Consider the following 55624-nt stretch of genomic DNA (forward strand, 5'->3'; position numbering starts at 1 on the left):
GCTGGCGGGTCGTGGCCGTGGACGTCGCCGCCGACCAGCCCGGGTTGCACTACTCCTTGGGGCGCAAGGAAGATCTGGTCGCCCTCGCCCGTCGCTGGCCGGGCCGGGTGCTCGACCTGGTAGCCGACGTGCGCGAGCCGGAAGCGTTGACCGAAGCCGTCGCGCTCGCCGAGCGGGAGTTCGGCGGGCTCGACGCCGCCGTTGCCGCCGCCGCGGTCATGGCGGGCGGGAAACCGTTGTGGGAGACCACGGACGCGGAGTGGGACGCGTTGTTCGACGCCGGGGTGCGTGGAGTGTTCCACCTCGCCCGCGCCGCCGTGCCCGCGTTGCTGCGACGGCCCGAGCCGCGGTCGGGCCGCTTCGTCGCGCTCGCGTCCGCAGCCGCGCACCGCGGGTTGTGGCACCTCGCGGGCTACAACGCTTCGAAGCACGCCGTCGTGGGCCTGATCCGGGGCCTGGCCACGGATCTGCGTGGCACCGGCGTGACGGCCACGGCGGTGTCGCCGGGCTCCACGCGCACGGCGATGCTCGACGCGACGGCCGCGCTCTACGACCTCGACGACGTCGAGGAGTTCTCGCAGCACCAGCTCGTGGAACGGCTGCTGGACCCGGCCGAGGTCGCCGCCGCGGTGTGCTGGCTGTGCGGGGAGCAGTCGTCGGCCGTCACCGGAACCGTCGTGCACGCCGACGGGGGGTTCACGGCATGAAGCTGGAGGTTCGCCTCGACCCGGGAACGAAGGTCCTCGGGCGGACCCTGCTGGGCGGCGCGCCGCTGCGCGTGCTGCGGCTGTCCGAGCCGGGCGCGCGGATCGTGCGCGAGTGGCGCCACGGGGCTGTCGTGACCACGCCACAGCAACGGAAGCTGGCGGACAGGCTCATCGACGCCGGAATGGCGCACCCGCTCTACGGGGAAACGCACCTCACGCGCGCGGACGTCACGGTCGTCGTGCCCGCACGCGACCCGGAGGCGCTCCCGCCCGGCGCCGACGTGGTGGTCGACGACGGCTCCCGCACGCCGATTTCCGTTGCCGCGGAACGGCATCCGGTCGCACGCGGCCCGGCAGCGGCCCGCAACACCGGCCTGCGGCACGTGCGGACGGAACTGACCGCGTTCCTCGACGCCGACACCGTTCCCCAGCCCGGCTGGCTCGACAGTCTTTTGCCGCACTTCGAGGACCCACAGGTGGTCGCCGTCGGGCCCCGGGTGCGCAGCGCTCCCGGTTCGTCGGTGGTCGAGCGGTACGAACAGGCCCGCTCGTCGCTCGACCTCGGCGACGGGCCCGGCCCGGTCCGCCCGGGCGCGCGCGTGACGTACCTGCCGACGGCCGCGCTCGTCGTGCGCACCGCCGCGGTCCGGGAGATCGGCGGGTTCGACGAGCGGCTGCGGTTCGGTGAGGACGTCGACCTCGTGTGGCGGCTCGTCGCCCAAGGTGGCCGGGTGCGCTTCGAACCGGCGTCCGAAGTGGTCCACCAGCCGCGGAAAACCTGGCGGGCGTGGGCGAAGCAGCGGTTCGACTACGGCACCTCCGCCGCCCCGCTCGCGAAACGGCACGGGCACAAGGCGATCGCGCCGCTGAAGATCTCCGGCTGGACCGCGCTGGCGTGGGCCCTCGCGGCAGTGCGGAAACCCGGGCTCGGCGCGGCGGTCGCGCTGGGCACCGCGGCGTTGCTGCCACGCAAGCTCCGGCCGGTCGGCGTACCGCCCCGGGAAGCGCTCACCCTCGCCCTGCGCGGTCACCTCGGCGCCGGGCGGTACCTCGCGGACGTCCTCACCCGCACGTGGGGGCCGGTCGCGATGCCGTTGCTGGCGGCGACTCCACGCGGCCGGATCGTGCTCGCGCTGGCGCTGGCCCGGCACCTCACGGAGTGGCGGCGCCTGCGGCCGGACCTCGATCCGGTGCGCTGGCTGCTGGCCCGCACCGCCGACGATTTCGCCTACGGCGCAGGGGTCTGGCGTGGTTGTGCCCGGGAAAGGACCGCCCTGCCGTTGGTTCCGGACCTGTCGAACTGGCCGGGCAGGAAATGAAGGACCTCGCCTGGCCCGAACTCGTGCCGCGCCTGCTCGCGGTGCCGCTCGGCGCGACCGAGCAACACGGCCCGCACCTGCCGTTCACGGTGGACACCGAGATCGCCGTCGCCCTCTGCGAACGGCTGGCGCAGCGGCGGAACGACGTGGTGGTCGCGCCCGCGCTGCCGTACGGCTCCAGCGGCGAGCACGCGGGTTTTCCCGGCACGCTCTCGATCGGGCAGGAGGCCACGGAACACGTCCTCGTCGAGCTCGTGCGCTCCGCGGACGCGTTCACCGGCGTGGTCCTCGTGTGCGCCCACGGCGGCAACGTCGAGCCGTTGCGCCGCGCGATCGCGAAACTACGGTACGAAGGCCGTGCCGTGCGCGCGTGGTGTCCCGACGCCCCGCCCGACGACACGCACGCCGGACGCACCGAAACATCGGTGATGCTCGCGTTGCGACCGTCCGCGGTGCGCCTCGACCGGCTGGAAACCGGTGTCACTGAGCCACTTCCTGCGTTGCTGGACCGGTTGCGGAAAGGAGGTGTGCGTGCCGTGAGCCCCACCGGGACGCTCGGTGACCCGCGCGGGGCGAGCGCGGAGGAAGGCCGGGAAACTTTGCTCCGGTGGGTGGAAAGTCTACTTAACGCTGTCGGGACGCTGGTTTCGGATGTCATGATGAAGCCGTCCGTGCCTGCGACCCACGTCACAAAGAGGTGAGAGCGTCGTGAAGACGAAAGCCGCTGTCCTGCACGATCCGCACAAGCCGTTCGAGATCGAGGAGCTCGAGCTCGACGGCCCCCGCGAGGGCGAAGTCCTCATCAAGTACACCGCGGCCGGGCTGTGCCACTCGGACCTGCACCTGATCGACAACGACCTCGTGCCGCGGTTCCCCATCATCGGCGGGCACGAGGGCGCCGGCATCATCGAGGACGTCGGCCCCGGCGTCACGAAGGTCAAGCCGGGCGACCACGTCGTGTGCAGCTTCATCCCGAACTGCGGCACCTGCCGCTACTGCGCCACCGGCCGCTCGAACCTGTGCGACATGGGCATCACGATCCTCGACGGCGGGATGCCGGACGGCACGTTCCGCTTCCACCGCGGCGGCACCGACTACGGCGCCATGTGCATGCTCGGCACGTTCTCCGAGCGCGCCACGATCTCCCAGCACTCGGTCGTGAAGGTCGACGACTGGCTCCCGCTGGAGACCGCCGTGCTGGTCGGCTGCGGCGTGCCCACGGGCTGGGGCACCGCGAACTACGCGGGCGGTGTGCGGGCCGGGGACACGACGGTCGTCTACGGCATCGGCGGGATCGGCATCAACGCCGTGCAGGGCGCGGCGCACGCGGGTGCCGCCAACGTGATCGCGGTGGACCCGGTGGAGTTCAAGCGTGAGACCGCGCTGAAGCTCGGCGCCACGCACGCGTTCGCGACCGCGGACGAGGCGCTGGCGAAGATCGCCGAGCTGACGTGGGGCCAGATGGCCGATCAGGCCCTGGTGACGGTCGGCGTGGTGGACGAGGACGTGGTGACCGCCGCGTTCAACGCCGTCGGCAAGGGCGGCACCGTGGTGGTCACGGGCCTGGCCAACCCGGAGAAGCTCACCGTGCACGTCTCGGGCGGGATACTGACGCTGTTCGAGAAGACCATCAAGGGCACGCTGTTCGGCTCCGCCAACCCGCAGTACGACATCGTCCGGCTGCTGCGCCTGTACCAGGCGGGCGCGATCAAGCTCGACGAGCTGGTCACCCGCCGCTACACACTGGAGCAGGTCAACGAGGGCTACCAGGACCTCCGCGACGGCAAGAACATCCGCGGCGTGGTGATGCACGAGGCGAACTGACCGCTTCGCGAAGGGCCCGGCGCGGAGGTGCCGGGCCCTTTTGTACGCCATCCGGCCGCACGTTGTACGACATTCAGGTGTGTCGGCGTCACAGTCTTGGCGACTCCGGCTGTCACCTCGTCACAGGAATCGCGCCGAGTGGCTACGGATCGTTGACCCTGCGGGCAAGCGCTTTCTATCGTGGCGGCGGTCACCGTCCGTGCTGAGAGGACTTCCATGGCAGATCACCGTCGATCGCCGCTGCCCGGAGTGGAGCGCCGCCGGTTCCTCGGCTACCTGCTCGCCGCGCCGACCCTCGCCGTCGCCGCCCGCATCGGGCTGGACACCGCGCACCCGGCTCCCGCGGCCGCCGCCGTCCCGTCCCCGCCCGAGCCCGCCGACCTGCTCGACCTCGGTGACGCGCTCACTCTCGCCGCCGCGCCCACCTCCGGCCTCATCGCGTTGCAGGTCAACCGCGACGACACCGTCTCGTTCGCGCTGCCGCGGGCCGAGGTGGGCCAGGGCATCACCACCACCATCGCGATGCTCATCGCCGAGGAGCTGGACCTGCCGCTGGACAAGGTGCGCGTCACCCTCGCCGACGCCCGGCCCGAACTGGTCTTCAACCAGCTGACCGGCGGTTCCAACTCGGTGCGGTCGATGTACACGCCGGTGCGCACGGTTTCCGCGATCGCACGGGCCCGGCTGCTGTCCACCGCGGCCGGCCAGTGGGGGGTCGCACCGTCCACACTGACCGTCCACAACGGAGTAATCAGCTCGCCGACGGGCCACACCGCGACCTACGGCTCGCTCGCCGAAGCCGCCGCCAGCAGCCGGACCGAGCAGGTCACCGCGCAGCCCAAGGCCGAGTCGTCCTTCAAGCTCGTCGGCACGCCGCAGAACCGGATCGACGCGCGGGACGCCGTCACCGGGCGCAAGCAGTTCACCATGGACCTCCAGCTGCCGGACGCGCTGCCCGCCATGGTCTGCCGGCCGCCGACGATCGGCGGCACGGTCAAGTCGGTGCAGAACCTCGCCGAGGTCAAGGCGATGCCGGGCATCACCGACGTCGCCGTCATCTCCACCGGCGTGGCCGTGCGGGGCCGGACCACCACGCACTGCATCGACGCCGTGCGGGCGCTGAAGGTGACGTGGAACCCGGGCCCGGTGGACGCCGAGTCGGACGCCACCGTGCTGAAGAAGCTGCGCGCGGCGACGCTGCCGATGGCCGTCCCACCCGTGCTGACCAGCTCGATCGACGCCGAGTTCACCTTCGCGTTCGCCAGCAACAGCGCGCTGGAGACCAACTGCGCGGTCGCCGACGTCCGGTCCGACCGGGCCGAGATCTGGGCCGGGCTGAAGTCGCCGATCGTCACGCAGGAGCAGATCGCGACGATGCTCGGGCTGCCCGTGACCGCGGTGAAGGTGCACGTCATGCAGGGCGGCGGATCGTTCGGCCGCAAGCTGTTCGGCGACGCCGCGCTCGAAGCCGCCGAGTTCTCGAAGAAGATCGGCAAGCCGGTCAAGCTGATGTGGCACCGCACCGACGACTTCCGCCACGGCCGCGCGCACCCGATGTCGCTCTCGCGGATCCGGGTGAACTACGCGCTCGGCAACGTCGTCAGCTACGAGCAGCGGCACACGAGCGTCACCACCGACTTCGGGCACGGCCTCGGCGAGCTGCTCACGGCCGTCGCCGCGAAGCTGCCGGTCGGGGACATCGGGTTCTCGCAGACGGTGTTCGAGCTGTCCCAGTCGATGCCGTACGACTTCGGCGTCACCACGCAGCTGCTCAACGAGGTGCCGCTCAAGTTCCACACCGCCAGCATGCGCAACGTCTACTCGCCGAACGTGGTGTGCGCGCGGGAGCTGGTGATCGACCAGCTGGCCGCGAAGCTGGGCAAGGACCCGGTGCAGTTCCGCCGGTCCTTCTTCAAGAACGACCGCTACCGCGCGGTGCTCGACAAGGTGGCCGAGGCCGGGCAGTGGGGGCGCAAGATGCCGGCGGGTACCGCGCAGGGCATCGGGTTCCACGCCGAGTACAAGAGCTGTGTCGCCGTGCTCGTGGAGATCGACTGCCGGCCGGAGACCGTCAACCGCAAGGTGCGTGACGGCGTGACCGGGCCGCGGGTCACGAAGGCCGTGATGGCCGTGGACGCCGGGCTGGCGCTCAACCCGCGTGGGCTCGAAGCGCAGATGATGGGCTGCCTCAACGACGGCATCGGCCTCGCGCTGACCGAGAGCCTGCACATCGACCAGGGCCTGCCGCTGGAAGGCAGCTGGGACAACTTCTTCTACACCCGACAGTGGAACACCCCGCCGGAGATGGAGATCTTCGTGATGCCCGCGACCGGGGAGCCCGGCGGTGCCGGGGAGCTGGGCGTCGCGAGCTCGTTCGCCGCGGTGGCGTGCGCCTACGGGCGGGCGGTCGGGAAGATGCCCACCAGCTTCCCGATCAACCACGGCACGCTGAGCTTCGAGCCACTGCCCCGTGTTCCGTCCATTCCGGACTCGCCCGTCGACGGCCTCTCCTACGCGCAGTGAGGAAACTTCCTTGTCGCAACACAGTTTCGTTCTGAATGGCAAGCAGGTCACCGTCGACACCGACGACAACGTGCGCCTGCTGTGGGTGCTGCGTGACCTGCTCGGCGTGACCGGGCCGAAGTACGGGTGCGGCCTCAACGTGTGCAAGGCGTGCACGAGCCACATCAACGGCAAGGCGTTCAACCCGTGCTCCGTGCCCGTCTCGGACATCAAGCCCACCGACGAGATCACCACGATCGAGGGGCTGGAGGACGAGCGGACCGGTGAGCTGCATCCGATGCAGGAGGCGTGGCTCGCGCACGACGTCGCCCAGTGCGGCTACTGCCAGCCGGGCCAGATCATGATGGCCATCGCGAAGGTCCGCGCGGCGAAGGCCGAGGGCCGGGAACTCACCGACGAGGACTTCGACGGCATCCGGAACATCTGCCGCTGCGGCACCTACCACCGCATCCGCGAGGCGATCCGCACCGCCGAGGCCCGCATGTGAGCGAGGAACCGCAGCTGCGGAACGAGGCGAGAAGTCCTTCCGCAGCTGCGGTTCCGCGAACCGTCCACATTCCACTCGCGCCGTTCACGGGTTAGATTCGTCTTCCGATGGCACTCGACGGGGAGTGCCGGAAGTGAGGACGACGCCCATGCGGTACACGGGTGCCGAACCCGCGGTCGCGCGGCTCGCGGACGCCGCGCGCGCCAGGTTGCCGGAGCTGACCGAGACCACCTTCGCGGCCATCATCGGCGAGATGCGGGTCTACTCCGACGCCCGCTTCGTGTCCCACGACGACCTCCGCTCCTCCTGCGCCGCGAACCTCGCGTTCCTGCTGCGGGCGCTCGCCGAGCCCGGCACGCCCGACCTCAGCCAGGCCGCGGCCACCGGGCGGGAGCGGGCCCGGCAGGGTGCCCCGCTGCCGGAGCTGCTGCGGGCCTTCCGGATCGGGTTCACCGAGGTGTGGCAGCGGTTCGTGGAGAGCACGGTGTCCGATCACGACACCGGGGGCCTCGTCGCGGCGACCCGTGCGTTGTGGACACTCATCGACGACTACACCGAGACGCTGACCGAGGCGTACCGCGAAACGCTTGCGGAGATCACCAGGACGCGCCACGAACGGCGGCTCGCGCTCGTCGAGGCGCTGTTCAACGGCGCCACGGCGACCGAGGGAACGTTGTGGGAGATCGCCCGCCTGCTCGACCTCTCGCTCGACGGCACCTACCTCGTGGTCGCCGCCGAGACGCCCGGCGTGGGCCGCGAACCGTTGCCCGCCATCGAGAACGTGCTCGGCGAACGGCGGCACGCCTCGGCCTGGCGGCTCACCCCGGATCTCCAGGTCGGCGTGGTCTCGCTGCGTGACCCGGAGGCCGCGGAGCCGATACTGGCGCTGCTGAAGGAAAAAGCGAACGGGCGGGTCGGGGTGAGTCCGGTGTTCACGGGGCTGGGCAACACCGCCCGCGCCCTGCACCTCGCGCGCGTCGCGCTGTCGAGCCTCCTGCCGGGTGCGGCCGATGTCGTCCAGTTCGCCGAGTCACCGCTGGCCGGGCTCGTCGCCAGCGACCCCGAAGCCTCCGCCCAGCTCGCGCACGAGGTACTGAGACCCGTGCTGCGGTTGCCCGCGGAGGAGCGCACCGTCCTGCTGGCGACGCTGCGCGCGTGGTTCGACTGCCGTGGCTCCACCAAGTCCACCGCCGAGCGCGTCTACTGCCACCCCAACACCGTCCGGCACCGGCTCAAGCGGATCACCGACGAGCTCGGCCGCTCGCTCACCGACCCCGCCGACATCGCGGAGCTCGGTACCGCCCTGCGTGCGCTGACCATGTTCCCCGACGCCGCCCACCTGCCGCCGGGGCCTTAGGCGGAAAGGTCAGTCCTTCTCGAGTTTCTCGCCCGTCGCCTTCTCGAACGCCTGCGCCCCACCGCGGTCCACCACTGCCTTCACCAGCCCGAAGATGGCCCCCTGCAGCGCCGCCGCCAGCAGCACCTCCTGCATCTTCCGGTCGGTGGCCGTCGCCTTCGGGGCGTCGTCGTCACCCGAGATCGCCTTCCACGCCTGCTTGAACACCGCACCCGCGAGCACCCCGCCGAGCGCGCTGATGATGAGGCTCAAGGGTTTGTAGAGCAGTTTCATACTCGCGGGCTTACCCGGACGGGCGCACCTTCACACCGCCGTTGTGCCGGTGGCGGCGGAAGCGGTACCTTGGCGCGACATCTTGTGGGGCGGTTCTCGGCCCTCGATCCGAGGCGGGGTTTGCAGTGGTGGTCACGGGTAAGGTCGTGCGGTTCGACGAAATCCGCGGGTACGGTTTCGTGGCGCCGGAGGGCGGCGGTGAGGACGTGTTCGTGCACGTCAACGACCTCGACGTGGACAAGCGGCTGATCGCGCCGGGCACGGTCGTCGAGTTCACTGTGGAGGATGGCGAGCGCGGGCCCAAGGCGTCCAACGTCCGGGTCGTGCGCAACTCGCGCCCCGCGCTCGACGACGACTACCTGCCGCCCGGCCTCGACTTCCGCGAGGAGCTCACCGAGGCGCTGCTGGCCGGCGTGCCCACGCTCACCGCCGAGCAGGTGCTGCGGGTGCGCAAGGCCGTGCTCGACCTCGTGCACGACCACGGCTGGCTCGACGAGTAGGTTTGCCGCCGCCACGCCCGGCTAACCGGTGCCCGAAACGGGACACGGAAGGGGCTGGGCATGAAGGCGGTCGCGTGGCACGGCAAGCGGGACGTCCGGGTGGACACGGTGCCGGACCCGAAGATCCAGGAGCCGACCGACGCCGTCATCCGGGTCACGTCCTCGGGGATCTGCGGCTCGGACCTGCACCTGTACGAGGTGCTCGGCCCGTTCCTCGACGAGGGTGACATCCTCGGCCACGAGCCGATGGGCATCGTGGAGGAGGTCGGCTCGGCGGTGCCGAACCTCAAGCCCGGTGACCGGGTCGTCGTGCCGTTCAACATCTCCTGCGGCCACTGCTACATGTGCATCACCGGGCTGCAGTCGCAGTGCGAGACCACCCAGGTCACCGAGCACGGCAAGGGCGCCGCCCTGTTCGGCTACACCAAGCTCTACGGCCAGGTCCCCGGCGGCCAGGCCGAGTACCTGCGCGTGCCGCAGGCCCAGTACGGCCCGATCAAGGTGCCCGAGGGCCCGTCCGACGAGCGCTTCGTCTACCTCTCCGACGTCGTGCCGACCGCGTGGCAGGCCGTCGAGTACGCCGGCATCCCCGACGGCGGCAGCGTCGTCGTGTTCGGGCTCGGGCCGATCGGCCAGATGTGCTGCCGCATCGCCCGCCACCGGGGCGCCGGCCAGGTGATCGGCGTCGACCTGGTGCCCGAGCGGCTCACGGTCGCGTCGCGCTACGACGTCACCACGCTCGACCTGCGTGACCACAAGGACATCGCGGGCGCGGTGCGGGAGCTGACCTCGGGCCGCGGCGCGGACTCGGTGATCGACGCCGTCGGCATGGAGGCGCACGGCGCGCCGGTCGGGAAGCTCGCCCACCAGCTGGTGAACCTCCTGCCGCAGCCGATCGCGGCGAAGGTGACCGAGACCGCGGGCATCGACCGGCTCAGCGTGCTCAACGCGGCCATCCACACGGTCCGGCGCGGCGGCACGATCTCCCTGAGCGGCGTCTACGGCGGCATGGTCGACCCGATCCCGATGATGGAGCTGTTCGACCGGCAGATCCAGCTGCGGATGGGCCAGGCGAACGTGCGGCGCTGGCTCGACGACGTGCTCCCGCTGGTCCAGGACGACGCCGACCCGCTCGGCGTGGAGGACCTCGCGACGCACCGGCTGCCGCTGGAGGACGCGCCCGAGGCGTACCGGCTGTTCCAGCAGAAGCGCGACGGCGTGATCAAGGTGCTGCTCAAGCCTTCGGCGTGAGCAACCCGCGGCGGCGGGATTTTCCGGCGATCGGTGCGCGGCGCCTGACGATCGTCCGGCTATGATCTGCCTTCCTGGGACTGTCCAGCAGCGTGGCACCCGTGTACGAGAGCTTTGCACAGGAGCCACACACGCATGTCCACCAAGCCGGATCCGTTGTCCGCGCTGCCCGCAGGTCAGAGCGCCGACCAGGTCGGGATGTACCACTGGGACGTCCTGTCCGACACCTGGTCCTGGTCGTCGGAGATCTACCTCATGTACGGCTACCAGCCCGGTTCCGTCACCCCTGACCTGGGCATCGTGGCCAAGCACGGGCATCCGGCGGACCGGCCGGGCCTGGCGGACGTGTTCACCCGGGCCCGCCGGACGGGGCAGCCGTTCAGCTGCCAGCAGCGGATCGCGGCGGCGGACGACAGCACGCGGGCGGTGGTCGTGGTGGGCGACGTCGACACCACCGACGGCAGCGCGTCCGCGGTGCACGGCTACTACGTGGACCTGACGAGCGCCCGGCTGCGGGAGGCCGAGCACCTGTCCGAGCTGGCGGGCGAGGCCGCCGGGCTGCAGCGCGCGATGGCTTCGCGCGCGACGATCGAGCAGGCCAAGGGCATGATCATGTTCGCGTACGGCTGCGACTCGGCGCGGGCGTTCGACATCCTCATCGGCACCTCCCAGCGGGCCAACATCAAGCTGCGGGAGCTCGCCGAGGGGCTTGTCGCGGCCGTGCAGGAGCCCGACGAGCAGCCCGAACGCGCCCGGGAGTACCTCGAAGCCGTGCTCACGCGCCTCGCCAGACCCAGCGAGGACGTGTAGACCCCTCCCGCTGAGGTACCCGGCTGACGGGAACCACAGAAGGGAGCACATTCGATGAGCACGATCACCGAAACCGTCGATGTCGACGTCCCGGTGACCACTGCCTACAACCAGTGGACGCAGTTCGAGTCGTTCCCCCAGTTCATGGAGGGCGTCGAGCAGATCCGCCAGCTCGACGACACGCACCTGCACTGGGTGACGAAGGTCGGTGGCGCCACCCGTGAGTTCGACGCGACGATCACCGAGCAGCACCCGGACGAGCGGGTCGCGTGGAAGTCCGACAGCGGCCCCAACCACGGCGGTGTGGTCACGTTCCACCGGCTGAGCGACGCCACCACCCGGGTCACCGCGCAGATGGACGTGGACCCCGAGGGCTTCGTCGAGCAGGTCGGCGACAAGCTGGGCGTGCTGAACCGCCGCGTGAAGGGCGACCTGCGTCGCTTCAAGGAGTTCATCGAGCACCGCGGCGGCGAGACCGGCTCCTGGCGCGGTGACGTCCAGCGGCCGAGCTGAGCCGTGGCCGCGAAGACCAGGCGGGACGCCTCCGAGTTCGTGCCGGACAGCATTGAGCTGTCCCGGCTCCGGGAGGCGTCCCGTTCCTGCCGTGGGTGCGATCTGTACCAGGACGCGACCCAGACGGTCTTCGGCGAGGGACCGCGGCAGGCCGACGTGCTGGTGCTGGGGGAGCAGCCGGGAGACCGGGAAGACCGTGAAGGCGAACCGTTCGTCGGCCCGGCGGGCAAACTGCTCGACCGCGCCCTCGTCGAAGCGGGCATCGACCGCGAGCGGGTGTACGTCACGAACGCGGTGAAGCACTTCAAGTTCACCCGCTCGGAGCGGGGCAAGCAGCGCATCCACAAGAAGCCCGCCCGGGGTGAGATCGTCGCCTGCAGGCCATGGTTGCTGGCCGAGTTGAAGGCGGTGCAGCCGAAGCTGGTGGTACTGCTGGGCGCGACGGCGGCGTCGTCGCTGATGGGGCCTTCGTTCCGGGTGACCGAGCACCGCGGGGAGCTGATCGAGGCACCGGAGGAGTTCGGCGGGTGCCCGGAACGGGTGTTGCCCACGGTGCACCCGTCGTCGGTGCTGAGGGCCCCGGACCGGGACGAGGCGTACGCGGCGCTGGTCAAGGATTTGAAGGAAGTACCGCGCGGGCTTTGAGAACCGTTATGCTGGTTTCGGGCCGTGACTGGCGTTCGGGTGGAGTACCACCGGGGAGCGGCCCGGCCTGTAGCCGCGCGCCTGGGTGATCCGACCTCTTTCCGAGGAGCGTGACATGCCCAGGCTGATGAACGGCGCCGAGCTGGCCGGCGAAATCGTCGAGCGGGCCGCGAAGCGGGCGGCGAGCTTTCTGGAGAAGACGGGCCGCAAGCCCTGTCTGGCCACGGTGCTGGTGGGCGACGACCCCGCTTCGGTGACGTACGTGCGGATGAAGCAGCGGCGGTGCGCGGGGGCGGGGGTCGAATCACGGCACGTGCAGCTTCCTGCTGCCACGACGACTGCGGAGGCCGTGGCGCAGGTGCGCGAGCTGTCGGAAGATCCGGCGGTGGACGGAATTCTGGTGCAGCACCCGGTTCCGGCGCACGTCGACGAGCGGGCCGTGTTCGAGGCGATCGCCCCGGGAAAGGACGTCGACGGCGTCACGATGCACTCGTTCGCCGCGATGGCGCTGGGGGAACCGGGTTTCCTGTCGTGCACGCCGGGCGGGATCCTGCGGTTGCTGGACGCGCACGGGGTGGAGATCGAGGGCAAGCACGCGGTGGTGATCGGCCGCAGTCCCATCCTGGGCAAGCCCGCGGCGTTGCTGCTGCTGGCCCGCAACGCGACGGTGACCGTGTGCCATTCCCGGACCGCGGACCTGAAGGCGGTGGTGCGCACGGCGGACATCGTGGTAGCGGCGGTGGGGAAGCCGGAGTTCGTCCGCGGGGAGTGGCTGAAGCCCGGTGCCGCGGTGGTTGACGCCGGGTACAACCCCGGGAACGTGGGGGACGTGGACTTCAAGTCGGCGGAGCCGGTGGCCGGCTGGCTGACCCCGGTGCCAGGCGGTGTGGGGCCGACGACCATCGCGGTGCTGCTGGAGCAAACAGTGGAGGCGGCATGGGAAGGCAACTCCACTCCCCGGTGACGGCCATCCAACATCAGCGTTTGGGGCGTACGGAGAAGGTCAAGCCGAAGTTGTCCAGTGTGGACGGTTGTTTGTGGGCTGGGCCCAGGCGTTGGCCCGAGGTGAGCAGGTAGTCGCGGCTTTCCATCAACGCCGCCAGGAGGATGCTGGTCACCATCAGTACCAGGTTCCGTGCCGGGCATTCGCCTGGGCCCGCGCTGAACGGGACCAGCGCCGGGTTCTGCTGGGCCCTGCCGTCCAGCCAGATCTCCGGCGCGAAGCTGTGGGCGTAGGGCAGGTTCTGGTCGTCCCGGTGGAAGAACGGGGTGTACACCAGTATCCCCGTTCCCTCTGGCAGGCCCTCGACTTCCTTCGTCGTGTCGCGCAGGATTGCCGGGGTTGTCGGCCAGAGGCGCACCGTGTCCAGGATGCTCGCCCTCAGGTACGGCAGGTCCGGTGTGGACGGTGCCTCTTCGATCGCGAGCTGGCGGGCGTGGGGGTGCGTCGCCAGCAACGCGAGAGCGCGGAAGGCCACCATGCCCGCCGCGTCGAAGGCGAACAGCCAGTGGCCCACCTGGCTCGCCGGATCGTCGTCCTCCGTCTTCGGGGTCCGCGCGATCACCTCGGCCAGGCTGCCTTCCTCCGCACGCTTGAGGTGCCCCCGCAAGCGGCCCAGAACGCGCTCCTGCAAACCCGCGTGGCGTGGCGAAAGGTAGGACCAGTTCGCCGACAACCGCAAGCGGCCCAACAGGTCCGTGGTCGTCTCGTCGTCACGGGCGCTGTCGCCCAGCACAATCCTGCGGACGATTCGCCACCACACCGTCGCGTACTGGTCCCAGTCCAGCACCCCGGACGTCGGCAGCGCCGCGACCTCCTGCCGGACCCGTTCGATCACCAGCGGCGTCAGGTGGTGCAGCGGCTGTGGCGTCTCCAGCGCTTTCTCGTTGAACTCACGCCGACGAGCACGGGCCCCGCCCTCCGAAATCAACACGCCGTGCGGCTGGAACTTGTCCAGCGCACGGCGTTTCTCCAGGTTCGCCGGGCTGAACGGCTCCGGCGACTCCGCCAGCACGTGACCGACCTCGTCGGCCGACAGCACCAGCGCGAACGACCGTCCCGGCACCGCCAGGCGCAACAGCGGCACGTCGTACTTCGCCCGCAGGTCCTGCATGATCTGCACGGCACTGGTGTCGGCCTGCACCTTCTCCAGCAGCCTCATTACCTTCGGCCGGCGCTTGATCACGCCACCCGCCAGCGTCGGGCCCAGCACGCCCGTGGCCACCTTCACCGTGTCGAGCCGGGAAGCGGTCGGTGCGCTCACGCGCGTCCTCCTCTGACGACCAGGTGCGCGATGCGCGCCGAAGCCTGCTTCGCCTCCGGGAAACTCGCGATCATCCAGGCGTGGAACATGTCCGGGTACTCCCAGTACTCCACGGGCACACCGTGCGCCGCCGCCTTGTCGCGGAAACGGCGCGCGTCCGACAGCAGCACGTCACGGGTGCCGACGAACACGCTCAGCGAACCGAGCCCGGTGACGTCGCCGTTGAGCGGGCTCACCAGGGGATCGGCGGGGTCGAGCCCGCCCGCGTAGAGCCGCCCGGCCTCCAGCAGGCCGTTGATCGCGAGGTACGGGTCGTGCCGGTCGTATTCGAGCTGCGCCGGGTCGCTCATCGTGATGTCCAGCCACGGCGACAGCAGCACGATCTCCTTCGGCTGCGGACTGCCCTCGTCCCGCAGCGACTGGGCGAGCACCAGCGCGAGCCCGCCGCCCGCCGAGTCGCCCATCAGGATCTGGTCGTCACTCGCCAGCCCGCTCAGCTTCTCCTTGTACACCGCCTTGATCACGGAGATCGTGTCGTTGTAGCGGTTGTCGGGCGCGAGTGGATACAGCGGCGCGGTCGCCGTGCAACCCGTCTCGCTGACGAGCCGCGCGAGGAACGACCAGTGGTCCTTCTGGATCTGGTGCACGTAGGCGCCACCGTGGAAGTACAGCACGTGCCGCGACGAGTAGCCCCGCCGCGGCCGCAGCGTGTACACCGGCCGGTCGTGGATTTCCTGCTTGGTCACCAGGACGCGTTCGCGGACCGAGGCAGGCGGCTCCGCGTCGTCGGGCCGCTGCCTCGGCTCCATGCTGCGATGCAGCGCGGCCACGTCGGCGAAAGTCTTCTTCCGCCGGGTGAGGCGCATCGCCGCGATCATGGCTCTCGCGTGCAGACTCGGTTTCACACCGACGGGGTTACCCGGACTCCTGCTCGATCACACGTGGTCCCGCGGGAAGGTGTACCGCCAGTTCCGCGAAAACGCCCGGTGCGGGCCCTCGTAACCGTCCAGCGTCGCGTGCAGCACGAACTCGTCCGGAGTGCACGTGAGCAGGATCTTCGTGTCCGTCCGTGCTTCCCAGTCGCCGCGCGAGAACGTCATCGACCAGTCGGTTTCGCCCGCGGGCGAGGCGAAGTCGTCGGCCACGGAGGTGTACCGCTCGTAAGCGCACCGCGACACCTCCAGGTCGATGTCGTCGAACCGCTCGGTGCCCGCGTCCTTGAGGATCTCCAGCGTCTGCTCGTAGTTCACCAGGTCACGCGAGACCTGCCACTTCTGCCGCGTCGGCTTGACCTGCGTGGTGGAGATCGGCTGCGCGCCCTCGGGCTCGTCGAACACGTGCGCGCCGACCTCGTCGGTTTCCGTCGTCGGCCGCACCGGCAGGGTCAGGTTGCTTGATCCCGTGTGGACGGTCAGGCGCGCGGCTTCCGGTGGCGGCCAGGCCAGCGGCCAGTACGACGTGGACAGCGACAGCCGGATGCGGTGCCCCGGCGGAAACGCCTGCGCCACCCCGTTGAGCGTGATCTCCACCTGGTACCGCTTGCCCGGTTCGAGTGGTTGTGGATCGTCGTGCCCGTCACGGTGGGTGAGGTTCAGCAGCCCGTACGTGACCCGCGTGGCGCGCCCGTCCGGCGCCACGTCAGACAGCCGCGCGGCCACCATCGCCACGGGCTTGTCCGCGCACACGTCCAGGTGCACCACCGGCGCGCCGAGGATTTCGCACGTCTCGGTCAGCTCGTCGGTGTCGAACACCAGCGAACCGCCGTCCTCCTCGCGCTGGTCGTACGGCAGGTCCGGCGGCGCGTTGTAGGACGCCCACTTCCCGGCGAACTGGCCCACCGACAGCGGCGACTCGACGCTCAGCGCGCGCTCGGGGATCTCCTCACCGGGCTGCGCGATCCGGTGCGGCGCGAGACAGAGCGTCTGCGGCTTGATGTGCGGCGATGGCCACTCCGGCTCGCCGACCCAGCGGCCGGGCCGGTCCTCGTAGGCCGTCGACGGCGGCACGCTGTCCTGCATCCACGCCAGCAGCATCGGCCCTGCCATGACGTCGTTGTCGACGCCCTTGAGCCAGTGGTCCCACCAGCGCACGACCTCCTGCAGGTAGCCGATCGCCGGGCCGGGCTGGCCCAGGTGCGGGTACTTGTGCGACCACGGCCCGACCAGGCCCTTGCGCGGCACGTCGAGGTTCGCCAGCAGGCGCGTGACGGCGTTGGAGTAGCCGTCGGCCCAGCCGCTGGACGCGAGCACCGGCACCCGCACCGACGAGTAGTCCTCGCACACCGAGGCGTGCCGCCAGTAGTCGTCGCGGCGCTGGTGGCGCAGCCATTCGTCGACCCACGGGCCCGCCGCCTCGATCCGCTCCCGCCACATGTCGCGCCACCGGTCCCCGACGAGCGCCGGGTCCGGCGGCAGCGTGCTGTAGGCGAACATGGTGCCGGCCTCGGCGAGGTTGTCCGACAGCATGCAGCCGCCCATGTAGTGGAAGTCGTCGCTGTACCGGTCGTCGGTGAACGACGAGATGACGATCGCCCGCAGGCTCGGCGGCCGCCGGGCGGCGACCTGCAGCGAGTTGAAGCCACCCCACGAGATGCCCATCATCCCGGTGTTCCCGTCGCACCAGGGCTGCCGCGCGATCCAGGCCAGCACGTCCTCGGCGTCGCGCTGTTCCTGTTCGAGGTACTCGTCCACCAGCACGCCCTCGGACTCGCCCGTGCCGCGGATGTCCACGCGCACGCACGCGTAACCGTGGCCCGCCAGGTACGGGTGGTGGATCGAGTCGCGCCCGGCCGTCAGATCCCTTTTGCGGTAAGGAATGTATTCGAGGATGCCGGGCACCGGCTGGTCGTCGGAACAGACCGGCCGCCAGATCCGCGCGGCGAGCCGGGTGCCGTCGGAGACCGGTATCCACACGTGCTCGGACTCGGTGATTTCGTACGGCAGGGAGCTGACCGCGCGCAAGTTCTAGTCCTCCTCTGTGTCTTGCGGGACACCCGCACCCGATCGGCCTCGATGACCGGCTTCGCCATTATCGGTCATCAGGCCTCTTGGACGTCCTCGAACTCGAAGTGCAGCGAATCGATGGTCCGCTGGTACTTCTCCTTCAGTTCCGCTTCGCTGTCCGCGCCGACGTAGACGAAGGCCAGCTCGTAGCTGTAGCTGTCCTGGGCGTCCATATCGGACAGTCGCTGGCCCTCCTGCGGCACGAGGTCCACGACCACACCCGGGATGTCCCGCTGGATCCGCTCGATCTCCTCGTCGGTCGGCAGCCTGCGCACGATCCCGTCGGTGAACCGGCGGTGGTACCACTTCGCGCCGATCCGGTACTCGCCCTTCCCGTGCGGCATGTCCGGCCGGTTGCCCAGGCCCAGCTGCACCATGCAGTGGTGGTTGGGCACGCCGTCGACGAACTCGAACATCTCCGCGTGCGACTGCGAGTGCCGCGCGTTGATCTCCAGCACGTTCACCTCGCCCGTGTCGGGGCGGGCGAAGAACTCGATGGAGAACGTCGAGTTGTCGAGGCCCAGCTGCTTGATGACCTTCTTCGACACCTCGATCATCTGCCGCACCACCGGTTCCGGCAGCTGCGAGGGGTACTGGTGGCGCAGGAACGACGAGCTGTCGGGGTAGTTGATCGAGTCGAGCGCGCCGTTGACGACGACCTCGCCGTTGTAGACGTAACCCTCGGTCGCGGCCTGTTCACCCGTCAGCGACTCCTCGGCGAGGCACGCGAGCGCGCCCGCGTCGGCCACCTCCGGCGGCAGCTGCAGCTCCGGCGCGTGGTCGAGCACGTACTGGAACGGTTTGCCGACGCGCCCGATGCCGTCCCGGATCTCCGCCACCGCGTCGGCGAAGTCGTCCTCGTTCTTGGCCTGGAACGCCAGTTCCGAGGAGAACGACTTGACGGGCTTGAGCCACATGGGGAACGACAGGTCGGCGGGCGGTTTCTCGTCGCCGTCGAGGTCGACGAGCGCGAACTTCGGCAGGTTGTCGATCACCTTCGCCTGTTCGAGGCGGCTCCAGTACTTGTGCTCGGCCTTGATGACGCCTTCCAGGTTGGGGTGCGGCACGCCGTAGCGCTTGCCCAGGATCGGCACGATCGACGTGGACGGGAAGTCCCAGTAGCCCACGATCGCGTCGATGTTCCCGTCGAAGGCGTCCAGCTGCCGGACCGCCTTGTCGATCAGGTCGGCGATGGGGATTTCGCCTTCCTGGATCTCGGGCACGGTGAGCAGCGTGTGGTACCGGTAGTTCTCGGCTCCGGGCACCCGCTGCAGGGTTCTCAGGTTGTTCTCGTCCAGTCCTACGACGAAAATGTTCTTGGTAGTCACGCGACTTCGGGTCCCCGGGGGTGATCGCGGGTAAACCAACCCCCCGTCTGGGTTAGGGTGCTGGGCGTGGCGGATTTGAGCGAGTACCGGCGGAAACGGGATCCGAAGCGGACTCCCGAGCCGGTGCCTGCCGAGGAGGCGCTGCCGAAGGGCGACGACGACACGTTCGTCATCCAGGAGCACCACGCCCGCCGCCTGCACTGGGACGTGCGTTTCGAGCGCGAGGGGGTGCTCGTTTCCTGGGCGGTGCCGAAGGGTCTGCCCCCGTTGCCGGACACGCCGCGCCTCGCCGTGCACACCGAGGACCACCCGTTGGAGTACTCGACCTTCGAGGGCACGATTCCCGCGGGCGAGTACGGCGGCGGCGTGATGAAGATCTGGGACCGCGGCTTCTACGAGACGCTGCACTGGGGCGACCACAAGGTCGAGGTGGTCCTGCACGGCTCGCGGGTCAGGGGCAAGTACCTGTTCGTCAACCGGCATTCCCAGGAGGAACAACGGGACTGGATCGTCCGACGGCTGGATCCCCCGCAGCGCAAGGATTTCGCGGAGCTGCCGGAGTTCGTGCAACCGATGGTGCCGCGTAAGGGAAATCTCCCCGCCGATGACGCGGAGTGGGCGTACGAGTTCCTCTGGGCGGGGGAGCGCGCGCAGGCCCGGGTGGAGGGCGGGCGGCTGGAGCTGCGGGACGCCGACGGGCACGAGATCACGGAGCTGTACCCGGAGCTGAAGGGACTCGGCGAGGAGCTGGGCTCGACGGAGGTGCTGCTCGACGGCGAGCTGATCGCGATGGAGGACGGCCGCCCGAGCCCCGCGGCGCTGAGCAGGCGTGCGGAGGCCGCGGACGCCCGCGCGGCGAAGCGCCTCGTGACCCGCACGCCGGTGCTGTACCTGCCGTTCGACGTGCTTCACCTGGACGGCCGGTCGCAGCTCGACCAGCCGTACTCCCGCCGCCGCCAGCGGCTGCGAAAACTCACCCTGGAGGGGGAGAGCTGGCGCGTTCCGCAACACTACGTGGGCGGCGGAGAGGACGTCCTCGCGGCGGCGCTCGACAACGGCCTGACGGGCATCACGGCGAAACGCCTGGACTCGCCGTACGAGCCAGGCAAGCGCAGCGTGAACTGGCGAGTGGTGACCCGCAAGGGGCGGTGATTCGCGCCTTTCGGACACGGGGGCCGGGTCGGAGGCGATGCGCACTCGTGCCAACCGCCGTGGGCGCGCCAGGCCGGGGGCGCTCCGGCCCCGCCCCCGCCACCCTGGCCCCGCCCCCGGCCAGGTTTCACCCGCACGGGCGTGGGCACCCGGGGGCCATGCAGCTGCCCGACCCCCTCTCGCTGTGGGTGGACACCGCACCGGCGCCCGAGCGCGCCGCCCGGCCGTTGCCCACCGAGGTCGACGTCGTCGTCATCGGGGCCGGCATCGCGGGACTCACCACCGCCTACGCGCTCGCCAACGCGGGCCGCTCGGTGCTCGTCGCCGAGGCCGGGCAGGTCGCGGGCGGTGTCTCCGGGCACACGACCGCCAAGGTCACCGCCCAGCACGCGCTCAAGTACGCCTCCCTCAAGTCCCGCAAGGGCCTCGCCGGCGCCCAGCAGTACGCCCGCAGCCAGCTCGACGCCATCGACTGGATAGAGCGCACCGCCGCCGAGCTGAACCTCGACTGCGACTTCGAGCGCCGCGACAGTTTCGTCTACTCGACGAAGGACAAGCAGGTCGGCAAGCTCAAGGAAGAGGCCGACGCGGCCCAGGAGGCCGGCCTGCCCGCGAGCTTCGTGTCCGACGTCGAGCTGCCCATTACCGTCGCGGGCGCCGTCCGCGTCGCGAACCAGGCCCAGTTCCATCCGCGCAAGTGGCTGCTCGGCCTGGCCGCCGCGATCGAGGGCCTCGGCGGCACGATCATCGAGCAGGCCCGTGTGCAGCGCGTGGACGAGCGCCCCGTCCCGACGGTCCACGTCCGCGGCGACCAGGTCCGCGCCCAGGACGTCGTGATCGCCACGCACTACCCGATCCTCGACCGCGGACTGTACTTCGCCCGGCTGGAGCCGACGCGCGACCTCGTGGTGACGGGGGAGGGCGACGCGCCGGACGGCATGTACCTCGACGCCGACACCCACCACTCCGTGCGCGGCTACGACGGGCTGCTGATCGTCGGTGGCGAGCACTACCGCACCGGCGAGCACGTGGACGTCGAGGAGCGCTACCAGCGCCTCTCGGAAGTCGCGGCGACGTTCGGCGTCAAGAAGGTCACGCACCGCTGGTCGGCGCACGACATGTCCACATTGGACGGAGTGCCGTACGTCGGCCGCTACCACCTCGGCACCCGCCACCTGTGGGTCGCCACCGGCTTCGGCCAGTGGGGGATGACCGGCGGCACCGCCGCGGGACTGTTGCTGGACAAGGAGATCCGCGGTGAAGGCAGCCCTTATGCCGGGCTGTACGACCCCAACCGCTTCGACCTGCGCTCCGGCCTGAAGCTGGCGGAGAACAACGGCCAGGTCACCAAACACCTGGTGGGCGACCACGTGCGCGCGACCGTCGGCTCCGGCGAGCTGCCCAGCGTCGGCGAGGGCAAGGTGGTCCGCCGCGGCACGCAGTTCGTCGCCACCTACCGCGCCGACGACGGCAACGTGCGCAGTGTCAACGCCCGCTGCACGCACCTGGGCTGCCTGGTGGCCTTCAACAACGCCGAGAAAACCTGGGACTGCCCATGTCACGGATCGCGGTTCGGCACGGACGGCTCGGTCATCCAGGGTCCGGCGACCCGGGACTTGCCACCCGTCGCGGACTGACCCTCGGCGTCGAGGAGGAGTTCCTGCTCCTCGACCCGGCCACGGGCGCGACGGTGCCGCGTGCGGCCCGCGTGCTCGACGGGCAGCCACCGCTGCCGGACGGCGCCAGCCTGCAACGGGAACTGCGCGCCACCCAGGTCGAAGCCGCGACCGGGATCTGCACGGACGCGGCAGGCCTGCGCGAGCACCTCGCCCGCGGCCGGCGCTTCCTGCGTGAGGCGGCGAGCCTGCACGGTGCCGCCATCGCCGCGTCGGGCACCGCCGTCCTGTCCGGGCCCGCGACGCTCGGCGGCAACGACGGCCGGTTCGGCGAGATCGACGAGCTCTACCGCGGCATGGTCGCCGACTACGAGGCGTGCGGCTGCCACGTGCACGTCGGTGTGCCGGACCGGGAAACCGCCGTCGCCGTCGTGAACCACCTGCGGCCGTGGCTGCCGGTGCTGCTCGCGCTGTCGGTCAACTCCCCGTTCGACCACGGCCGCGACACCGGCTACGGCAGCTGGCGGATCGTGCAGCAGTCGCGGTTCCCCGGCGCCGGAATTCCGCCGTACTTCGCCGATCTCACCGCGTACGACGCGGAGGTCGGGCGGCTCGTCGACTGCGGTGCGCTGGTGGACGAGTCGATGTCGTTCTGGCTGGTCCGCCCGTCGAAGCGGTTGCCGACGATCGAGTTCCGCGTCGCCGACACGGCACTGACCGTCGACGAGGCGGTGCTGCAGGCGTTGTTGTCGCGCGCGCTCGTGCGGCGGGCGCTCGCCGACGTCGAGCGCGGGGTGCCGGCGCCGCGGCTGTCCGCGCAGGTGGCCGCGGCGGCGGTGTGGACGGCGGCCCGCGACGGACTGGAGGGCGCCGCGGTCGACCCGATCCTGGTTCGGCAGGTGCCCGCGTCCCAGCGGGTCGACGCCCTCCTCGAACACGTGGGTGAGGCGCTGGCGGAGACCGGCGACCTGGAGTTCGTGCGGGGGCAGGTGGACCGGCTCCTGCACGGGGGCACGGGCGCGCACCGGCAGCGGCACGCCGTGGCCGCCGGGCTGCCCGCGCTCCTCACAATGCTGACCGCGCAGGCGTAGTAGCAGGACAACGCGGGTATTCACCCGTTATGACGACTGCTGTTGCGGTACTGCCGGACGCGCGCGGCCCGCTGTCCGAGGCCGTGCTGGACTCGCTGCGCCACGACGAGCGCGGCGACTTCCCCGAGCTGCGGGAGGTCGGGGACGCCGATCCGTTCGGCGAGGACCTCCAGCTGGCGCTGCACGTGTGCTACGAGCTGCACTACCAGGGCTTTCCCGGCGTGGACCCGGACTGGGAGTGGGACCCGGAGCTGCTGCGCCTGCGTGGCGCGATGGAGCGGGTGTTCCTGGCCGGGCTGCGGGCGGCGGTCGCGGGCGGCGACGACGTCCAGGGCGAGCTCGACGAGCTGCTCGTCGAACCCGTCGACGGCACGGGGGTCAGCCACTACCTCGCCGACCGCGGCGAGTGGTGGCAGATGCGGGAGTACCTGACGCACCGGTCGATCTACCACCTCAAGGAGGCCGACCCGCACGCGTGGGTCATCCCACGGCTGCGGGGCAGGGCGAAGGCCGCGCTGGTGGCGGTCGAGTTCGACGAGTACGGCGGCGGCCGGGCCGAGCGCGTGCACGCGCAGCTGTACGCGGACCTGCTGGACGCGGCCGGGCTCGACTCGGGCTACCTGCGGTACCTGGACCAGGCGCCGGGGTGCATGCTCGCGGTGGTCAACCTGATGTCGCTGTTCGGGCTGCACCGGCGGCTGCGCGCCGCGCTCGTGGGTCACTTCGCGGCCGCGGAGATCACCACCGCGCCGAGCGCGATGCGGATGGAGAAGGCGCTGGACCGCCTCGGCGCCCCGGACGCGTGCAAACTGTTCTACACCGAGCACATCGAGGCCGACGCCGTGCACGAGCAGGTCATGCGGCACGAGGTGATCGGCGGGCTGCTGGCCGACGAGCCGGAGCTGGCGGAGGACGTGGTGTTCGGGATCCAGGCCACGAACCTCGTCGAGGCCCGGTTCGCCACGCACGTGCTGTCGGCGTGGCATTCGGGGCAGTCGTCACTGCGGTTCTGAAAGCGAAGGGGCCTCGCCGATCCGGCGAGGCCCCTCTTTCCGTCAGCGGCGGACTTTCCTGCGGTGGCTGGTGTCGCAGAACGGATAGCGCTTGCTCCGGCGGCACGCGCACACGGCGACCCGGAACCGGTCCGAGCACACCGTGGTCCCGTCGGGCAGCTCCAGTTCCACCGGCCCGTCGACGAGGATGGGGCCACCCGGTTCGATGGTCACGCGGCGCGGTTCAGCGTTCGATGCGGTCGGCACGGATCACCACCAGCTCCTCGGTCCGCTCGCCCGGCTCGATGAGCCCGGAGCTTTCGAGGTACTCGACGCGTTCCCGCATCACCGGGCCGAACGGCTCCAGCGCGCGGGCCACGACGGACGACTTCAAACCCTTGTCACGCAGGGATTCCAGGGTCTGGGACACACCGCAGAGCGCGGAGTGGACGATGAGCATGGTCCCGTTGGGGGCGAGCAGGTCGGCGGCCCGCTCGCACAGGGTGTCGAGGCACTCGCGCCCGTCGAGCCCGGCGTCCCAGGCCAGCGCCGCGCCCTGCGCCGGTTCCAGCGACGGGCAGGGCACGTAGGGCGGGTTGGCGGTGATCAGGTCGAACTGGCCCTCCACGGCGGACAGATCGCCGTGCAGCACGCGGACCGGCAGACCACGCACCCGGGCGTTGAACCGGGCACTCAGCACGGCAGGCAGGTACCGGTCCACTGCGGTCACCCGCCCGGCACCCTCGCGCGCCGCCGCGATGGCCGCGACGCCCGTCCCGGTGCACAGATCCAAAGCCCGGGCCGAGTGGCCCAGCCGGGCGTCCCGCAACGCGCTCAACAGCAACCGGGTGTCCGCCTGCGGGCGGTAGACACCGGGCAGTCTCAGCAACCACACTCGAACGTGGTACCTCCAGCAGGAGGGGTCAAACATGCGGCCGCTTGACGAGCAGCCTGATCACGGCCCGCTCCAGCACTTCGCGGTCCTCGTCCCCGCGGATGCCCGTGTCCCCGAGCCTGCGCAGGGCCCGCTCGACCGTGGCGCCCTCCTCGTAGGCGGCGACCACCCGCGGATCCACATAGGAGCGCTTCGCGACGGCGGGGGTGTTGCCCAGGTTCTCGGCGACCTCCCGCATCACCGCGGCCTGGGTGCGCTGCAGTCCCCGTTTGGACTTGACGGGCCCCGCGGCCGCGAACGCCGCCGCGGCGAGCACCGTCGCGTGCCAGGTCCGCAGGTCCTTGCCCGTGAACTCCTCGCCCGCGATCTCCTTGAAGCGCTCGTTGATCTGGTCGGCGTGCAGCTCGTGCCACCCCAGCTCGTCCTTGTAGACCAGCAGCCGGTCCGAACCGGACTCGGTGCGCAGCAGCTTCTTGATGACCTTCGCCAGCTCGGGGTCGGTGATGCTGTGGTTGCGTTCGATGCTGCCCTTGGCGTTGTAGCAGAAGGTGATTTCGTCACCGCGCACGGCGACGTCGGTCTTGAGCAGCGTGGCCGCGCCCCGGGTCCCGTTGGCCTCGGCGTACTCCTCGCTGCCGGTGCGGAAGACGCCGCGGTCGAGCATCCGCAGCGCGGCGGCGAGCACGCGTTTCTTGGTCAGCCCGCGTTCGCCGAGGTCGTCGGCGACCTGCTTGCGCCACGCGGGCAGGCACTTGGCGAGCCGCAGCACGCGGTCGTGCTTGGCCTCGTCGCGCTCGCGGCGCCACTGCTCGTGGTAGAGGTACTGCTTGCGCCCGGCGTCGTCGATGCCGACGGCCTGGATGTGCCCGTTCGGCCGCGGCGAGATCCAGACCTTGCGCCACGCCGGGGGGATCACCAGGCCCTGTACGCGCTCCAGCGTCTCCTCGTCCCGCAGCGGCTCGCCTTCGGGCGTGAAGTAGCGGAAGCCCTTTCCGCTCCTGCGGCGCCGGATACCGGGTTTGCCCAGGTCGCTTCTCGCGAGGCGCATGCGTCAGCCGGCTTCGGTCAGCGCGTGCGCCACCGCGTCGAGGTTCGGGTACGAGTCGTCGGGCAGGCAGCCGAGATGGCCGAGGGTGGCGTCGTCGGCGCCGTTCGCGGCCGCCTTCCGCAGCAGTTCGGCACGGTCGCACGGAAAGTCCACTTCGGACAGCAGCGTGCGGAGCCGGTCCTCCTCGGGCAACGTCATGTGTCCCAGATACCCCGTGTCCGCAGGGGCAAACCGGGTGGTCAGCGCCGAGCCGGGGAAATAAAACCCCGGCCCACGGGGTTGGCCCCGTCATGGAACCGGTCAAGGTCGAGCGTGGTGCGAAGCGGGTGCGGGTGGCCTTCGGGGGCAGGGTCATCGCCGACACGATCCGGCCCCTGCTCGTCTGGGAGCACCAGTACTACCCGGCCTACTACCTGCCCAGGGAGGACTTCGCCGACGGCGTGCTCGTCCCCTCCGGCGACGGCAAGGCGACCGTCCGGGCCGGCGAGCGCGAGGCGGTCGACGCGGCGGTGTCCTACGACGACCCGCCCGAGCTGCGCGACCACGTCCGCCTCGACTTCGCGGCCATGGACAGCTGGTTCGAGGAGGACGAGGAGATCTACGTCCACCCCCGCGACCCGCACAAGCGCGTAGACATCCTGGCCGGCTCGCGGCACGTCCGGATCGAGATCGACGGAGTCACCGTGGCCGAGTCGCGCAACCCGCGCCTGCTGTTCGAGACGGGCCTGCCGACGCGGTACTACCTGCCGAAGACGGACGTGCGCCTCGACCTGCTCGAACCGAGCGACACGATCACGCGCTGCCCCTACAAGGGCGAGGCGGAGTACTACTCGGTCCGCGTCGGCGACAAGCTGCACGAGGACGTGGTCTGGTACTACCGGACGCCGCTGCCGGAGAGCCAGAAGGTGCAGGGTCTGGTCTGCTTCTACGACGAGAAGGTGGACGTCTTCGTCGACGGCGTGAAGCAGGAGCGCCCGGAGACGCCGTTCGCCTGAGGCGTCCGCCCGGATACGCTGGGCGCCATGCAGGACCGCCTCTACTTCCGCCAGCTGCTGTCCGGCCGCGACTTCGCCGTCGGCGACCCGGTGGCCACGCAGATGGTCAACTTCGCCTACCTGATCGGGGACCGGGAGACGCGGGAAGCGGTCGTCGTCGACCCGGCCTACGCCGTCGGCGACCTGCTCGACGTGCTCGCCGCCGACGACATGCGGCTCACCGGCGTGCTGGCCACCCACCACCACCCGGACCACGTCGGCGGCAGCATGATGGGCTTCACCCTCGCCGGGCTCGCGGAGCTGCTCGCCCGCGAGCCCGTGCCGGTGCACGTCAACCGCAACGAGGCCGAGTGGGTCCAGCGCGTCACCGGCGTGTCCGGCACCGACCTCACCGGCCACGACCACGACGACGTGGTGCACGTCGGCGACATCCCGATCCGGCTCCTGCACACGCCCGGCCACACCCCGGGCAGCCAGTGCTTCCTCCTCGAAGACCGGCTCGTCGCGGGCGACACGCTGTTCCTCGAAGGCTGCGGCCGCACCGACTTCCCGGGCGGCGACGCGGAAGCGATGTACCACAGCCTCCGCGCGCTGGCGGAACTCCCCGGCGACCCGGTCGTCTTCCCGGGCCACCAGTACTCCGCCGCGCCGTCGGCGAACCTGTCCTCGGTGCGGGAGAACAACTTCGTCTACCGCCCCCAGAACCTCGACGAGTGGAAGACGATGTTCGCGGGCTAGAGCCAGTCCCTGGCGACGGTGGTGGCCAGCCGCTCCAGCAGGGCCGCCGTGTCGGTCATGCAGCGCTGCACGTCGGGCTCGATGTCCGTCAGGCCGTACCCCGCCGAAAACCCGTGCCGCCGCAGGGTTTCCACGTCCAGCGCGACGTGCCCCGCCACCGCCACCACGGGAATTCCGTCCGCCCGCGCGGCGATTCCCGCCGGGCCCTTGCCGCGCAGCGTCTGCTCGTCGAACGAACCCTCGCCGGTGATCACCAGGTCCGCGCCCGGCAGCTTGTCGGCGAAACCCGTCATCTCCAGCACCACGTCGATCCCCGGCCGGAACGTCGCTCCCAGCAACGCCAGCGCCGCGAACCCCGTGCCGCCCGCCGCCCCCGCGCCCGGCGCGTCCGCGAACCGAGTGCCGGCCACCGCGGCGAAATGCGCCAGCGCCCGGTCCAGCAGCGCCACGTCCTCCGGCGTCGCGCCCTTCTGCGGCCCGTACACCGCCGCCGCCCCGTGCTCGCCCAGCAGCGGGTTGTCCACGTCGCTCGCGACCACGACCTCCGCCCGCCGCAGCCCGCTCAGGTCGATTCTCGCCAGGTCGAGCAAAGCCTTGCCGCCCAACGGGATCTCCGCGCCCGAGGCGTCCAGCAGCCGCGCGCCCAGCCCGCGCACGAGACCCGCGCCGCCGTCCGTGCTCGCGCTGCCGCCCAGGCCCAGCACGATCCGGGTGCACCCGTCGTCGAGCGCCTTCGCGATCAGCTCGCCCACCCCGAGCGTGCTCGAAGTCAACGGAGCCGGCTCGCGCAGCATGCTCAACCCCGACACCGCCGCCAGCTCGACGACCGCCGTGTCACCGCGGCGCGCGTAGCCCGTCCGCACCCGTTCCCCGGCGGGCCCGGTCGCCTCCGCCGGCACGAACGAGAACCCCGCCGCGACGGCCGCCGCCACCGTGCCGTCGCCGCCGTCGGCGATCGGGCACTCCAGCGTCTCGACGTCCGGCACCACCCGCCGCAGCCCCGCGGCGATCGCGTCCGCGACCTCGTCGGCGGGCAGGCTGCCCTTGAACTTGTCCGGCGCGATCACGACCCTGGGCGTCACTTCGGAATCCCGTCCCGCATCTCCGCCACCAGCGACGCGACCACGGCCTTGAGGCTCCCGTTGTGCTCCTTCGCCACCGCGCGCTGCCGCTGGTAGCTCGCCCCGTACCGCAGGATCGTCTCGACCCCGCGTAGCTCGGCCACGCAGCCGAGCCGCCGCGCCACGGGCTCCAGCCGGTCGAGCACGTCCCAGATGTCCTCGGTGACCAGCCGTTCCTTGCCCGCCGCGTCGAGAATCACGATCGCGTCGAGCCCGTAGCGCGCGGCCCGCCACTTGTTCTCCTGCACGTGCCACGGCGGAAGGCACGGCAGCTGCTCGCCGTCGTCCAGCCGCCGGCTGAAGTCGTCGACGAGGCACTGGGTGAGCGCCGCGATCGCGGTGACCTCCTCCAGCGTGGGCAGCCCGTCGCACACCCGCATCTCGATCGTGCCGAAGTGCGGGGCCGGCCGGATGTCCCAGCGGATCTCGGAGAAGGCGTCGATCACGCCGGTCTTGAACATGTCGTCGACGTAGTTCTCCAGCTCCGACCACTCGCGGAACTGGAACGGCAGCCCGGCCGTGGGCAGCTGCTGGAACATCAGCGCCCGGTTCGACGCATACCCGGTGTCCTCCGCGCCCCAGTACGGCGAGGACGCCGACAGCGCCTGCAGGTGCGGCGCGTAGTTCAGCAACGCGTCGAGCACGGGCAGCACCTTCGCGCGCGAGTCCAGGCCGACGTGCACGTGGACGCCGTAGATCAGCATCTGCCTGCCCCACCACTGGGTGCGGTCGATGAGCTTCTGGTACCGCGCCTTGTCGGTGACCTTCTGCTGGTACCACGGCGAGAACGGGTGCGTGCCCGCGCAGAACAGCTCGACGCCCAGCGGGTCGATCACCGAGTGCACGGTGTCCAGCGACTCGGTGAGGTCGGCCGCGATCTCACCGACCGTGTCGCACACGCCCGTGATGATCTCGATGGTGTTGAGCAGCAGCTCCTGCTTGATCTTGGGATGCTCGTCCTGACCGTCGGGACGGACGGCCTCCAGTATCCGCTCGGCGACGGAGGAGAGCTCTCCGCTGCGGCGGTCCACCAGGGCGAGCTCCCACTCCGCCCCCACCGTCGACCTGCGTGACGGCGAGAAGTCGATGTGCATTCAGACCTGCGCGCCGTTCGTCGGGTCCGCGCCGTCCGGCGGCCCCTGCTTGACCCGCAACAGCAGGAGCGCGATCGCGGTGGCGAGGCTGAGGATGCCCAGCGGGGTGCCGACGGCCGCGCTGATCCCGATCAGGGTGGGCGCGATCAGCAGGAACAACCCGACGACGAAGAACAGCAGCACGACGAACGCGCCCTTCCCCGGCCGGGGCAGCGGCGGCGGCTCGGGCGGGACGTAGTGCTCGTCGTCGTCCGCCGGGTCCTCGCCGAGGACGGTGTCCTCCCACTGCGTGCCACCGCCGCGCCACGACGTCCCGGGCTGCTCGGGCTCGGCGGGCGGCGTCTTCTCCGGCTTGGGCTCGACCGGCTCGTCGACGAACTCGCCGATGCCCTCCGCGCGCAGGTCCGCGACGATGGCCGCGAACGTCGCGTCCACGTCGTCGGGGTCGGTACCGTGCGAGCTCATCGGGATCCCACCTGCTCCTGTGCGAACTCGACGCTGCGCTCGAAGATCAGCGGGGCGTCATGGTCGAGGGTAGCCACGTGGAAGCTGTGCTCCAGCACCACCTCGGTGACATTCTCGCTGCGCACGCCCTCCAGGACGAGCCGCGCGTTCACCGGTTCCACCACGTGGTCGACGCGGGAGCGGAACAGCAGCAGCGGCTGGGTGACCTTCGGCAGGTCGGCGCGCACCAGCCGCCACAGCTGCGCCAGGCTCGCGGCCGCCCGCACCGGGGTGCGGGGGTAGGCCAGCTCCGTGGCGCCGGGTTTGGCGATGTCGTTCGCGATCGCGGGCACCGACGGCAGCACCCGCCCCAGCAGCGGCAGCAGCTTCGCGTCCCGCCGCAGCGTCGTCACCGACGGGTTGACCAGCACGAGGCCCGCGATCTGCTCGCCGAAGTCCTGCGCCAGCCGCAGCGCCAGCGTGCCGCCCATGGACAGCCCGAACACGAACACCGACTCGCACGTCTCCCGCAGCGCGAGCAGCTCCGTGCGCAGGCAGCCGTACCAGTCGGGCCAGGTGGTGCGGTTGAGCTCCGGCCACGCGGTGCCGTGGCCGGGCAGGCGCGGGCAGCGCACGGTGAAGTCGCGCTCGGCGAGGTACTCGCCCCACGGCCGCATGCTCTGCGGTGTGCTGGTGAAGCCGTGGCACAGCAGCACACCGGCTTCGACCGATCCGGTGTGCGAGAAAGGCTCCGCACCCGCCAGCACGGGCATGTCCGTCCGCCCTTCTTCCCCGACCTGACCCGGTCTCCATCGTCGCACGCGCGCACCCGCCAGAACATGCCCGCCTGTGAGATCGCGCGCACCAGGGTGACCGGGCGTTGTGCTCGCCCGGCCGGGATTCGTACCCTGGACGGCGGCCGATCGGCGGTGGGAGGGCGGAGCGCAGTGCTGTACCGGTTGCTCAAGTGGGTGCTGCTGGGTCCGCTGCTCCGCACGCTGTGGCCCACCAAGGTCACCGGCACGGAGCACATCCCCGAGACCGGTGGCGCGATCCTGGCCAGCAACCACCTCGCGGTCGCCGACTCGTTCTTCATGCCGCTGCGCGTGCGCCGGCGCGTCACGTTCCCCGCGAAGTCCGAGTACTTCACCGAGAAGGGGATCAAGGGCCGGCTGAAGAAGTGGTTCTTCACCGGGGTGGGTCAGATCCCCATCGACCGTTCGGGTGGCACCGCGGCGCAGGCCGCGCTGGACACCGCGATCCGGCTGCTGCGTGAGGGCAACCTGCTGGGCATCTACCCCGAGGGCACGCGTTCGCCGGACGGGCGGCTGCACAAGGGCAAGACCGGGGTCGCGCGCATCGCGCTGGAGGCCGGGGTGCCGGTGATCCCGGTGGCGATGATCGGCACCGACAAGGTCAACCCGATCGGCTCGAAGATGTGGCGCCCGCGCCGGCTGGAGATCCGGTTCGGCAGGCCGCTGGACTTCTCGCGGTACGAGGGGCTGCAGGGCGACCGGTTCGTGGAGCGCTCGATCACCGACGAGATCATGTACGCGCTGATGGAGCTGTCGGGCCAGGAGTACGTCGACATCTACGCGGCGCGCGCGAAGGAGCTGATGGCGGCGGAGGCCGCGGGCGTGCGTCCCGCCGTGCCCGTGCAGACGGCGCGCGAAGCGGACCGGGTACCGGAGACGAAGGCGTCCTGACCTAGGGTGCTTCGGTGCGATTCTTCTACGACACCGAGTTCATCGAGGACGGCGTGACGATCGATTTGGTGTCGATCGGTGTCGTGGACGAGCGGGGCCGGGAGTTCTACGCGGTTTCCACGGACTTCGACCCGGGCAGGGCCGGGCAGTGGGTGCGCGAGAACGTGCTGCCGAAGCTCCCGTCGCCCGCCGACCCGGCGTGGCGCAGCCGGGAGAAGATCCGCGCCGACCTGCTGGACTTCTTCGGCAAACCGCCGGGTGGGATCGAGCTGTGGGCCTGGTACGCGGCCTACGACCACGTCGCGCTGGCGCAGCTGTGGGGCCCGATGCCCGCCCTGCCGCGGCAGCTGCCGCGCTTCACGCGTGACCTGAGGCAACGCTGGGAGGACGCGGGCAAGCCCAAGCTGCCCGCCCCACCCGCCGACGCGCACGACGCCCTCGCCGACGCGCGCTTCAACCTGGAGCGGTGGCGGATCATCGAAGAGGTCCGGACGCGCCGCTGAGCGGTGGACCCGGGACGCGCCCGGGTCCACCTCGCGCTCAGCGCCGCGCCACCGCGCCCGCCAGCTCGTCCAGCAGCTCCGCCGTGGTGGGCCAGTCGAGGCAGGCGTCGGTGATGGACTGCCCGTAGGTCAGCTCCGCCGCCTGCCCCAGCACCAGGTCCTGCCGCCCGGCCTCCAGGAAGCTCTCCAGCATCACGCCGACGATCCCGCGTTCCCCGGCACCGATGCGCACCGCCAGCTCCCGCACGACCTCCGCCTGCCGCACGTGGTCCTTGCCGCTGTTGCCGTGCGAAGCGTCGACGATCACGCGCTCCGGCAACCCGCCACGGCGCAGCCGCGCGAGGGTGTCGGCCACGGTCTCCGCGTCGTAGTTGGGGCCGCCCGCGTGGCCGCGCAGGATCACGTGGCAGTCCGGGTTCCCCGCGGTCGTGACCAGCGCCGCCAGCCCGTCCGCGTTGATGCCGGGGAACACGTGGCTCGCCGCCGCCGCGCGGGTCGCGTCCACCGCCACCTGCACGTCGCCCTCGGTGGAGTTCTTGATGCCCACCGGCATGGACAGCGCGCTGCACAGCTGCCGGTGCACCTGGCTCGCCGCCGTCCGCGCGCCGATCGAGCCCCAGCTGACGGTGTCGGCGATGAACTGCGGCGTGATCGGGTCCAGGAACTCGCACCCCACCGGCAGCCCGAGCGCGGAGATGTCGAGCAGGAGCCTGCGGGCCAGCCGCAGGCCCTGGTTGACCGCGTAGCTGCCGTCCAGCCCAGGGTCGTTGATCAGGCCCTTCCAGCCCAGCGTGGTGCGCGGCTTCTCGAAGTACACCCGCATGATCACGTGCAGCCGGTCGCGCAGCGCGCCGGCTTTCTCGGCGAGCCGGAGCGCGTAGTCGACGGCCGCTTCGGGGTCGTGCACCGAGCACGGGCCCACGACGACGAGCAGTCGGTCGTCGGTCCCGTTGAGGATGTCGACGGTGGCGGCCCGGCCTTCGGCGACGGTCTTCGCGACGGCGGCGTCCATCGGGTGCTCCTGGCGGAGCAGGGCGGGGGGAATCAGCGGGCTGATGCCGACGGTGCGCTGGTCGTCGAGCGACGCCAGGGTTTCCGCGGGGCCTGCGGCGAGCTGCATGGCGGGTTTCGGTCCTTTCGCGACCGGCCGCCGTGTCGTGCCACCGAGCCGGTCTTCGTTCTCCGGCTCGTGGGTGGCTGGTTCAGCGCGCGGCGAGTTCGCCGGCTGGCCCACCCAGGGCCGGTCCGCCAAACCAGAAATACCGCTGCACGGACGCGACCCTACCAAAGGCCCTGGGCCCTTGACCGATCAAGGCGGGATCCGGCTACGCTGGCGCCGAGAAGTGTGACCAGGACAACTTTCGAAAGGGCGGGTACCCATGCGAGTCGGGGTGCTGACCGGTGGCGGCGACTGCCCCGGGCTGAACGCGGTGATCCGGGCGGTCGTGCGCAAGGGCATCGAGGTCCACGACTGGGAGGTCGTCGGCTTCCGCAGCGGCTGGCGGGGCCCGATGACCGGGGACAGCAGGCCGCTCGGCCTCGACGACGTCGAGGAGATCCTCACGCGCGGCGGCACCATCCTCGGCTCGTCCCGTACCAACCCGTACAAGGAGGAGGGCGGGGTCGAGAAGATCAAGGCGACCCTGGCCGAGCAGGGCATCGACGCGCTGGTCGCGATCGGCGGCGAGGACACCCTCGGCGTCGCGAAGCGGCTGACCGACGACGGGGTGGGCGTCGTCGGCGTGCCCAAGACGATCGACAACGACCTCGCCGCCACCGACTACACGTTCGGCTTCGACACCGCGGTGCACATCGCCACCGAGGCGATCGACCGGCTGCGCACCACGGCGGAGTCGCACTACCGCGCCATCGTCGTCGAGGTCATGGGCCGGCACGCGGGCTGGATCGCGCTGCACTCCGGCCTCGCCGGTGGCGCGAACGTGATCCTGGTGCCGGAGCGGCCGTTCTCGGTCGACCAGGTCGTGGAGTGGGTGGAGCGCCGGTTCGAGCGCATGTACGCGCCGATCATCGTGGTCGCGGAGGGCGCGCTGCCCGAGGGCGGCGCGGAAGTGCTGACCAGCGGCGAGAAGGACGCGTTCGGGCATGTCCGGCTCGGCGGTATCGGCACCTGGCTGGCCGACGAGATCGCGGAGCGCACGGGCAAGGAGTCCCGCGCCGTGGTGCTCGGGCACGTCCAGCGCGGCGGCACGCCGACGGCGTACGACCGGGTGCTGGCCACGCGCTTCGGCCTGCACGCGGTGGACGCGGTGCGCGACGGCGACTTCGGCGTGATGGTCGCCCTGCGCGGGACCGACATCGTCCGCGTGAAGCTGGCGGAGGCGACGGCGGAGCTGAAGACCGTGCCGTCGGAGCGTTACCAGGAGGCCGAGGTCTTCTTCGGCTGAGTTCTTCCCCGGAACGGGCCGCCACCGCCATCGCGGTGACGGCCCGTTCCGCTGCCGGTGACGGTTCGTGTTCCCGGTGCTACTTTCGTCGGGAATAGTGGACTGGACCATTGAGCTACTGGTCTAGTCCAAATTAACGTGCTGTTCGTCCCTTTCCCTCCGGTCGGGGAGGAAGCATGTTCCGGAACCGCAAGCTGTTCGCCGCCGCGGGAGTGCTCGCGGCCGCGCTGATCACGGTCACGTTCGCCCCGCAGGCCTCGTCCGCTCCCGTCGGCAAGGTCGTCGGCTACTTCACCGAATGGGGCGTGTACGACCGCAACTACCACGTGAAGAACGTCGAGACGAGCGGCTCGGCGGCCAAGCTGACCCACATCAACTACTCGTTCGGCAACGTGACGAACGGTCAGTGCGCGATCGGCGACACCTACGCCGCCTATGACAAGGCGTACTCCGCCGCCGACAGCGTCGACGGGGTCGCCGACACCTGGGACGCCGGTGCCCTGCGGGGCAACTTCGGACAGCTCAAACGCCTCAAGGCGATGCACCCCGGGCTCAAGGTGATCTACTCGTTCGGCGGCTGGACCTGGTCCGGCGGCTTCGCGCAGGCCGCGCAGAACCCCGCTGCGTTCGCCGACTCCTGCTACAACCTGCTCAACGACCCGCGCTGGGCCGGGGTCTTCGACGGGATCGACATCGACTGGGAGTACCCGAACGCGTGCGGGCTCTCCTGCGACACCAGCGGTGCGGCCGCGTTCAAGAACCTGATGGCGGCGCTGCGGGCGAAGTTCGGCAGCAAGCTCGTCACGGCCGCGATCACCGGTGACGGCACGTCGGGCGGCAAGCTCGACGCGGCCGACTACGCCGGCGCCGCGCAGTACGTCGACTGGTACAACGTCATGACCTACGACTACTTCGGTGCCTGGGCCACCACCGGCCCGACCGCCCCGCACTCGCCGCTGACGTCCTACGACGGCATTCCCACCGCGGATTTCTACTCCGACGCCGCGATCCAGAAGCTGAAGTCGAAGGGCGTGCCGTCGAGCAAGCTCCTGCTGGGCATCGGGTTCTACGGCCGCGGCTGGACCGGGGTCACGCAGGCCGCGCCGGGCGGCACGGCCACGGGCGCCGCGCAGGGCAAGTACGAGGCGGGCATCGAGGACTACAAGCTCCTCAAGACCCGCTGCCCGGCCACCGGCACGGTCGCGGGCACGGCGTACGCCTTCTGCGGCAACGAATGGTGGAGCTACGACACCCCGAGCACCATCGCGGGCAAGATCAGTTACGCCCGCAACCAGGGGCTCGGCGGCGCGTTCTTCTGGGAACTGTCGGGTGACACCAGCAACGGCGAGCTGATCACCGCGATCGCGAGCTGAAGCACGGATTCCCGAGGGGCGGCAGGGGACACCTGCCGCCCCTTTCCCGTTTCCGGCGGATGCGGTCGCGCCGAACCAGCGCGGCTACGGCCCGGATAAACCCGCGGCGATCGAGGACTACGACCTGTTCCACCTGGTCGGCGACGCCGTCGGGCTCATCACGGAACTCGGCGCGCCGGACGCACTGGTGGTGGGCCACGAGTGGGGCGCCCCGATCGCCTGGCACACCGCGTTGTTCCGCCCAGACCTGGTGCGTGGCGCGGCGGGGCTCAGCGTGCCGTACATCGGCCGCCCGGCCGCGCTCACGCTGGAGCCCGCCCGCGGGGTGTTCGGGCCGGACTACTACCAGCTCTCCTTCCAGGAGCCCGGCGTCGCGGACAAGGAGCTCGCCGCCGACCTCGACGACACGTTCCGCCGTTTCCTGCACGGGCTTTCGCGCGTGCCCCGCCTGCAGAGCGTCGAGCTGGTGCCCGCGCCGGTCACTGGGTGCAGCAGGAGCGGCCGGAGGAGACGAACCGCGCGCTCGTCGGGTTCGCGCGGTCGACGCTGACATGAGAAGGGCCGGGCAGGCGCCCTGCCCGGCCTTCTTCCCTGTACCGGAAGGCCTTCGGGACGCCTTCCGTAGCCCCGTCAGGCAGGCGGCTGCTGGCCCTCCTGGCCCTGCTGGCGCGAGAAGTCCTTCGCCTTCTGCGCGGCCTTGTCGATCTGGTCGCCGTGCTCGCCCCACTTGCCCTTGGCGGCGTCGGCGGCCTTGTCGATGCCCTGGTCGGCCTGGTCCGGGTGCTGGCCGAGTGCTTCCTTGGCCTTGTCGAACAGACTCACGGTCGTTCCCCTTCCGTTCGGATAGGACACCCGAGCGGTTCCCGGCGGCACGGGGAGGCCAAACCGCGCGTCACCCGTACCAGTGAACGTGGTTATGGTTCCCGCCGTGACGTTCTCCGGCTTCGGGGAGCACGCCGTCGAGTTCTACGACGGGCTGCTCGCCGACAACTCCAAGGCGTACTGGGACGACAACCTGCGGCTGTACCGCGAGCACGTGCGGCAGCCGATGGAGGCCCTGCTCGCCGAGCTGACCTCCGAGTTCGGGCCGGACTTCGGCGAGGGCAAGGTCTTCCGGCCGTACCGCGACGTGCGGTTCGCCAAGGACAAGACCCCGTACAAGACGCACTGCGGCGCGGTGATCGAGCAGGGCCGCGGCGGCGGCGCGTTCTACGTCGAGCTGTCCTCCGCCGGCCTGCGGGTCGGCGGCGGGTGCTTCCACCTGGAGTCCGACCAGCTGGCGCGGTACCGCCAGGCCGTGGACACCGAGGTGCACGGCGCGGCGCTGGAGCGAATTCTCGCGAAACTCCGCAAGACCGGGTGGGAGATCGCCGGTGACGTGTTGCGGACGCGACCTCGTGGGTATGCCGAGGAGCACCCGCGGCTGGGGTTGCTGAAACACCGGTCGCTGTACGCCGTCCGGAGCTGGGAACCCGACGACACGCTGCACGAAAGGGCGTGCCTCGACCGGGTCCGCAGGGCCTGGCGGCAGGTGCGCGACTTCAACGAGTGGGCGCGCGACCACGTGGGGTCGAGCGAGAAGCCACGCCGCTGACTCGATCTCGGGATCGGTACAGACGAAACGCCAAGGAAGGTCTACGCTGTATGAACGTGAGCCGACGCGCGAAGATCGTTTGTACGCTTGGTCCCGCCACCGCCACCGCGGAGAAGGTGCGGGCCCTCGTCGACGCCGGGATGGACGTGGCGAGGATGAACTTCAGCCACGGCAGCCACGGCGACCACAAGGAGGTCTACGACCTCGTCCGTGAGGCCGCCGCGGCCACCGGCCGCGCGGTGGGCATCATGGCCGACCTCCAGGGCCCCAAGATCCGCCTCGGCACCTTCGCCGGTGGCCCGGTCGAGTGGCGCACCGGGGACGTCGTCCGCATCACGGTCGAGGACGTCACCGGCACGCACGACCGCGTGTCCACCACGTACAAGGGCCTCGCGAAGGACGCCAAGCCCGGTGACCGGCTGCTCGTCGACGACGGCAACATCGGCCTGGTCGTCAAGGGCGTCGAGGGCCCGGACGTGGTCTGCGAGGTCACCGAGGGCGGGCCGGTCAGCAACAACAAGGGCGTCTCGCTGCCGGGCATGGACGTGTCCGTGCCCGCGATGTCGGACAAGGACATCGAGGACCTGGAGTTCGCGCTCTCGCTGGGCGTGGACTTCGTGGCGCTGTCGTTCGTGCGCTCCCCGGCGGACATCGACCTGGTGCACCAGGTGATGGACCGCGTCGGCAAGGGCCGCCTGCCGGTCATCGCCAAGCTGGAGAAGCCCGAGGCGGTCTACAACCTCGAAGCGATCGTGCTGGCGTTCGACGGCGTGATGGTCGCCCGCGGTGACCTCGGCGTGGAGCTGCCGCTGGAGCAGGTGCCGCTGGTGCAGAAGCGCGCGATCCAGATCGCGCGGGAGAACGCCAAGCCGGTCATCGTCGCCACGCAGATGCTCGACTCGATGATCAACAACTCGCGCCCGACCCGCGCCGAGGTGTCGGACGTCGCCAACGCGGTGCTCGACGGCGCCGACGCGGTGATGCTGTCGGGCGAGAGCAGCGTCGGGCGCTATCCGATCGAGACCGTGCAGACCATGGGCCGGATCGTCGAGGCCGTGGAGACCGACTCGCCGACCGTGCCGCCGCTGTCGCACGTGCCGCGGACGAAGCGGGGCGTGATCTCCTACGCCGCGCGCGACATCGGCGAGCGGCTCAACGCCAAGGCACTGGTCGCGTTCACGCAGTCGGGTGACACGGTGCGCCGCCTCGCGCGGCTGCACACGCGCCTGCCGCTGCTGGCGTTCACGCCCGAGGAGAGCGTGCGCAGCCAGCTGTCGATGACGTGGGGCACGGTCACGCACATCGTGCCGAAGGTCGACTCCACCGACCAGATGATCCAGCAGGTGGACCACGCGATGCTGGAGATGGGCCGGTACCAGCCGGGCGATCTCGTCGTCATCGTCGCCGGTTCCCCGCCGGGCACCGTCGGCACCACCAACCTCATCCGCGTCCACCGTCTCGGTGAGGACGACCACGCCTGACGGTCCCGCTCGTGCGGCGGCGGTCCCGCGCCTGGTTGGATCGGGAGATATGACCGACTTGGCGAAGGAAGCCGCTGCCGGGCTCGACAGCTCCGCGGGGCTGGGCGGGCAGGTGGTGCTCGACCAGCTGGTCGACCTGCTCGACCTGGAGAAGATCGAGGAGAACATCTTCCGGGGCGTCAGCCCGGCGCTCTCACCCGTGCGCGTGTTCGGCGGGCAGGTCGCCGGGCAGGCGCTCGTGGCCGCCGGGCGGACGGTGCCGAGCGAGCGGAAGGTGCACTCGCTGCACGCGTACTTCATCCGCCCCGGTGACCCCCGTATCCCCATCGTGTACGAGGTTGACCGCATCCGCGACGGGCGTTCGTTCACCACGCGCCGGGTGGTCGCCGTGCAGCACGGGAAGGCGATCTTCGCGCTGTCGGCGTCGTTCCAGACGCCCGAGCCGGGGCTGGAGCACGCGGACGAGATGCCGGACGTGCCGGCGCCCGAGACGCTGCCGACGTTCGCCGAACGGGTGAGCGAGGTCCCTGGCATCGCCGAGATGTGGCGCCGCCCGCGCCCGATCGACGTCCGCTACGTGAACGACCCGCCGTGGCTGACCCGCGGCAAGGGCACCACCGAGGCACGCAACCAGGTGTGGATGCGCGCGGACGGCCGGCTGCCGGACGAGGACCTGCTGCACGTGTGCGTGCTCACGTACGCGTCGGATATGACGCTGCTCGACTCCCCGCTCGCGCGCCACGGCGTGTACTGGGAGCTGGACGAGGTGCGGGGCGCCAGCCTGGACCACGCGCTGTGGTTCCACCGGCCGTTCCGCGCCGACGAGTGGTTCCTGTACGACACCGCGTCCCCGTCCGCCTCGGGCGGCCGCGGCCTGGCCACGGGCCGGTTCTTCGCGGCCGACGGGACGCTCATCGCGACCGTCGTGCAGGAAGGGCTGCTGCGGGTCCGCTGACGGGCGGTGCTCAGCTCACCGAGTGCAGGTGCGTCGCCCGGTGCCGCTTCAGGCGGGGGCGCCGCGAGGCCGCCGCTTCGATCGTGCCGAGGCGCAGCTGCACCGCGAGGTACGCGCGGCAGGGCATCGAGGGGCGGCGCCGGAACGGCAGCCGTGGCGACTGGTCGCGGCACACCGGGCAGCGGCCGTGTTCGTCGGGCTCGTGTGCGGCGAGCACGGAGCGTAACGCCTGCACCAGGAGTGGGATCTCCCTTCGGGCGAGTTCGGTCGCCCTGCCCGAGTCGCACAGGCCCGCGGAGCGGGTGAGATCGTCCAGGCGCTGGTGCACAGAAGTCTGCAGTGGGCCGGTCGGTGAATCGCTGTCGAGCACGCTTCCTCCAGGGGGAGCTGCCACGTTCCGGTGCCTTGGACCACCCGAAACGGACGCAGGATGCCACCGTACATCCGCAGAGTGCAATTTGCATTCCACCGATCCGGGGAAACTAACCCGTCCGGGTAGGTCGGGCACCGTGCGACGTGAGAATCGGCTGGTTAGATGTAGTACGGCGAACAACGCCTTGGCGGAATGGCGCGGACCAATACGGAGGTGCGACAAATGCAACGGGGTCAGGGTCCCACCATTCGCCGTCGGCGGCTGGCCAGCGAGTTGCGCCGGTTACGCGAAGCCGCCGATCTGACCATCGACGAGGTGGGCGAAAAGCTCGAATGCTCCGCGTCCAAGGTGAGCCGTATCGAGACCGGCCACGTCGGGGTCACTCCCCGTGACGCCAGGGACATGCTGGAGCTGTACGGCATCACCGGCGACGAACGCGAGGCGCTCGTCCAGCTCGCCCGCGAGGCCCGCAAGCCCGGCTGGTGGCACGCCTACAAGGAGGTGTTCACCGGCACGTTCGTCGGGCTCGAAGCGGACGCCAGCTCGCTGCGCGCGTTCCAGGCGCTGCTCGTGCCGGGCCTGCTGCAGACCGAGCCGTACGCGCGCGCCGTCATCCGCGCCATGCGCCCGGACTCCGACGAGACGGAGATCCAGCGGCGCGTCGCCGCCCGCACCGCCCGCCAGCAGCTGCTCTCCGACCCGAACCCGCCCGAGTACTGGGCAGTGATCGACGAGGCCGTGCTGCACCGCGAGGTCGGCGGCGCCGGAGTGATGGCGAAGCAGGCGCAGCGGCTGCTGGAGCTCGGGCAGCTGCCCCACGTGACGATCCAGGTGGTGCCGTTCTCAGCCGGGGCGCACCCGGGCATGGAGGGCCCGTTCCTCATCCTCGGCTTCCCGGAGCAGGCCGACCCGGACGTGGTGTACGTCGACAGCACCTCCGGCGGTTTCTTTCTCGAACTGCCCCCCGACGTACGCCGCTATTCGCTCATGTTCGATCATCTGCGTGCCGCGGCTCTCAAACCGGACGACTCGCTAGCGTTGATCGCCCAGGCCGCGGAACGATATTCCGCCTGATGGCGGGGTATTCCAGCCGGAGAAACACCACCGCGTGAAAAGTGAGGAGCGGGGAGCTATGGCGAAAGTTGAATTTCCCGGGGGAGCCTGGCGCAAGAGCAGCTACAGCGGCGGCGGCAACGACTGCGTCGAGGTCGCTCTGCTCGCCGAGCGGGTGGGCGTCCGGGACTCCAAGAACCCCGACGCCGGCGCGCTGAGCGTCTCCCCGTCGGGCTGGCGCGGCCTGCTGGGCGCGGTCCGCGACTGAGTGCTCCACCCAGACCCCTTACACCGCCGAGCAGGGGCTAGGCGGGGTAAGGGGTCTTCTTGTGCCCGGAACTGGGTGATCGCCCGATGCCGCGGCCCCTCCCTCAGGACGACTCTGAAGCTCACCGGAAGACGACTGAGTGGAAGAGGGATCCCATGCGCAACGACTGGATCTTCGACGCGGTGCAGGCCGAGGTGGCGTACCGGACCGAGGAGCTGCACAAGGCGTGGTCGGCGGGCCCGAAGCGGCGGCGCTGGCGGATCGGCAGGAAGACCCCGGAGGTCGCGGTACCGCAGCAGCGGGGCCCGAGCCGGGACGAGGTGGCGCTCTCCCGCGTTCAGGCGCGCTGAAGAGGGAGGCCGAGGGGTGAGCTGGCTGATGCGCGCTCCGAACCGCGGGGTGGTTTGCGCCCGGCGTAGCGGGAGTCACGCCGTGTTCGCGGAGAGCGCGTCGAAAACCGTTCCGGAACTGTCGGTGGGGTAGGCGACAATGCGTCTCGTGCCCCGTCTAGGTTCCGGTATCCCCTTGGTCGCGCGTGTCGACGAGATGCGCCGCCTCCGCGCCGGCTTCACCCGCGCCGAGCGTGGTGAGGCCGGCGCGATCCTGCTCGCGGGTGACGCGGGCGTGGGCAAGACGAGGTTGCTGGCCGAGCTGGCCGAGTTCGCGGGCAGCCGCGGGGCGCTCGTGCTGACGGGCCGCTGCCTCGACGTGCGCGAGGGCGGTCTGCCGTACCTGCCGTTCGCGGAGGCGCTGGGGCCGCTCGCGACGGCGGACGACGCGGCGGTCGTCGAAGCGGTGCGCATCCGGCCCGCGCTCTCGCGGCTGCTGCCGCTCGCGCAGCCGGGGCCCGTGTCCGACGTCGAGTACGCGCCGATGACGTCCGAGCACGAGGGGCCGTACCGGCCGCGCCCGGAGCAGGACCTGGGGCAGCTGCAGCTGTTCGACGCGGTGCTGGGGGTGCTCACCGAGATCGCGGAGCACCGCCCGGTGCTGCTGGTGCTGGAGGACCTGCACTGGGCGGACGGTTCGACGCGGAACCTGTTGTCGTTCTTGTCTTCCCGGCTCCGCGCGCAGCGGCTGCTGGTGGTGGCGAGCTACCGCGAGGAGGACGTGCACCGGCGGCATCCGCTGCGCGGCCTGCTCGTCGAGCTGGTCCGGTTGCCCGCCGTCACGCAGATCGAGCTGCACCCGCTCAAGGAGGCCGACGCGCGGGCCTTCGTCGAGGCGCTCGCGGACGGCCCGCTGACGCCCGAGGTGATCACCAGCGTCGTGGAGCGGTCGGAGGGCAACCCGTTCTTCGCCGAGGAGCTGCTCGCGTCGTGTTCGGACTGCACCGACATCCCCGCCGGGCTCGCCGAGGTGCTGCTGGCGCGGCTGGAGAGGCTGTCGCCGGACGCGCGGCGGGTGCTGCGGGCGATCGCGGTCGCGGGGGAGTCGGTGGCGCACGCGGCGCTCGCGGAGGTGTCAGGGCTCGGGGAGGACCAGCTCGACGAGGCACTGCGGGAGGCGGTGCAGCACCACGTGCTGGTGGTCGAGAAGGGGGCGTACGCGTTCCGGCACGCGTTGCTGCAGGAAGCGGTGTACGGGGATCTGCTGCCGGGCGAGCGCACCCGCATGCACGCTGCCTACGCGGCGCGCATCCGGCGCACCCCGCAGGGCCGCGGGCACGACGCGAAGCTGGCGTACCACAGCCTCCAGAGCCGGGACTTCGCCACGGCGCTGCCCGCGCTGCTGTCGGCCGCGGACGAAGCGGAGCGGCTGGGTGCGCCCGGGGCCGCGCTGCGTCACGTCGAGCAGGCGCTGGAGATCTGGGACGCGGTGCCGCCCGCGGCGCGGCCGCCGGAGGTCGACGAGCTGCAGCTGCTGAAGGAGGCTTCGTACTTTGCCGGCACCTCGGGTGAGCCGGAGCGGGCGATCGCGTACGCGCGCTCGGCCGTGCAGGAGCTGCGCGAGGACACCGACGTCGAGCTGGCGACCAAGACGTGGCGGCGGCTGGCCGAGGCGCTGATGAACGTCGAGGGCCGCCTCGACGAGGCGCAGGAGGCGATCGACAGGGCGTGGGACCTGATCGACGGAGCCCGGCCGAGCCGCACCACCAGTTGGGTGCTCGCCACCAGGGCGGCGATCCTGCGCGGTACCGACCACCACTCCGACGCGCGCTTCTGCGCGCAGGTCGCGGTCGCCGAGGCCCAGACCGTCGGCGCCGCGGGTGCGGAGGCGTCAGCCCTGATCACGCTCGGCGCGCTCGCGGACAACGTCGGCGACTTCGAGGAGGCGCGAGCCCGGCTGCGGGACGCCGAACAGAAGGCGCGCGAGGCCGGCTCGCCGGACGTCGAGCTGCGGGCGTTGTGCTTCCTCGGGTTCAGCTACGAGGACCAGGGCGAGATCGAGCCGGCGGTCGAGGCGTTCGGGCGCGGCATCAAGCGAGCCGAGGAGACGGGGCTGACGTGGAGCGCCTACGGCCTGGAGCAGCGGGCCCGGCACCTGCGGCTGCGGTACCAGAGCGGCGACTGGCCCGCGGAGTCCGTCACCGCGGTGCCGGCGCGGGGTGTGTCCAGCGTGCTCACTGCCCGGATGACCGCGGAGTGGCTGCCGATCGTCGTGGCGCGCGGCCGGTTCACGGCGGCGGGCAAGCTGCTGGCCGAGCTGCGCTCGCACTGGCGCGCGGAGCCGCTCACGGCCATCGCCGCCGGTGGGGCGGGTGCCGAGCTGGCGTACTGGCAGGGCGACCACGAGGCGGTGGTGAAGCGAGCGGTTGAGGCGATGGACTTCCTCCGTGCGCTCGACCAGGGCTACCGGCTGAGCGAGATCCGGCTCAGCGCCGGTGCCCTCAGCGGTGCCGCCGCGAAGGCGGCCGCGGCCCGGCTCCGCGGTGACGAGGAGGCGGTGCGGGCGGCGGCCGAGGTGGGGGAGGAGCTGGTCGAGCGGGCACGCTCCGCGGCGGCGAAGGGCAGGCCGCGGTCGGGCATCCTCGGACCGGAGGGGCGGGCGTGGCTGGCCCGCGCGGAGGCGGCGGCGACGTGTGTGCGGGGAGCGCCGGATCCGGAGCTGTGGGCGCGGGCGGTGGCCGAGTTCGGGTACGGGCAGGTGTACGAGCAGGCCATCTGCCGGTGGCAGCACGCGGAAGCGCTGCTCGCGGTGAGCGAGCCCGGGCGCGCGGCGGACGAGCTGGCGAAGGCACACAAGACGGCGGAGCACCTGAGGGCCCTGCCCCTGCGCGACGCGGTCCGCGACCTCGCGCGCCGCGCGCGGATCGACCTGCCGGGCGTGGTGGAGGCGGCGCAGCCTCAGCGGGACACGGTGGATCCGCTGACGGAGCGGGAGCGGGCGGTGCTGGAGCGGGTGGCGCTGGGCCGCACCAACAGGCAGGTGGGGGAGGAGCTGTACATCAGTGAGAAGACGGTGAGCGTGCACCTGTCCCGCCTGATGGCGAAACTGGGCGCAACCCGCCGCGCGGAAGCGGTGGCCCTCGCGTACGACCGCGGCCTGCTGGCTCGCCCCACCCCCCAGTCCCCCGCCCACACCTAGTCGGGCCCGGTAGCCGCCGGATGGGGTGCGGCGGCCACCGGGCTCACCCAGATTTCCTTAAGGGACAACGGTTTCCGCGAACACGAACTCATCTTCCGCAGCGAAGAGCCGAGCCCGCGCGCAGCGAACCCGCGGGCGCGCCGCGATCCGCCGACCGTCCCGCACACTGCCGACCAGAGCCACTACCACCCACCCGGCCGGCTTCACCCCTTTTTTGGACCGCGCCGCCGATCCGCCGCAGCCCAACGGCCAAGCCACGGGCTAAAAGCATGGGTGACGCAACGCGCAGCCGCTACAGCCACAACCCGCGCCCCTCTCCTCCACCCGGCCACTCGGCGATCCGGCAACCCGCGCCGCCGTCCAGCGCCTGCACTCCAGCAGCCGCGGCCCGATGGCCATCCCACGGGGCGCCACCACGCATGGCGGCTGCCACCGGAACCCGCGCCACCTGGTTCACCCCGCCACTCGGGGACGTAGCGAGCCGCGCCGCTGTCAGCGAATCCGCCCCAACACCCGCAGTTCCGATGGTCATCCCGCAGGCGGCATGACATGTGGCGCCGTTGCCGGTATCCGCGCCACCTGGTTCACCCCGCCACTCGGCGGCGTGGCGAACCGCGCCGCTGTCAGCGAATCCGCCCCAGCCGCTGCGGCCCGGTGGTCGTCCTGTGGGTGGCATGACATGTGGCGTCGCCGCCGGAACCCGCGCTCGCCAGGTTCCCCCCCGCTCGGCGGCGTAGCGAACCGCGCCGCTGTCAGCGAATCCGCCCCAGCCGCCGCGGCCCGGTGGTCGTCCTGCGGGCGGCATGACACGCGGCGCCGCCGCCGGTACCCGCCACCGCGTTCACCACGCTGCTCGGCAATGCGCTGGATTGCGCCGCTGTCAGCGGGTGCGCCCAAGCAGCCGCAGCCCGGGGGCATCCTGCGGGCGGCATGACACCTGGCGCCGTTGCCGGTATCCGCGCCACCTGGTTTACCCCCCGCTCGGCGGCGTGGCGAACCGCGCCGCTGTCAGTGAATCGCCCCAACACGCGCAGCCCCGATGGTCATCCCGCAGGCGGCATGACACGTGGCGCCGCCGCCGGAACCCGCGCCACCGCGTTCACCACGCTGCTCGGCAATGCGGCGAACCGCGGCGCTGTCAGCGGATGCGCCCAGCAGGCGCAGCCCGATGGTCATCCCGCAGGCAGCACCACACGTGGCACCGCCGCCGGAACCCCCGCCCCACCACGTTCACCCACACCCGACGACGCGCCAAACCGCCCGCTGTCAGCGAATCCGCCCCCGCCGCCGCCCGATGGCGTCCCGCGGGCGGCACCACGCGCGCCGGCCCCGCAGCCGGGGCCCGTGCCCCACCCCGCCACCCGCCGGCGTGGCGGCCCGCGCCGCCGTTACCGGATCCGCCCCAGCAGCCGCAGTCCGACCGTCATTCCGCGGGCCCACAGCTTCGGCGGCACCACCCGCGGCGGCCGCAACCGCAGGCCGCGCTGGGCCGCGATCGACTGGGACTCCGTGTACTTGAGCAGTCCCTCGGCGCCGTTGCGGCGTCCGTAGCCCGACTCCTTCATGCCGCCCATCGGCAGTGCGACGGACCCGAACGTGGCCGCGTAGCCCTCGTTGACGTTCACCGTCCCCGCCTTGATTCGCGACGCCACCGCCCACCCGGCCGCGACATTGCCCGTCCACACGCTCGCGTTCAAGCCGAAAGCCGTGTCGTTGGCGCGCTCGATCGCGTCCTCCACATCGGTGTAGCCGTAGATCGACACCACCGGCCCGAACGTCTCGCCCGCGAACAGGTCCGCCGTCTCGGGGACATCCGTCAGCACCGTCGGCTCGTAGAACAGCGGCCCCAGATCCGGCCGCGGCCGCCCGCCGGTCAGCACCGTCGCGCCCTTCGCCCGCGCGTCCTCCACGTGCGCCGAGATCGTCGCCAGCTGACTCTCCGACGTCAGCGACCCCATCTCCGCGCCGTACCCCAGCTCGGCGCCCAGCCGCAACGCCTTCGTCTTCGCCACGAACGCCCGCGTGAACTCCTCGCGCACGCTCTCGTGCACGTAGATCCGCTCGACCGACACGCACAGCTGCCCCGCCGACGAGAAACACGCCGACACCGCACCCGCGGCGGCCTTCGCGATCGGCGCGTCGGGCAGCACGATCATCGGGTTCTTGCCGCCGAGCTCCAGCGAGTACCCGGTCAGCCGCGACGCCACCTTCGCCGCCAGGTCCTTGCCCGTCGGCGTGGAACCGGTGAAGCACAGGTAGTCCGACTCCTCCACCAGCGCGTCGCCGATCCGCGAACCGCGTCCGAGCACGATCCGCCACACCCCGGCGGGCAGCCCGGCCTCCTCGGCGAGCTCGTGCAGCCACAACGCGGACAACGCCGTCTGGTTGTCCGGCTTCTGCACCACGGCGTTGCCCGCCACCAGCGCGGGCAGGACGTCCATCGAGGTCAGCGCGAGCGGATAGTTCCACGGCGAGATCACCCCGACGACACCCTTCGGGTGATGCAGCACCCGGGCCTTCGTCAGCCCCGGGATCACCCCGGCCGCGCGCCGCGAACCGAGGATCCGCGCGCTGTGCTTGCCGTAGTACCCGGCGACCAGCGCGGTGGCGCTCACCTCGTCGAACGCGTCGAGCCGCGCCTTGCCCGCTTCGAGCTGGACGAGGTCGAGGATCTCCTCCTGGCGATCGAGGATCAGCCGGTGCAGGCGGGTCAGGACCTGCTGCCGCTCGCGGACCGGCCGCGCCGCCCAGAGCCGCTGCGCTTCGCGGGCCTCACCGAACACCTTCCGCACGTCGGCGTCGGTCGCCTGCGGCAGGGTCGCGGTGACGAGCCCGGTGAACGGCGCGGTGATCTCGACGGGCGCCGAGTCCTGGCCGCCGGCCGCGCGGCGGGCCAGCTGGGCGGCCCGCGCCGCCGACGGCGCCCCGACGACCCCACCCACGGTGGTCGGCTTGCTGGCTTCGTGCCCGGTGGTCGCGGCAGTGCTCGTCATGGCCCCTCCGTTGGTGCGGCTACGTTACCGACGAGTACATCATACCGCCGGTATGCGAAACCAGGGTTTTCCCAGCGAAGGGAACGAGCCGGTCGCCCCGCCAGCTCCCGCATGACCCTCTCGGGTGACGATCACCACCGTTGCGTCACCGGCCCCACCGGTGGGCGTCCCACGGGCGTCGCGAGCCGGCCCGAGTGAGGGCCGGGCCGGCTCGCGTCTCAGCCTTCCGAGTCGCGCACCGCGATGCGCTTCCACTCCTCCAACAGCTGCTTCCGCCGCGCCGGGGCACCGCCCAGCTCCGCGTCCAGCGCCAGGCCGCGCGTCAGGTTCACCGTCAGCCAGAACAGCTTCTCCACCCGCTCCGGCGGCAGATCCACCACCGACTGCACGCTCTCCAGCGCTGTGCGCCCCAAAGCCCGGTCCACCGGGCGGATCGCCGCGCGCAACGCGGAATCCGTGCGTGCCGCGATCCACAACTCCGTCGACGCCGTGGCCAGCGCGCCCGAGTACCCGGCCCACAGCATGTCGACCGCCGCCGGGATCGCGTCCACCCCGCGTGGCAACGACTCCAGCGACTCAGCGAGCGCGGCCATCCGCTTCGTCGTCAGGTGCTCGACCGCGGCCGCCATCAGCTCGGCCTTGTCCGCGAAGTGGTGCTGCGCCGCGCCCTTCGACACCCCGGCCCGCGAGCAGATCTCCTGCATCGACGTGCGCGCGTAGCCCAGCTCGACCAGGCAGTCGATCGTCGCGTCGAGCAGGGCCGTGCGCGTCTGCTCGCGGCGCTGCGCCTGCGTTCGGTGCCCTCGGGGCTCGACCACGGTGCCTCCCGGATGTACATTCCGAACAGAACTTACCTTCCGCGCGTAATGTTTTCTAGGAGGCCGCGCCGTGCCACTGCCAACACCGAAGAGCGCCTGGGCCGAGGGGCTGGACGACGTCCGCGAGCTCGCCCGGACGTTCTGCCAGAAGGAGCTCGCGCCCAACGAAGAGCGCTGGAGTGCGCAGAAGCACGTCGAGCGCGAGCTGTGGAACAAGGCGGGCGAGGTGGGGCTGCTCGCACTGTCGATCCCCGAGGAGTACGGCGGCGGTGGCGGCACCTTCGCCCACGAGGCCGTCCTCTACGAGGAGCAGGCGCGCTCCGGCGACAGCGCGTGGGGCGTCACCGTGCACAACGGGATCGTCGCGCACTACATCCTCGCCTACGCCTCCGAGGAGAAAAAGCGCGAGTGGCTGCCGAAGTTCGCCAGCGGCGAGATGGTCGGCGCCATCGGGATGACCGAACCCGGCACGGGCTCGGACCTGCAGGGCATCAAGACGCGCGCGGTTCGCGACGGCGACTACTACGTCATCAACGGCGCCAAGACGTTCATCACCAACGGCGGCCTCGCCGACCTCGTGGTGGTGGCTGTCAAGACCGACCCGGACGCGGGCGCCCAGGGCGTGTCGCTGATCGGCGTGCCCACCGACACGCCCGGTTTCCGCCGCGGCCGCGTGCTCGACAAGGTCGGTCTCAAGGGCCAGGACACCGCCGAGCTGTTCTTCGACGACGTGCGCGTGCCCGCGGCGAACCTGCTCGGCGAGGAGGGCCAGGGCTTCATCCAGATGATGCAGCAGCTGCCCCAGGAGCGGCTGATCATCGCCGTCACCGCGGTGGCGGGCATGGAGGCGGCGATCGACCAGACCATCGCCTACACCAAGGAGCGCACGGCGTTCGGCAGGCCGATCTTCAAGTTCCAGAACACGAAGTTCAAGCTCGCCGAGGCCGCGACCGAGGCCGTCGTCGCGCGGGCGTTCCTCGACCAGTGCGTCGAACGGCACCTGCGGGGTGAGCTGGACGTGCAGGGCGCGGCGATGGCGAAGCTGTGGACCACGGAACGGGTCAACAAGGTGGTCGACGACTGCCTGCAGCTGTTCGGTGGCTACGGCTACATGACCGAGTACCCGATCGCGCGGGCGTGGACCGACGTCCGGATCAACCGGATCTTCGGCGGCACCAGCGAAATCATGAAGGAAGTCATCTCCCGCACGCTCTGAGAAGGGGAACTGCCATGAAGTCAGGTCCCTTGCGGGGGCTGAAGGTCGTCGAGCTGGCCGGGCTGGCGCCCGCGCCGTTCGCCGCGACGATGCTGGCCGACCTCGGCGCCGACGTCGTGCGGGTCGACCGCGCGAAGCCGGGGCAGGACGTGCTCGGGATCGCCGGTGACCCGCTGATGCGCGGGCGCCGCACGATCGGCGTCGACACGAAGCAGCCCGAGGGCGTCGAGGTGGTCTTGCGGCTGGCCGAACGGTCTGACGTGTTCATCGAAGGGTTCCGGCCCGGCGTCGCCGAGCGCATGGGCCTCGGACCGGAGCAGGTGCACGCTCGCAATCCGCGGGTTGTCTACGGCAGGCTCACCGGCTGGGGCCAGGACGGGCCGCTCGCGTCCGCCGCCGGGCACGACATCAACTACGCCGGGATCGCCGGGGCGCTCGAACCCATCGGGCGCGCCGGGGAGCCGCCGGTGCCGCCGCTGAACCTGGTCGCGGACTTCGCCGGCGGCGGGATGCTGCTGGCGATGGGCGTCCTCGCCGCGCTGTACGAACGGGCGGCGTCGGGCCGCGGGCAGGTGGTGGACGCGGCGATGGTTGACGGAGCGGCGCTGCTCACCACCCAGCTGCACGGGATGCGCGCGGCCGGGTTGTGGCCGGGCGAGCGGGGCACGAACCTCCTCGACGGCGGCGCCCCGTTCTACGACACCTACGAGACCGCCGACGGCAAGTACGTGGCGCTGGGTGCGATCGAGATGCGGTTCTGGGCCGACCTGGTCAAGGTGCTGGGGCTCGAAGGCGAGGACTTGCCGGTGCACGTCGACGCCACCGAGTGGCCGCGGCTGCGGAAGATCCTCGCCGACGCGGTCCGCAAGCACACCCGGGACGAGCTCGTCGCGAAAGCCGAGGGCACGGACGCGTGCCTGACGCCGGTGCTGAGCCCGTGGGAGGCGGCGGAACACCCGCACAACGCCGCTCGCGGCACGTTCGTCGACATCGGCGGCGTCGTGCAGCCCGCGCCCGCGCCGCGGTTCGACCGCACCCCGCCGCGGGTGCCGGAGGCGCCGCACGAGAAGGGCGCGGACACCGCCGAGGTGCTCGCCGAGCTCGGCTACGACGAGCCCACGCTCGCCTCCCTGCGGGAGTCCGCAGTCATCGCGTAACCGCTGCCGGGGAGGCCGTCATCGGCCTCCCCGGCATGTCGTCCGGGAGCCTCGCGGGCCGGAAGTTACTCTGGGGTGGACACGGAGAGTCAGAGACGACCGCCATCCGGGTGAAGGCCTGTCTAAATGCCGTGCTCCGGGGCAGGATGACGGGTGTTCCGGGGGCGGCCGTGGCAGCGGTCCCGCGAACCGATCGGATGGAGCGTATGTCGGCGAACACCAAGAAGATCGTCATTGTCGCCGTCGTCGCGTTCGCCTTGTTCTTCCTGATCACCAGGCCCACGCAGTCGGCGGAGGTCGTGCACAACGTCCTCGGCTGGCTGCGCGACGGCGCGGAGGCGATCGTGACGTTCGTGCGGACGCTCTTCGCCTGACGCTGTGACAGACCTTTCCGGCATCGCGTGGGCGGTGCCGCCCTTTGGCATGTCTCCCGGTGGGAAATCACGGACAGTCACGATTCTCGGCATCCGAGCGGCCACATTCAGCCATCCGGGTGGATCAAGGGGATTAAGGCCCTGGTCGCCCAACTCGTCGGCGAAAGGGTCTGGCGCGACGACCGTATCTGCCCTTACGGTGCTCACATTGCGTGACCAGCTGGTTCTGGCACGCCCCATCGTTCGATCATCGCGTTTCAGTGACTTGTCGGTTGGGGCACGAGGAGGCAAGGATGACCGGAGATCCGGGAGTCGATGCGGTTATCGCCCAGTGGGCGGCCGAGCGGGAGCAGACGGCGGAAGAGCAGGAGATCAGCCGCATCACGTCCGCGTGGCTCGCCGAAGCGCCGCAGCCCTCGCCAGGGATCCCCGGTCAGCGCGCCCGTTCCGGTGCCCGCGGCTGGAAGCCGGTCGAATCGGCCGACCCGGACTACCTCGACGCGATGCGTGCCCGGCTGCCGGGTGTGCCGCTCGAACTGCTCGTCGCCGCCGCGGGCTGGTGGCAGATGCTCGGCGACGTCAGCGAAGCGGAGAAGTGGTGGGACGCCGGGATCAGCCCGCTGGACCAGCGCGCGCTCGACTACCGCGCGGCCGGCCTCGCGCCGTCCGACCTGAGCCGCCGCCTCGGCCCGATGACCGTGCTGCAGCACCTGCGCCGCGGCAGCGCCCCGGCGTGGTGCGTCGCCCGGCTCGCCCGGCAGCAGAAGGCCAGCTAGTTCACAGCCGTAACGTGGGTGTCCGTACGCTCGTTGACCGGACGGACACCGTTGCGGGAGGCAGGATTCTTGAGCACTGAGCAGGACGAGCACGAAACCTCCGCAGTGCCTCGGGAACCCAAGCCGCGCCGGGCCGGGCTCGCCGTACTGGGGCGGCTCGGCATCGTCGTCGCCGTGCTCGCGGTGGGGGCCACCGCCGTGCTGGTCGCCACCCGCGTGAGCACCCCCGAAGCGGGGCAGACCACCACGGACATCCCCGCGCTGTCCGTGCCCGCGGTGGACGTGCAGCCGGGCTCGACGGCTCCGGTCAACGCCACCGTCGCGGGCAACCCGGTGGCCGACACGCAGCCCACCCGGCAGCCGCAACAGCAACAGCAGTCCGGCAAGGACCTGCTGTCGACGTGGGCGAGCAAGGTGTCCGACGTCACGGGCATCCCCGCCCGGGCGCTCGTCGCCTACGGCAACGCCGACCTCGCCCTGCGTGACAGCCAGCCGAGCTGCCGGATCTCGTGGGCGACGCTCGCGGGCATCGGCCGGATCGAGTCCAACCACGGGCAGTACGCCGGCGCGGTCCTGCAGTCCAACGGCTACCCGTCGAAGCCCATCGTCGGCGTGCCGCTCGACGGTTCCACCGGGGTGCGGGCCATCGGCGACACCGACGGCGGCCGCTTCGACGGCGACCCGAACTACGACCGCGCCGTCGGGCCCATGCAGTTCATCCCCGCGACGTGGGCGAAGTGGGGCGGCGGGTACGACCCGCAGCAGATCGACGCCGCCGCGCTGGCCGCCGCGAAGTACCTGTGCGCGGGCGGGCGCGACATGGCGAGCGCGCAGGGCTGGTGGCAGGGGATCCTGTCGTACAACAACTCGGTCGAGTACGGGCAGAAGGTGTTCGGGCTCGCCGACTCCTACGCCAGGGCCGCGCAGGCGGTCAAGGTCTCGTGAAGTGCGGCGAGTGCTAGCGTCGGGGTGTGCCAGCCGGGTTCTTCACGCCACGCCGAATCAGCATCGGCGTGCTGTGCGTGCTCAGCCTGGCGGTGTGCTGCGGGCTCGCCTGGTGGCAGTGGAACCGTTTCGAGTCGGCCAGCGGCACGTTCCAGAACCTGGGTTACGTGCTGCAGTGGCCGCTGTTCGGGCTGTTCCCGGCGTTCATGGTGCTGCGCATCCGCAAGCTGCGGCGGGAAGCCGCCGAGGCGGACGAGGCCGCTGAGCCGCAGCCGCGCCGGGAGTGGGGCCGCAAGCCGGTCACCGAGGTGCCCCGCCCGCGGCCCGCGCACCCGGTCATCGCCGCCGCCGAAGAGGACGACGAGCTGGCCGCCTACAACCGCTACCTCGCCGAACTGCACGCGCGAGACCAAGAGGAACGCTAGGAGAAGCCTCGAATGGTGAGCAGCACTGAAGGCACCACGAAGGTCTCGCTGAAGGGACCGCTGCTGCGTTACCGGGTCCTGGCGTACGCCACCGGTGTCGCGCTGCTGTGCCTGACCGCCGCGTTCATCCTCAAGTACGCCGCCGACTCGCCGGGCATGATGAGCTGGGCCGGGGTCACCCACGGCGTGTTCTACATGGTCTACCTGGTGATGGCCGTCGACCTCGCGCTCAAGGCCCGCTGGTCGATCAAGGGCACCATCCTGGTACTGCTGGCGGGCACCATCCCGTTCCTGTCGTTCGTCGCCGAGCGGGCGGTCACGCACCGGGTCCAGCAGGGCCGGAAGCTCTGATCCGCAGCGGCGGGACGGTGTTGCCGCGCAACGCCGTCGCGTCCACGGTCTCCGGGCGGTAGGCGAGCTTCCGCAGGTCGAGGTCCGCTTCGCCCGGTTCGAGGCGGCCGGACAGGAACGCCCACTCGTGCTCGTCGGAGCCGTAGTAGACGACGGTGCCGAACGCCTCGGTGAACCGCCGCCACGCCGAGATCAGCGTGTCGTTGCGCCACATCGTCGGGCAGCCCGCCTGTGTGGACACCACGCCGCCCGGCGCGAGCACCCCCGTGCACCGCGCCAGGAACTCGTCGCCGTAGAGCCGGTTGTGCTGCGCCCGCGGGTCGTCGTTCTCGTCGGGCAGGTCGATCACCACCACGTCGTAGCCCGGTTCGGCGGCGGCCAGGAACTCCCAGCCGTCACGGTAGTGCACGCGGATGGGGCCGTCGCCGCGTTCGGCGGCGGCCAGCTCCCCGGGCGTGTAGCCGTAGGGCAGGTGCTCGGCGCAGGCCAGGACGGCCTCGCGGTCGATGTCGACGTGGTCCACGTAGGCACCGGCGGCGGCCGCGATCTGGCTGGCCACCCCCTCGCTGGACCCGATGACCAGCACCCGCCGCACCCTTCGCGCGAGCAGCAGCGGCGGCACCATCAGTGCCTCGTGATAGGTCAGCTGCGTCGCCTGCGTGCTCTGCCGCTCGCCGTCGCAGAACAGCGAAATCCCCTGCTCGGTGCGCCCGATCAGCAGGTGCTGGAACTCGGTGCGGGTCTCGAACAGCACCTCCGACACCGCCCAGGACCGGGTGAGCCCCCGCCCGACGGGCTCGGTCACCTGCCGCGCGCCGTGCCCGCGCCCGACGGTCGTCGTGCGCACCGACTCCGTGCCCAGCGCACGGGCGAGCAGGCGCACGGCCAGCTCCGGATCCGCCCGTTCCCCGCACGTGAACACGTCCGCGAAGGCCGCGCCGATTTCGGGATAGGCGTGCACCGACGCGTGGGACTCCGCGAGCAGCGCCAGCACCGTGACGCCGTGCGGTTCGAAGCGGTGGGCCAGCACATCGACCACCGTCGCCCCGGCCTGCGCGACGGCCGACCGCAGCGCTTCGCGCAGGAAGCCGGCGTCGTCGAGGAGCCGGGGCTCGATGCCGTCGAGCTCGGCGAGCACGTGCCGGCCGGAGAAGGCGCCGATCTCAGTCAAGGCAGTACGTCCGCAGCGGTTCGATGCCGTTGAACGCCACCGAGGAGTAGCTGGCCGTGTAGGCGCCGGCGTCGAGGATGTCGACGCGGTCACCCGGCTGCAGCGCGAGCGGCAGTTCGCAGGGCGTGTGTTGGTAGAGCACGTCGTCACCATCGCACGTCGGCCCGGCG

At 71.1% G+C, this 55624-nt stretch carries 59 protein-coding genes, 1 pseudogene and 1 riboswitch (2 of these 61 cut by a window edge); of the genes and pseudogenes, 38 read left to right on the forward strand and 22 right to left on the reverse strand.

The features are described 5' to 3' along the window. The 7 genes from FHX82_RS22975 to FHX82_RS23005 all read left to right on the forward strand — a co-directional run. On the forward strand, nt 1-707 hold the 3' portion of the coding sequence (locus tag FHX82_RS22975) for a mycofactocin-coupled SDR family oxidoreductase (protein WP_145936583.1). It extends 76 nt beyond the left edge of the window; the window shows 707 of its 783 coding nt (coding positions 77-783); the start codon falls outside the window, past its left edge; it ends in the stop codon at nt 705-707. After that, nucleotides 704-2026, forward strand: a complete 1323-nt coding sequence (gene mftF / locus FHX82_RS22980) for a mycofactocin biosynthesis glycosyltransferase MftF (RefSeq protein WP_145936582.1) — start codon at nt 704-706, stop codon at nt 2024-2026. Before FHX82_RS22975 ends, mftF begins: the two co-directional genes overlap by 4 nt. Continuing rightward, nucleotides 2023-2727 carry a mycofactocin biosynthesis peptidyl-dipeptidase MftE gene (mftE, locus tag FHX82_RS22985; protein ID WP_145936581.1) on the forward strand — a complete coding sequence of 235 codons (705 nt, stop codon included), beginning with the start codon at nt 2023-2025 and terminating at the stop codon, nt 2725-2727. Before mftF ends, mftE begins: the two co-directional genes overlap by 4 nt. Before the next feature lie 7 nt (nt 2728-2734). Then, entirely contained in the window at nt 2735-3850 is a 1116-nt protein-coding gene (locus FHX82_RS22990) for an NDMA-dependent alcohol dehydrogenase (RefSeq protein WP_145936580.1), read from the forward strand. A 216-nt stretch (nt 3851-4066) separates the two neighbouring features. Next, nucleotides 4067-6373, forward strand: coding sequence for a xanthine dehydrogenase family protein molybdopterin-binding subunit (locus FHX82_RS22995; protein WP_145936579.1), 2307 nt, complete (start codon nt 4067-4069; stop codon nt 6371-6373). A gap of 10 nt (nt 6374-6383) precedes the next feature. Then, nucleotides 6384-6860 carry a (2Fe-2S)-binding protein gene (locus FHX82_RS23000; RefSeq protein WP_145936578.1) on the forward strand — a complete coding sequence of 159 codons (477 nt, stop codon included), beginning with the start codon at nt 6384-6386 and terminating at the stop codon, nt 6858-6860. Nucleotides 6861-7008: 148 nt separating this feature from the next. Then, nucleotides 7009-8217 (forward strand): PucR family transcriptional regulator, encoded by a 1209-nt coding sequence (locus tag FHX82_RS23005; protein WP_145936629.1) that lies wholly within the window; start codon nt 7009-7011, stop codon nt 8215-8217. 9 nt (nt 8218-8226) lie between these two features. Here the strand turns inward: FHX82_RS23005 and FHX82_RS23010 are convergent, their stop codons facing one another. Beyond that, on the reverse strand, nt 8227-8490 hold the full coding sequence (locus FHX82_RS23010) for a DUF4235 domain-containing protein (RefSeq protein ID WP_145936577.1): 264 nt from the start codon (nt 8488-8490) through the stop codon (nt 8227-8229). 128 nt (nt 8491-8618) lie between these two features. Between FHX82_RS23010 and FHX82_RS23015 the strand changes: the two genes are divergently transcribed. From FHX82_RS23015 to FHX82_RS23040, 6 genes are all read left to right on the forward strand, one after another. After that, nucleotides 8619-8990, forward strand: coding sequence for a cold-shock protein (locus FHX82_RS23015; protein WP_145936576.1), 372 nt, complete (start codon nt 8619-8621; stop codon nt 8988-8990). Nucleotides 8991-9050: 60 nt separating this feature from the next. After that, nucleotides 9051-10241, forward strand: a complete 1191-nt coding sequence (locus FHX82_RS23020; protein ID WP_145936575.1) for a zinc-dependent alcohol dehydrogenase — start codon at nt 9051-9053, stop codon at nt 10239-10241. 135 nt (nt 10242-10376) lie between these two features. Further along, nucleotides 10377-11051: a PAS and ANTAR domain-containing protein gene (locus tag FHX82_RS23025; protein WP_145936574.1), complete on the forward strand. Its 675-nt coding sequence runs from the start codon at nt 10377-10379 to the stop codon at nt 11049-11051. Nucleotides 11052-11105: 54 nt separating this feature from the next. Then, nucleotides 11106-11564 carry an SRPBCC family protein gene (locus FHX82_RS23030; RefSeq protein WP_145936573.1) on the forward strand — a complete coding sequence of 153 codons (459 nt, stop codon included), beginning with the start codon at nt 11106-11108 and terminating at the stop codon, nt 11562-11564. A 3-nt stretch (nt 11565-11567) separates the two neighbouring features. Further along, a complete protein-coding gene (locus tag FHX82_RS23035; protein WP_145936572.1) occupies nt 11568-12209 on the forward strand; it encodes a UdgX family uracil-DNA binding protein in 642 nt (213 codons plus the stop codon). A gap of 14 nt (nt 12210-12223) precedes the next feature. Next, nucleotides 12224-12303, forward strand: a riboswitch (ZMP/ZTP riboswitch). Between the two features lie 21 nt (nt 12304-12324). Then, nucleotides 12325-13173: a bifunctional 5,10-methylenetetrahydrofolate dehydrogenase/5,10-methenyltetrahydrofolate cyclohydrolase gene (locus FHX82_RS23040; protein WP_145936571.1), complete on the forward strand. Its 849-nt coding sequence runs from the start codon at nt 12325-12327 to the stop codon at nt 13171-13173. A 13-nt stretch (nt 13174-13186) separates the two neighbouring features. Here the strand turns inward: FHX82_RS23040 and FHX82_RS23045 are convergent, their stop codons facing one another. The 4 genes from FHX82_RS23045 to FHX82_RS23060 form a co-directional block, all read right to left on the reverse strand. Beyond that, nucleotides 13187-14473, reverse strand: coding sequence for a cytochrome P450 (locus tag FHX82_RS23045; protein WP_229881426.1), 1287 nt, complete (start codon nt 14471-14473; stop codon nt 13187-13189). Next, the gene (locus tag FHX82_RS23050) at nt 14470-15378 is read right to left on the reverse strand and encodes an alpha/beta hydrolase (protein WP_229881429.1); all 909 of its coding nucleotides are present in this window, start codon (nt 15376-15378) and stop codon (nt 14470-14472) included. Before FHX82_RS23050 ends, FHX82_RS23045 begins: the two co-directional genes overlap by 4 nt. A gap of 30 nt (nt 15379-15408) precedes the next feature. Next, nucleotides 15409-17433 (reverse strand): CocE/NonD family hydrolase, encoded by a 2025-nt coding sequence (locus tag FHX82_RS23055; RefSeq protein ID WP_145936570.1) that lies wholly within the window; start codon nt 17431-17433, stop codon nt 15409-15411. Between the two features lie 77 nt (nt 17434-17510). Beyond that, nucleotides 17511-18803 (reverse strand): ATP-grasp domain-containing protein, encoded by a 1293-nt coding sequence (locus FHX82_RS23060; RefSeq protein WP_145936569.1) that lies wholly within the window; start codon nt 18801-18803, stop codon nt 17511-17513. A 66-nt stretch (nt 18804-18869) separates the two neighbouring features. On the opposite strand from FHX82_RS23060, the gene FHX82_RS23065 reads away from it, so the two are divergent. The 4 genes from FHX82_RS23065 (at nt 18870) to FHX82_RS23080 (ending at nt 23675) form a co-directional block, all read left to right on the forward strand. Then, on the forward strand, nt 18870-19955 hold the full coding sequence (locus FHX82_RS23065; RefSeq protein WP_145936568.1) for a DNA polymerase ligase N-terminal domain-containing protein: 1086 nt from the start codon (nt 18870-18872) through the stop codon (nt 19953-19955). A gap of 158 nt (nt 19956-20113) precedes the next feature. Further along, nucleotides 20114-21592 carry an FAD-dependent oxidoreductase gene (locus tag FHX82_RS23070; protein WP_145938643.1) on the forward strand — a complete coding sequence of 493 codons (1479 nt, stop codon included), beginning with the start codon at nt 20114-20116 and terminating at the stop codon, nt 21590-21592. Next, nucleotides 21511-22662 (forward strand): carboxylate-amine ligase, encoded by a 1152-nt coding sequence (locus FHX82_RS23075; protein WP_145938644.1) that lies wholly within the window; start codon nt 21511-21513, stop codon nt 22660-22662. The genes FHX82_RS23070 and FHX82_RS23075 overlap by 82 nt, the downstream gene beginning before the upstream one ends. 29 nt (nt 22663-22691) lie before the next feature. Then, complete coding sequence (locus FHX82_RS23080) at nt 22692-23675, forward strand: iron-containing redox enzyme family protein (RefSeq protein WP_145938645.1); 984 nt, start codon at nt 22692-22694, stop codon at nt 23673-23675. A 42-nt stretch (nt 23676-23717) separates the two neighbouring features. Here FHX82_RS23080 and FHX82_RS37155 read toward each other — a convergent pair whose 3' ends face one another. Genes FHX82_RS37155 through FHX82_RS23100 form a run of 4 tightly spaced genes read right to left on the reverse strand, consistent with a single transcriptional unit; the run spans nt 23718 to nt 25795 of the window. Beyond that, nucleotides 23718-23921, reverse strand: a complete 204-nt coding sequence (locus FHX82_RS37155) for a CDGSH iron-sulfur domain-containing protein (protein ID WP_145938646.1) — start codon at nt 23919-23921, stop codon at nt 23718-23720. Beyond that, nucleotides 23899-24549, reverse strand: coding sequence for a HemK2/MTQ2 family protein methyltransferase (locus tag FHX82_RS23090; protein WP_229881431.1), 651 nt, complete (start codon nt 24547-24549; stop codon nt 23899-23901). Before FHX82_RS23090 ends, FHX82_RS37155 begins: the two co-directional genes overlap by 23 nt. A 28-nt stretch (nt 24550-24577) precedes the next feature. Beyond that, the gene (locus FHX82_RS23095; RefSeq protein WP_145938648.1) at nt 24578-25597 is read right to left on the reverse strand and encodes a DNA topoisomerase IB; all 1020 of its coding nucleotides are present in this window, start codon (nt 25595-25597) and stop codon (nt 24578-24580) included. 3 nt (nt 25598-25600) lie between these two features. After that, nucleotides 25601-25795 carry a DUF2795 domain-containing protein gene (locus FHX82_RS23100; RefSeq protein ID WP_145938649.1) on the reverse strand — a complete coding sequence of 65 codons (195 nt, stop codon included), beginning with the start codon at nt 25793-25795 and terminating at the stop codon, nt 25601-25603. Nucleotides 25796-25887: 92 nt separating this feature from the next. Here FHX82_RS23100 and FHX82_RS23105 point away from each other — a divergent pair, with 92 nt between their 5' ends. Together FHX82_RS23105 and FHX82_RS23110 are read left to right on the forward strand one after the other, a co-directional pair. Continuing rightward, entirely contained in the window at nt 25888-26592 is a 705-nt protein-coding gene (locus FHX82_RS23105; RefSeq protein WP_145938650.1) for a DUF427 domain-containing protein, read from the forward strand. A 27-nt stretch (nt 26593-26619) separates the two neighbouring features. Continuing rightward, nucleotides 26620-27330, forward strand: a complete 711-nt coding sequence (locus FHX82_RS23110; protein ID WP_145938651.1) for an MBL fold metallo-hydrolase — start codon at nt 26620-26622, stop codon at nt 27328-27330. Here FHX82_RS23110 and FHX82_RS23115 read toward each other — a convergent pair. Genes FHX82_RS23115 through FHX82_RS23130 form a run of 4 tightly spaced genes read right to left on the reverse strand, consistent with a single transcriptional unit; the run spans nt 27327 to nt 30762 of the window. Next, nucleotides 27327-28412, reverse strand: coding sequence for a glycerate kinase (locus FHX82_RS23115; protein ID WP_229881433.1), 1086 nt, complete (start codon nt 28410-28412; stop codon nt 27327-27329). The genes FHX82_RS23110 and FHX82_RS23115 overlap by 4 nt on opposite strands. Continuing rightward, nucleotides 28409-29545: a glutamate--cysteine ligase gene (locus FHX82_RS23120; RefSeq protein ID WP_145938652.1), complete on the reverse strand. Its 1137-nt coding sequence runs from the start codon at nt 29543-29545 to the stop codon at nt 28409-28411. The genes FHX82_RS23115 and FHX82_RS23120 overlap by 4 nt, the downstream gene beginning before the upstream one ends. Beyond that, nucleotides 29546-30010: a hypothetical protein gene (locus FHX82_RS23125; RefSeq protein ID WP_145938653.1), complete on the reverse strand. Its 465-nt coding sequence runs from the start codon at nt 30008-30010 to the stop codon at nt 29546-29548. After that, nucleotides 30007-30762 carry an alpha/beta hydrolase gene (locus FHX82_RS23130; protein ID WP_145938654.1) on the reverse strand — a complete coding sequence of 252 codons (756 nt, stop codon included), beginning with the start codon at nt 30760-30762 and terminating at the stop codon, nt 30007-30009. Before FHX82_RS23130 ends, FHX82_RS23125 begins: the two co-directional genes overlap by 4 nt. Before the next feature lie 174 nt (nt 30763-30936). Between FHX82_RS23130 and FHX82_RS23135 the strand changes: the two genes are divergently transcribed. Both FHX82_RS23135 and FHX82_RS23140 read left to right on the forward strand, forming a co-directional pair. Beyond that, complete coding sequence (locus FHX82_RS23135; protein ID WP_145938655.1) at nt 30937-31695, forward strand: lysophospholipid acyltransferase family protein; 759 nt, start codon at nt 30937-30939, stop codon at nt 31693-31695. A gap of 14 nt (nt 31696-31709) precedes the next feature. Beyond that, the gene (locus tag FHX82_RS23140; RefSeq protein WP_145938656.1) at nt 31710-32198 is read left to right on the forward strand and encodes a polyadenylate-specific 3'-exoribonuclease AS; all 489 of its coding nucleotides are present in this window, start codon (nt 31710-31712) and stop codon (nt 32196-32198) included. A 37-nt stretch (nt 32199-32235) separates the two neighbouring features. Here the strand turns inward: FHX82_RS23140 and FHX82_RS23145 are convergent, their stop codons facing one another. Then, nucleotides 32236-33318 carry a 3-deoxy-7-phosphoheptulonate synthase gene (locus FHX82_RS23145; protein WP_145938657.1) on the reverse strand — a complete coding sequence of 361 codons (1083 nt, stop codon included), beginning with the start codon at nt 33316-33318 and terminating at the stop codon, nt 32236-32238. 259 nt (nt 33319-33577) lie between these two features. Here FHX82_RS23145 and FHX82_RS23150 point away from each other — a divergent pair, with 259 nt between their 5' ends. The 3 genes from FHX82_RS23150 to FHX82_RS23160 all read left to right on the forward strand — a co-directional run bounded on the left by FHX82_RS23150 (nt 33578) and on the right by FHX82_RS23160 (nt 36526). Beyond that, complete coding sequence (locus FHX82_RS23150) at nt 33578-34603, forward strand: 6-phosphofructokinase (protein WP_145938658.1); 1026 nt, start codon at nt 33578-33580, stop codon at nt 34601-34603. Between the two features lie 176 nt (nt 34604-34779). Further along, complete coding sequence (locus tag FHX82_RS23155) at nt 34780-35976, forward strand: glycoside hydrolase family 18 protein (protein ID WP_145938659.1); 1197 nt, start codon at nt 34780-34782, stop codon at nt 35974-35976. Nucleotides 35977-35983: 7 nt separating this feature from the next. Next, nucleotides 35984-36526, forward strand: a complete 543-nt coding sequence (locus tag FHX82_RS23160; RefSeq protein ID WP_145938660.1) for an alpha/beta fold hydrolase — start codon at nt 35984-35986, stop codon at nt 36524-36526. Nucleotides 36527-36606: 80 nt separating this feature from the next. Here FHX82_RS23160 and FHX82_RS23165 read toward each other — a convergent pair whose 3' ends face one another. Continuing rightward, nucleotides 36607-36798 carry an antitoxin gene (locus FHX82_RS23165; RefSeq protein ID WP_145938661.1) on the reverse strand — a complete coding sequence of 64 codons (192 nt, stop codon included), beginning with the start codon at nt 36796-36798 and terminating at the stop codon, nt 36607-36609. A gap of 106 nt (nt 36799-36904) precedes the next feature. Here FHX82_RS23165 and FHX82_RS23170 point away from each other — a divergent pair, with 106 nt between their 5' ends. The 3 genes from FHX82_RS23170 to tesB are packed head-to-tail and all read left to right on the forward strand — an operon-like array spanning nt 36905 to nt 40006. Next, on the forward strand, nt 36905-37570 hold the full coding sequence (locus FHX82_RS23170; RefSeq protein ID WP_183176776.1) for a DUF2461 domain-containing protein: 666 nt from the start codon (nt 36905-36907) through the stop codon (nt 37568-37570). Between the two features lie 56 nt (nt 37571-37626). Continuing rightward, on the forward strand, nt 37627-39051 hold the full coding sequence (pyk, locus tag FHX82_RS23175) for a pyruvate kinase (RefSeq protein ID WP_145938663.1): 1425 nt from the start codon (nt 37627-37629) through the stop codon (nt 39049-39051). Between the two features lie 49 nt (nt 39052-39100). After that, nucleotides 39101-40006, forward strand: coding sequence for an acyl-CoA thioesterase II (gene tesB / locus FHX82_RS23180; RefSeq protein WP_145938664.1), 906 nt, complete (start codon nt 39101-39103; stop codon nt 40004-40006). 10 nt (nt 40007-40016) lie between these two features. Here tesB and FHX82_RS23185 read toward each other — a convergent pair whose 3' ends face one another. Then, nucleotides 40017-40334 carry a hypothetical protein gene (locus tag FHX82_RS23185; protein ID WP_229881436.1) on the reverse strand — a complete coding sequence of 106 codons (318 nt, stop codon included), beginning with the start codon at nt 40332-40334 and terminating at the stop codon, nt 40017-40019. A 267-nt stretch (nt 40335-40601) separates the two neighbouring features. On the opposite strand from FHX82_RS23185, the gene FHX82_RS23190 reads away from it, so the two are divergent. The 4 genes from FHX82_RS23190 (at nt 40602) to FHX82_RS23205 (ending at nt 45228) form a co-directional block, all read left to right on the forward strand. Then, nucleotides 40602-41453 (forward strand): helix-turn-helix domain-containing protein, encoded by an 852-nt coding sequence (locus FHX82_RS23190; RefSeq protein ID WP_145938666.1) that lies wholly within the window; start codon nt 40602-40604, stop codon nt 41451-41453. A gap of 58 nt (nt 41454-41511) precedes the next feature. Next, complete coding sequence (locus tag FHX82_RS23195) at nt 41512-41700, forward strand: DUF397 domain-containing protein (protein ID WP_145938667.1); 189 nt, start codon at nt 41512-41514, stop codon at nt 41698-41700. A 155-nt stretch (nt 41701-41855) separates the two neighbouring features. After that, the gene (locus tag FHX82_RS23200) at nt 41856-42050 is read left to right on the forward strand and encodes a hypothetical protein (RefSeq protein ID WP_145938668.1); all 195 of its coding nucleotides are present in this window, start codon (nt 41856-41858) and stop codon (nt 42048-42050) included. A 139-nt stretch (nt 42051-42189) separates the two neighbouring features. Beyond that, nucleotides 42190-45228: a helix-turn-helix transcriptional regulator gene (locus FHX82_RS23205; RefSeq protein WP_183176777.1), complete on the forward strand. Its 3039-nt coding sequence runs from the start codon at nt 42190-42192 to the stop codon at nt 45226-45228. Between the two features lie 1008 nt (nt 45229-46236). Here FHX82_RS23205 and FHX82_RS23210 read toward each other — a convergent pair. The 3 genes from FHX82_RS23210 to FHX82_RS23220 all read right to left on the reverse strand — a co-directional run bounded on the left by FHX82_RS23210 (nt 46237) and on the right by FHX82_RS23220 (nt 49039). After that, nucleotides 46237-46404: a hypothetical protein gene (locus FHX82_RS23210; RefSeq protein WP_183176778.1), complete on the reverse strand. Its 168-nt coding sequence runs from the start codon at nt 46402-46404 to the stop codon at nt 46237-46239. Between the two features lie 212 nt (nt 46405-46616). Beyond that, nucleotides 46617-48221 carry a succinic semialdehyde dehydrogenase gene (locus tag FHX82_RS23215; RefSeq protein ID WP_145938356.1) on the reverse strand — a complete coding sequence of 535 codons (1605 nt, stop codon included), beginning with the start codon at nt 48219-48221 and terminating at the stop codon, nt 46617-46619. A 218-nt stretch (nt 48222-48439) separates the two neighbouring features. Beyond that, complete coding sequence (locus FHX82_RS23220; protein ID WP_145938355.1) at nt 48440-49039, reverse strand: TetR/AcrR family transcriptional regulator; 600 nt, start codon at nt 49037-49039, stop codon at nt 48440-48442. A gap of 70 nt (nt 49040-49109) precedes the next feature. Between FHX82_RS23220 and FHX82_RS23225 the strand changes: the two genes are divergently transcribed. From FHX82_RS23225 to FHX82_RS23255, 7 genes are all read left to right on the forward strand, one after another. Further along, a complete protein-coding gene (locus FHX82_RS23225; protein WP_145938354.1) occupies nt 49110-50255 on the forward strand; it encodes an acyl-CoA dehydrogenase family protein in 1146 nt (381 codons plus the stop codon). 14 nt (nt 50256-50269) lie between these two features. Continuing rightward, nucleotides 50270-51412, forward strand: a complete 1143-nt coding sequence (locus FHX82_RS23230) for a CaiB/BaiF CoA transferase family protein (protein ID WP_145938353.1) — start codon at nt 50270-50272, stop codon at nt 51410-51412. 206 nt (nt 51413-51618) lie between these two features. Continuing rightward, nucleotides 51619-51786, forward strand: coding sequence for a hypothetical protein (locus FHX82_RS23235; protein WP_183176779.1), 168 nt, complete (start codon nt 51619-51621; stop codon nt 51784-51786). A 293-nt stretch (nt 51787-52079) separates the two neighbouring features. Next, entirely contained in the window at nt 52080-52562 is a 483-nt protein-coding gene (locus FHX82_RS23240) for a helix-turn-helix transcriptional regulator (RefSeq protein WP_145938352.1), read from the forward strand. A gap of 69 nt (nt 52563-52631) precedes the next feature. Beyond that, on the forward strand, nt 52632-53507 hold the full coding sequence (locus tag FHX82_RS23245; protein ID WP_145938351.1) for a lysozyme family protein: 876 nt from the start codon (nt 52632-52634) through the stop codon (nt 53505-53507). A gap of 26 nt (nt 53508-53533) precedes the next feature. Beyond that, nucleotides 53534-53932 (forward strand): hypothetical protein, encoded by a 399-nt coding sequence (locus tag FHX82_RS23250; RefSeq protein WP_145938350.1) that lies wholly within the window; start codon nt 53534-53536, stop codon nt 53930-53932. 12 nt (nt 53933-53944) lie between these two features. Further along, nucleotides 53945-54283 (forward strand): DUF3817 domain-containing protein, encoded by a 339-nt coding sequence (locus tag FHX82_RS23255; protein ID WP_145938349.1) that lies wholly within the window; start codon nt 53945-53947, stop codon nt 54281-54283. On the opposite strand, the gene FHX82_RS23260 is transcribed toward FHX82_RS23255, so the two are convergent. The 3 genes and pseudogenes from FHX82_RS23260 to FHX82_RS23265 all read right to left on the reverse strand — a co-directional run. After that, complete coding sequence (locus FHX82_RS23260) at nt 54249-55130, reverse strand: spermidine synthase (RefSeq protein WP_229881451.1); 882 nt, start codon at nt 55128-55130, stop codon at nt 54249-54251. The two genes, FHX82_RS23255 and FHX82_RS23260, sit on opposite strands and share 35 nt — an antisense overlap. Further along, a pseudogene (speD, locus tag FHX82_RS37160) lies at nt 55116-55547 on the reverse strand (adenosylmethionine decarboxylase); the annotation flags it as partial. The pseudogene speD and the gene FHX82_RS23260, both read right to left, overlap by 15 nt. After that, nucleotides 55447-55624: the 3' portion of a type III PLP-dependent enzyme gene (locus tag FHX82_RS23265; RefSeq protein ID WP_145938347.1), read on the reverse strand. 926 nt of this gene lie beyond the right edge of the window; the window shows 178 of its 1104 coding nt (coding positions 927-1104); its start codon lies off the right edge, out of view — the gene reads right to left on this strand; its stop codon occupies nt 55447-55449. The gene FHX82_RS23265 and the pseudogene speD, both read right to left, overlap by 101 nt.

It is taken from the genome of Amycolatopsis bartoniae (assembly GCF_014191255.1).
Taxonomy (GTDB): Bacteria; Actinomycetota; Actinomycetes; order Mycobacteriales; family Pseudonocardiaceae; genus Amycolatopsis_E; species Amycolatopsis_E bartoniae.

Bases quoted from the DNA above. Each gene is read 5' to 3' on its own strand.
- mftF (WP_145936582.1), top strand. From the start codon at position 704: ATGAAGCTGGAGGTTCGCCTCGACCCGGGAACGAAGGTCCTCGGGCGG.
- mftE (WP_145936581.1), top strand. From the start codon at position 2,023: ATGAAGGACCTCGCCTGGCCCGAACTCGTGCCGCGCCTGCTCGCGGTG.
- FHX82_RS22995 (WP_145936579.1), top strand. From the start codon at position 4,067: ATGGCAGATCACCGTCGATCGCCGCTGCCCGGAGTGGAGCGCCGCCGG.
- FHX82_RS23005 (WP_145936629.1), top strand. From the start codon at position 7,009: ATGCGGTACACGGGTGCCGAACCCGCGGTCGCGCGGCTCGCGGACGCC.
- FHX82_RS23010 (WP_145936577.1), bottom strand. From the start codon at position 8,490: ATGAAACTGCTCTACAAACCCTTGAGCCTCATCATCAGCGCGCTCGGC.
- FHX82_RS23020 (WP_145936575.1), top strand. From the start codon at position 9,051: ATGAAGGCGGTCGCGTGGCACGGCAAGCGGGACGTCCGGGTGGACACG.
- FHX82_RS23025 (WP_145936574.1), top strand. From the start codon at position 10,377: ATGTCCACCAAGCCGGATCCGTTGTCCGCGCTGCCCGCAGGTCAGAGC.
- FHX82_RS23030 (WP_145936573.1), top strand. From the start codon at position 11,106: ATGAGCACGATCACCGAAACCGTCGATGTCGACGTCCCGGTGACCACT.
- FHX82_RS23040 (WP_145936571.1), top strand. From the start codon at position 12,325: ATGCCCAGGCTGATGAACGGCGCCGAGCTGGCCGGCGAAATCGTCGAG.
- FHX82_RS23070 (WP_145938643.1), top strand. From the start codon at position 20,114: ATGCAGCTGCCCGACCCCCTCTCGCTGTGGGTGGACACCGCACCGGCG.
- FHX82_RS23075 (WP_145938644.1), top strand. From the start codon at position 21,511: ATGTCACGGATCGCGGTTCGGCACGGACGGCTCGGTCATCCAGGGTCC.
- FHX82_RS23080 (WP_145938645.1), top strand. From the start codon at position 22,692: ATGACGACTGCTGTTGCGGTACTGCCGGACGCGCGCGGCCCGCTGTCC.
- FHX82_RS23095 (WP_145938648.1), bottom strand. From the start codon at position 25,597: ATGCGCCTCGCGAGAAGCGACCTGGGCAAACCCGGTATCCGGCGCCGC.
- FHX82_RS23100 (WP_145938649.1), bottom strand. From the start codon at position 25,795: ATGACGTTGCCCGAGGAGGACCGGCTCCGCACGCTGCTGTCCGAAGTG.
- FHX82_RS23105 (WP_145938650.1), top strand. From the start codon at position 25,888: ATGGAACCGGTCAAGGTCGAGCGTGGTGCGAAGCGGGTGCGGGTGGCC.
- FHX82_RS23110 (WP_145938651.1), top strand. From the start codon at position 26,620: ATGCAGGACCGCCTCTACTTCCGCCAGCTGCTGTCCGGCCGCGACTTC.
- FHX82_RS23120 (WP_145938652.1), bottom strand. From the start codon at position 29,545: ATGCACATCGACTTCTCGCCGTCACGCAGGTCGACGGTGGGGGCGGAG.
- FHX82_RS23125 (WP_145938653.1), bottom strand. From the start codon at position 30,010: ATGAGCTCGCACGGTACCGACCCCGACGACGTGGACGCGACGTTCGCG.
- FHX82_RS23130 (WP_145938654.1), bottom strand. From the start codon at position 30,762: ATGCCCGTGCTGGCGGGTGCGGAGCCTTTCTCGCACACCGGATCGGTC.
- FHX82_RS23145 (WP_145938657.1), bottom strand. From the start codon at position 33,318: ATGCAGCTCGCCGCAGGCCCCGCGGAAACCCTGGCGTCGCTCGACGAC.
- FHX82_RS23150 (WP_145938658.1), top strand. From the start codon at position 33,578: ATGCGAGTCGGGGTGCTGACCGGTGGCGGCGACTGCCCCGGGCTGAAC.
- FHX82_RS23155 (WP_145938659.1), top strand. From the start codon at position 34,780: ATGTTCCGGAACCGCAAGCTGTTCGCCGCCGCGGGAGTGCTCGCGGCC.
- tesB (WP_145938664.1), top strand. From the start codon at position 39,101: ATGACCGACTTGGCGAAGGAAGCCGCTGCCGGGCTCGACAGCTCCGCG.
- FHX82_RS23190 (WP_145938666.1), top strand. From the start codon at position 40,602: ATGCAACGGGGTCAGGGTCCCACCATTCGCCGTCGGCGGCTGGCCAGC.
- FHX82_RS23195 (WP_145938667.1), top strand. From the start codon at position 41,512: ATGGCGAAAGTTGAATTTCCCGGGGGAGCCTGGCGCAAGAGCAGCTAC.
- FHX82_RS23200 (WP_145938668.1), top strand. From the start codon at position 41,856: ATGCGCAACGACTGGATCTTCGACGCGGTGCAGGCCGAGGTGGCGTAC.
- FHX82_RS23205 (WP_183176777.1), top strand. From the start codon at position 42,190: ATGCGTCTCGTGCCCCGTCTAGGTTCCGGTATCCCCTTGGTCGCGCGT.
- FHX82_RS23210 (WP_183176778.1), bottom strand. From the start codon at position 46,404: ATGACCATCGGGCTGCGCCTGCTGGGCGCATCCGCTGACAGCGCCGCG.
- FHX82_RS23215 (WP_145938356.1), bottom strand. From the start codon at position 48,221: ATGACGAGCACTGCCGCGACCACCGGGCACGAAGCCAGCAAGCCGACC.
- FHX82_RS23230 (WP_145938353.1), top strand. From the start codon at position 50,270: ATGAAGTCAGGTCCCTTGCGGGGGCTGAAGGTCGTCGAGCTGGCCGGG.
- FHX82_RS23235 (WP_183176779.1), top strand. From the start codon at position 51,619: ATGTCGGCGAACACCAAGAAGATCGTCATTGTCGCCGTCGTCGCGTTC.
- FHX82_RS23240 (WP_145938352.1), top strand. From the start codon at position 52,080: ATGACCGGAGATCCGGGAGTCGATGCGGTTATCGCCCAGTGGGCGGCC.
- FHX82_RS23255 (WP_145938349.1), top strand. From the start codon at position 53,945: ATGGTGAGCAGCACTGAAGGCACCACGAAGGTCTCGCTGAAGGGACCG.